This window comes from Desulfurispirillum indicum S5, from assembly GCF_000177635.2.
In the GTDB taxonomy this organism is placed as follows: Bacteria; Chrysiogenota; Chrysiogenetes; order Chrysiogenales; family Chrysiogenaceae; genus Desulfurispirillum; species Desulfurispirillum indicum.
Genome location: NC_014836.1, coordinates 2,283,809 through 2,335,000 on the forward strand (window position 1 = coordinate 2,283,809; position 51,192 = coordinate 2,335,000).

Annotated in this window: 31 protein-coding genes, 2 tRNA genes and 2 rRNA genes (1 of these 35 running past the window's edge); 15 read left to right on the forward strand and 20 right to left on the reverse strand. The window is 56.1% G+C overall.

Annotation, left to right across the window (positions count from 1 at the left end; translation table 11 throughout):
- Nucleotides 1-182 precede the first annotated feature (182 nt).
- The 3 genes from SELIN_RS10735 to SELIN_RS10745 form a co-directional block, all read right to left on the reverse strand.
- A complete protein-coding gene (locus tag SELIN_RS10735; RefSeq protein ID WP_013506688.1) occupies nucleotides 183-1,364 on the reverse strand; it encodes an ABC transporter ATP-binding protein in 1,182 nt (393 codons plus the stop codon).
- Nucleotides 1,361-3,016, reverse strand: coding sequence for an ABC transporter permease (locus SELIN_RS10740; protein ID WP_013506689.1), 1,656 nt, complete (start codon nucleotides 3,014-3,016; stop codon nucleotides 1,361-1,363). The genes SELIN_RS10735 and SELIN_RS10740 overlap by 4 nt, the downstream gene beginning before the upstream one ends.
- A gap of 143 nt (nucleotides 3,017-3,159) precedes the next feature.
- Entirely contained in the window at nucleotides 3,160-4,170 is a 1,011-nt protein-coding gene (locus SELIN_RS10745) for a Fe(3+) ABC transporter substrate-binding protein (protein ID WP_013506690.1), read from the reverse strand.
- A gap of 291 nt (nucleotides 4,171-4,461) precedes the next feature.
- On the opposite strand from SELIN_RS10745, the gene SELIN_RS10750 reads away from it, so the two are divergent.
- Both SELIN_RS10750 and SELIN_RS10755 read left to right on the forward strand, forming a co-directional pair.
- Nucleotides 4,462-6,138 (forward strand): methyl-accepting chemotaxis protein, encoded by a 1,677-nt coding sequence (locus SELIN_RS10750; RefSeq protein WP_013506691.1) that lies wholly within the window; start codon nucleotides 4,462-4,464, stop codon nucleotides 6,136-6,138.
- Between the two features lie 2 nt (nucleotides 6,139-6,140).
- The gene (locus tag SELIN_RS10755; RefSeq protein WP_013506692.1) at nucleotides 6,141-7,127 is read left to right on the forward strand and encodes a chemotaxis protein; all 987 of its coding nucleotides are present in this window, start codon (nucleotides 6,141-6,143) and stop codon (nucleotides 7,125-7,127) included.
- A 78-nt stretch (nucleotides 7,128-7,205) separates the two neighbouring features.
- Here SELIN_RS10755 and rpsI read toward each other — a convergent pair whose 3' ends face one another.
- From rpsI to SELIN_RS14175, 4 genes are all read right to left on the reverse strand, one after another.
- The gene (rpsI, locus tag SELIN_RS10760; RefSeq protein ID WP_013506693.1) at nucleotides 7,206-7,595 is read right to left on the reverse strand and encodes a 30S ribosomal protein S9; all 390 of its coding nucleotides are present in this window, start codon (nucleotides 7,593-7,595) and stop codon (nucleotides 7,206-7,208) included.
- 15 nt (nucleotides 7,596-7,610) lie between these two features.
- Complete coding sequence (gene rplM, locus SELIN_RS10765) at nucleotides 7,611-8,036, reverse strand: 50S ribosomal protein L13 (protein ID WP_013506694.1); 426 nt, start codon at nucleotides 8,034-8,036, stop codon at nucleotides 7,611-7,613.
- 143 nt (nucleotides 8,037-8,179) lie between these two features.
- Nucleotides 8,180-9,037: a peptidylprolyl isomerase gene (locus SELIN_RS10770; RefSeq protein WP_013506695.1), complete on the reverse strand. Its 858-nt coding sequence runs from the start codon at nucleotides 9,035-9,037 to the stop codon at nucleotides 8,180-8,182.
- Nucleotides 9,038-9,136: 99 nt separating this feature from the next.
- On the reverse strand, nucleotides 9,137-12,922 hold the full coding sequence (locus tag SELIN_RS14175; RefSeq protein WP_049871131.1) for a hybrid sensor histidine kinase/response regulator: 3,786 nt from the start codon (nucleotides 12,920-12,922) through the stop codon (nucleotides 9,137-9,139).
- Between the two features lie 372 nt (nucleotides 12,923-13,294).
- On the opposite strand from SELIN_RS14175, the gene SELIN_RS10780 reads away from it, so the two are divergent.
- From SELIN_RS10780 to cobS, 4 genes are all read left to right on the forward strand, one after another.
- On the forward strand, nucleotides 13,295-13,921 hold the full coding sequence (locus SELIN_RS10780) for a hypothetical protein (protein WP_013506697.1): 627 nt from the start codon (nucleotides 13,295-13,297) through the stop codon (nucleotides 13,919-13,921).
- A 41-nt stretch (nucleotides 13,922-13,962) separates the two neighbouring features.
- Nucleotides 13,963-14,718, forward strand: coding sequence for a tetratricopeptide repeat protein (locus SELIN_RS10785; protein ID WP_013506698.1), 756 nt, complete (start codon nucleotides 13,963-13,965; stop codon nucleotides 14,716-14,718).
- A 103-nt stretch (nucleotides 14,719-14,821) separates the two neighbouring features.
- Entirely contained in the window at nucleotides 14,822-16,684 is a 1,863-nt protein-coding gene (gene abc-f, locus SELIN_RS10790) for a ribosomal protection-like ABC-F family protein (RefSeq protein WP_013506699.1), read from the forward strand.
- Between the two features lie 149 nt (nucleotides 16,685-16,833).
- Nucleotides 16,834-17,550, forward strand: coding sequence for an adenosylcobinamide-GDP ribazoletransferase (gene cobS / locus SELIN_RS10795; RefSeq protein WP_013506700.1), 717 nt, complete (start codon nucleotides 16,834-16,836; stop codon nucleotides 17,548-17,550).
- Between the two features lie 189 nt (nucleotides 17,551-17,739).
- Here the strand turns inward: cobS and SELIN_RS10800 are convergent, their stop codons facing one another.
- The 4 genes from SELIN_RS10800 to leuB all read right to left on the reverse strand — a co-directional run bounded on the left by SELIN_RS10800 (nucleotide 17,740) and on the right by leuB (nucleotide 22,524).
- Nucleotides 17,740-18,954: an ISL3 family transposase gene (locus SELIN_RS10800; RefSeq protein WP_013505421.1), complete on the reverse strand. Its 1,215-nt coding sequence runs from the start codon at nucleotides 18,952-18,954 to the stop codon at nucleotides 17,740-17,742.
- Between the two features lie 678 nt (nucleotides 18,955-19,632).
- Nucleotides 19,633-20,148 (reverse strand): bifunctional adenosylcobinamide kinase/adenosylcobinamide-phosphate guanylyltransferase, encoded by a 516-nt coding sequence (locus SELIN_RS10805; RefSeq protein ID WP_013506701.1) that lies wholly within the window; start codon nucleotides 20,146-20,148, stop codon nucleotides 19,633-19,635.
- A complete protein-coding gene (gene cbiR / locus SELIN_RS10810) occupies nucleotides 20,123-20,812 on the reverse strand; it encodes a cobamide remodeling phosphodiesterase CbiR (protein ID WP_013506702.1) in 690 nt (229 codons plus the stop codon). The genes SELIN_RS10805 and cbiR overlap by 26 nt, the downstream gene beginning before the upstream one ends.
- A 632-nt stretch (nucleotides 20,813-21,444) precedes the next feature.
- Entirely contained in the window at nucleotides 21,445-22,524 is a 1,080-nt protein-coding gene (gene leuB / locus SELIN_RS10820) for a 3-isopropylmalate dehydrogenase (protein WP_013506703.1), read from the reverse strand.
- A gap of 914 nt (nucleotides 22,525-23,438) precedes the next feature.
- On the opposite strand from leuB, the gene SELIN_RS10825 reads away from it, so the two are divergent.
- Together SELIN_RS10825 and SELIN_RS14180 are read left to right on the forward strand one after the other, a co-directional pair.
- Nucleotides 23,439-24,926: a hypothetical protein gene (locus SELIN_RS10825; RefSeq protein WP_013506704.1), complete on the forward strand. Its 1,488-nt coding sequence runs from the start codon at nucleotides 23,439-23,441 to the stop codon at nucleotides 24,924-24,926.
- 78 nt (nucleotides 24,927-25,004) lie between these two features.
- The gene (locus SELIN_RS14180) at nucleotides 25,005-26,747 is read left to right on the forward strand and encodes a carboxypeptidase-like regulatory domain-containing protein (protein ID WP_013506705.1); all 1,743 of its coding nucleotides are present in this window, start codon (nucleotides 25,005-25,007) and stop codon (nucleotides 26,745-26,747) included.
- Between the two features lie 555 nt (nucleotides 26,748-27,302).
- On the opposite strand, the gene SELIN_RS10835 is transcribed toward SELIN_RS14180, so the two are convergent.
- Both SELIN_RS10835 and SELIN_RS10840 read right to left on the reverse strand, forming a co-directional pair.
- The gene (locus SELIN_RS10835) at nucleotides 27,303-28,091 is read right to left on the reverse strand and encodes a slipin family protein (protein WP_013506706.1); all 789 of its coding nucleotides are present in this window, start codon (nucleotides 28,089-28,091) and stop codon (nucleotides 27,303-27,305) included.
- A 67-nt stretch (nucleotides 28,092-28,158) separates the two neighbouring features.
- Nucleotides 28,159-29,547, reverse strand: a complete 1,389-nt coding sequence (locus SELIN_RS10840; RefSeq protein ID WP_013506707.1) for an NfeD family protein — start codon at nucleotides 29,545-29,547, stop codon at nucleotides 28,159-28,161.
- A gap of 237 nt (nucleotides 29,548-29,784) precedes the next feature.
- Here SELIN_RS10840 and SELIN_RS10845 point away from each other — a divergent pair, with 237 nt between their 5' ends.
- From SELIN_RS10845 to SELIN_RS10865, 3 genes are all read left to right on the forward strand, one after another.
- Nucleotides 29,785-31,086, forward strand: coding sequence for a M16 family metallopeptidase (locus SELIN_RS10845; protein WP_013506708.1), 1,302 nt, complete (start codon nucleotides 29,785-29,787; stop codon nucleotides 31,084-31,086).
- 18 nt (nucleotides 31,087-31,104) lie between these two features.
- Nucleotides 31,105-34,158 carry a tetratricopeptide repeat protein gene (locus tag SELIN_RS10850; protein WP_013506709.1) on the forward strand — a complete coding sequence of 1,018 codons (3,054 nt, stop codon included), beginning with the start codon at nucleotides 31,105-31,107 and terminating at the stop codon, nucleotides 34,156-34,158.
- A 1,067-nt stretch (nucleotides 34,159-35,225) separates the two neighbouring features.
- Nucleotides 35,226-36,644 (forward strand): hypothetical protein, encoded by a 1,419-nt coding sequence (locus tag SELIN_RS10865; protein ID WP_013506710.1) that lies wholly within the window; start codon nucleotides 35,226-35,228, stop codon nucleotides 36,642-36,644.
- A 3-nt stretch (nucleotides 36,645-36,647) separates the two neighbouring features.
- Here the strand turns inward: SELIN_RS10865 and SELIN_RS14185 are convergent, their stop codons facing one another.
- A complete protein-coding gene (locus tag SELIN_RS14185; protein ID WP_013506711.1) occupies nucleotides 36,648-37,835 on the reverse strand; it encodes a gamma-glutamylcyclotransferase in 1,188 nt (395 codons plus the stop codon).
- Between the two features lie 265 nt (nucleotides 37,836-38,100).
- Here SELIN_RS14185 and SELIN_RS10875 point away from each other — a divergent pair, with 265 nt between their 5' ends.
- Nucleotides 38,101-39,822 (forward strand): methyl-accepting chemotaxis protein, encoded by a 1,722-nt coding sequence (locus SELIN_RS10875; protein WP_013506712.1) that lies wholly within the window; start codon nucleotides 38,101-38,103, stop codon nucleotides 39,820-39,822.
- A gap of 138 nt (nucleotides 39,823-39,960) precedes the next feature.
- Here the strand turns inward: SELIN_RS10875 and SELIN_RS10880 are convergent.
- Nucleotides 39,961-40,036: transfer RNA gene (locus SELIN_RS10880), tRNA-Asn, on the reverse strand.
- Between the two features lie 258 nt (nucleotides 40,037-40,294).
- Between SELIN_RS10880 and SELIN_RS10885 the strand changes: the two genes are divergently transcribed.
- Together SELIN_RS10885 and SELIN_RS10890 are read left to right on the forward strand one after the other, a co-directional pair.
- The gene (locus SELIN_RS10885; RefSeq protein ID WP_041726914.1) at nucleotides 40,295-41,641 is read left to right on the forward strand and encodes a PhoH family protein; all 1,347 of its coding nucleotides are present in this window, start codon (nucleotides 40,295-40,297) and stop codon (nucleotides 41,639-41,641) included.
- Between the two features lie 109 nt (nucleotides 41,642-41,750).
- Nucleotides 41,751-42,545, forward strand: coding sequence for a TonB family protein (locus tag SELIN_RS10890; protein WP_013506714.1), 795 nt, complete (start codon nucleotides 41,751-41,753; stop codon nucleotides 42,543-42,545).
- A 71-nt stretch (nucleotides 42,546-42,616) separates the two neighbouring features.
- On the opposite strand, the gene SELIN_RS10895 is transcribed toward SELIN_RS10890, so the two are convergent.
- Both SELIN_RS10895 and SELIN_RS10900 read right to left on the reverse strand, forming a co-directional pair.
- Nucleotides 42,617-45,103, reverse strand: a complete 2,487-nt coding sequence (locus SELIN_RS10895; protein ID WP_232218770.1) for a TIGR03960 family B12-binding radical SAM protein — start codon at nucleotides 45,101-45,103, stop codon at nucleotides 42,617-42,619.
- A 64-nt stretch (nucleotides 45,104-45,167) separates the two neighbouring features.
- The gene (locus tag SELIN_RS10900; protein WP_156788068.1) at nucleotides 45,168-45,917 is read right to left on the reverse strand and encodes a hypothetical protein; all 750 of its coding nucleotides are present in this window, start codon (nucleotides 45,915-45,917) and stop codon (nucleotides 45,168-45,170) included.
- A gap of 254 nt (nucleotides 45,918-46,171) precedes the next feature.
- Between SELIN_RS10900 and eno the strand changes: the two genes are divergently transcribed.
- On the forward strand, nucleotides 46,172-47,452 hold the full coding sequence (gene eno / locus SELIN_RS10905; protein ID WP_013506717.1) for a phosphopyruvate hydratase: 1,281 nt from the start codon (nucleotides 46,172-46,174) through the stop codon (nucleotides 47,450-47,452).
- A gap of 1,110 nt (nucleotides 47,453-48,562) precedes the next feature.
- Here the strand turns inward: eno and SELIN_RS10915 are convergent.
- The 3 genes from SELIN_RS10915 to SELIN_RS10925 all read right to left on the reverse strand — a co-directional run.
- Nucleotides 48,563-48,639, reverse strand: a tRNA-Ile gene (locus SELIN_RS10915).
- Nucleotides 48,640-48,656: 17 nt separating this feature from the next.
- Nucleotides 48,657-48,771: ribosomal RNA gene (gene rrf / locus SELIN_RS10920) — 5S ribosomal RNA — on the reverse strand.
- Nucleotides 48,772-48,904: 133 nt separating this feature from the next.
- Nucleotides 48,905-51,192, reverse strand: a 23S ribosomal RNA gene (locus SELIN_RS10925); it runs 602 nt beyond the window's last position.

The following is a 51,192-nucleotide window of genomic DNA, read 5'->3' on the forward strand; positions in this document are numbered from 1 at the left end:
CTGCTGCCGGATCTCCAGAACAGGCGAGCAGGCGAGCCGCAAAAACGGGCGTTCGGGGGGCGGTTTTTTTGGTCCTTTTTTGGCCGCACCAAAAAAGGACAGGAGAAATTGAAGCAATTTACTCACATCAAATAACCGTTATTTAACGCTTTACATCCAAAGCAAAGGATGAAAAACGTACGTTACAGCCCCTGGCCCGCTGGTACATGTGCAGAAACCGGGCAGTTCAGGCCCGCGTTCTGCCCGGCCACATCGCAGCAGGGCTGGCAATCGTGTTCATCTCCATCTTCAATGGGGAAGATAAAGACATCGTCGGGATCAAGGCTGACGCAGAGCTTGGTGCCGTCTGGGTGGGGGAAGCGCCCGCTGATACGGGCGTGAACGTGCATAGGACAGGAAGGGGCGCAGTATTCCAGGCGCAGGTGCACCAGTGTGCTGCCCACGAGCATGCGCGAGGCGGTCACTTCGCCGATGACCCCGTGGATATCGCACTGGGCGATGTCCAGTCGCAGGGAGTCCGGGCGAAAGAGGACATCCACAACGGTATTGTCCTGAATGTGCTGAGCATCCAAAGCCCCGAAGGGTGTCGCGACCTTCCCCTGGCACACCACTCCTTCGATACGGTTCACATCGCTGAAAAACGTTGCCACAAAGGCGTTGACAGGGCGGTAGAAGAGGTTCACGGGGCCATCCACCTGGACGATGACTCCCTTGTTCATCAGGGCGATGCGATCACCCATGAACATGGCTTCCTCGGGGTCGTGGGTGACCATGACCGTGGCGACGCCACTGTGTTTCAGCACGTGCAGGGTCTCATCGCGCACCTGGGAACGCAACCGCGTATCCAGACTGGAAAAGGGTTCATCCAGCAGCACGATACTGGGACGTGGTGCCAGGGCGCGGGCCAGGGCAACCCGCTGCTGCTGCCCGCCGGAAAGCTGATGCGGGTAAGACTTCGCGTAGGCGCTCATGCCAACGCGCTTCAACGCTTCCATGGCCCGGTTGTTGCGCTCCTCCCGCGACCTGATACTCACCAGGCCAAAGGCGGTGTTCTCCAGGACGCTGAGGTGGGGGAAGAGAGCAAAATCCTGAAAGAGAAAGCCGATGCCACGCTTTTCCGGTGGGGTATGGGCGCTGGAACTGGCAACCGTAGAACCGGCAATGCTGATGGTCCCCTGCTGCAGCACCTCCAGCCCCGCAATAAGGCGCAGCAGGGTAGTTTTGCCGCAGCCCGAAGGGCCAAGCAGGCAGATGACCTCACCGGCGGCCACCTGCAGGTCAACCCCTTTCAGTACTTTCAGATCACCATAGGCGTGGTTTACACCGCGTATATCGAGAACCTGAGCTTCACTTTTCTGGCTCATGTGCGTTTTCCTCCTGGACGGGAGCGGGCTATGGCCACGCTGATCAGTATTACGGGAATTATCCCCACGGCCACAATGGCCAGAGAAGAGCTGGATGATTCGATGAGAAAACCATCATTGGCCATTTCATAGGAGCGTATGGCTAAAGTCTCCAGGCCGAAGGGGCGCATCATGAAGGTGGCGGGCAGCTCTTTCATGACGTCCACAAAGACGAGAATGGCCGCGGTGAGAAGGCTGCCACGCATGATGGGCGTATGGATCCTGCGCAGCGTCTGCCCGGCTGTGTGGCCAAGGGTGCGGGAGGCGCCATCCATGCTGTAGGTGATCTTGCCCAGGCTGGCTTCAATGGTATTGAGGGAGACCGCCAGAAAGCGCACCACATAGGCGAAGATCAGGGCGGTCCAGGTGCCGGTCAGCAGCAGTCCGGTGGAAATGCCGAACCACTGGCGCATAAAGCTGTCGAGGGTGTTATCAAAAAACGCGAAGGGGATCATGACGCCCAGGGCAATCACCGCGCCGGGAACGGCATATCCCATGCTGGCCAGGCGCACGGCAAAGCCCATGGACTTCCCAGGCTGCAGTCGCTGGCCATATGCCAGCAGCACGGCAACCCCAACGGCAAAGAGCGAGGCAATGCCCGCCAGGGCAAAACTGTTCCTGGCCATGACCACATAGCGGCTATCCACAAATCCCCAGGAAATCACGGTCCAGTAGGCCATGGCTCCCACGGGCAGCAGAAATCCGAAAAAAACGGGGAGAAAGCAGAGAATACAGGCCGCCGCAGCTTTGAAGCCGCTGAGCTGATAGCGACTGATGCTGCGATAGGAGCCGGCATTGTTGGTGGTCTTTCCTTTGCCACGGGACCAGCGCTCCAGGGCGATGAGCACGAAGATGAACACCATGAGCATGGCACCCAGCTGCGCTGCGGCTGCCACTTCCCACATACCGAGCCAGGTGCGGTAGATACCAGTGGTAAAGGTATCGACGGCGAAAAAATCCACCGTGCCAAAGTCGTTGAGGGTTTCCATCAGCACCAATGCCAGGCCACCGGCAATGCCGGGGCGGGCCATGGGCAGCGCCACCTGGAAAAAACTGCTCCAGGAGCTGCGTCCAAGGGTACGACTGGCCTCCAGTACACTGATGGACTGTTCCAGAAAGGAGGCGCGGGAGAGCATGTATACGTAGGGATAGAATACGAGGGTCATCATGATGATGGCACCGGGCAGGGAGCGTATTTCGGGAAACCAGTATTCAGCGGCGCTGCGCCAGCCGAAAGTTTCCCGCAGCAGGGTCTGCACCGGCCCGGCAAAATCCAGCAGCCCGGTGTAGGTAAAGGCGATGACATAGGCCGGAACTGCCAGGGGCATCAGTAAAGCCCACTCAAAGAAGCGACGGCCGGGAAAACTGGTCATGGTCACCAGCCACGCGCAGGCAACGCCGATCAGCAGGGTTCCTGAGCCGACTCCCACCATCAGCCACAGAGAATTGGCGATATAGCGGGGCAGTACGGTGGCGGCCAGGTGGCTCCACAGTTCGCTGTTAGGCACAAAAATATACCCCAGCACCACCAGAACCGGTGTTGCCACAAGCAGGGCAACGATCCAGGTGGCCAGGGCCCAGGGAGAAAAAAAGCGACGACGTTGCATATTCATGGGAAGCTCATTCCAGATAACCCGTAATTGCGGTGCATCTCCCCGTGAAGTGTACGGGAGAAATGATAATCCGCTGACAGGGCAATACCCAGCCAGCGGAAAACCACAAAACTATACAGGGAAAGGTGGAAAATTACCAGAAATTAACGCCAGCCCACCCGATCCATAATGCGCACGGCCTCGGCCTGGTATTTCTCCAGTTCGGAGAGGTTCAGGGTATCGGCCTTGAACTCGCCGAAGCTCTGAATGGGACCGGAGAGGACAGCGCTGGGATTGACGGGATATTCGTTATTGTGTTCGGCGTAGATGGTCTGGGCCTTTTCACTGGCGAGGAACTCGATCAGTTTGATGGCGGCACCCACATTGCGCGAGCTCTTGGTCACTCCGGCACCGCTGAGGTTCATATGGGCACCGCGATCATCCTGATTGGGCCAAAGCATCGCCACCTTTGCCACCACATCCTTATCAGCCGCTGCGTCAGAGGCAATCAGACGACCGAAGTAATAGGTATTGGCAATGCCCACATCACACTGTCCGGCGGCAACGGCACGAATCTGGGCAGTGTCGTTGTCCTGGGGCTGACGGGCAAAGTTGTTTACCAGTCCGCGAGCCCACTCTTCCGCTTTGGCGGCTCCGTGGTGCGCAATCATGGCTGCCATGAGGGACTGGTTGTAGACATTGGACGAGCTGCGCACACAGATGCGCTTGCCCAGTTTCGGGTCAGCCAGCGCCTCGTAGCTGGATATCTGTGCGGGATCAATGCGATCGGGGGCGTAGTAAATCACCCGGGAACGGGCCGAGAGTCCGTACCACTGGCCATCGGCATCGCGATAGTGGGCAGGGATGCTGACATCGAGAATGTCCGACTCTATGGAGCGCAGCACGCCGGCTTGCTTGGCAGCCACCAGATTGCCGGCATCCACCGTAATCAATACGTCAGCCGGACTGTTGGCACCCTCACGCACCAGGCGCTCCAGCAGGCCGCCGGCCGCTCCGGTCAGCAGACGGTAGTCGATGCCGGTTTCCCGTTTAAACTCCTCCAGCAGGGGTTCCATCAGATGAGTCTGACGATAGGAGTAGACGTTGACCACCTGGGACCAGGCAACCGCCGTACAGACCAGAGCCAGCAGAACAGAATACAGTATTTTCTTCATGATACACCTCCAGAGCGCTAAATTGTTAACCGGAAAACAGATCGCCGCAAAAACGCGGCCTTATTTCAGCGCGCTAAGTTACTTTACATATTAAAACATGTCAAGCGATTCCGAACGAGACACGATGCACCAAATTTCGCGGTTCCGCGGAGCAATTCCACATATCTCCACAGTCCGCCCCACCACCGGGTGCCGATCATAAAAAACATTTACAGTATGACGCTTTTCGCTTATAAAATATAGTTTCCGCAGGACATGAGTCTGCCACACCATCCTTTTTTCGGAGTCGCCATGCTTGACATATTCAGAACGATCAAAGGCAAACTCTTTCTTTTCCTGGTTTGTGCCGCCATGGGAACATTCATCCTGATCGGCATCTCCCTGAGCACCCTCCATGGAACCCTCAAAGAGACCCGCGAGGTGACCATCAAGCAACTGGCTGAGGTGGGGCACGGCGTCCTGGCCCACTACCACCGCCAGGCCACCGAAAACAAGATGAGTATGGACGAAGCGAAAGCCGCCGCTCTCACGGCAATAAAATCCCTGCGCTACGAGGGGCAGGAGTACTACTGGATTAATGACATGCAGCCGCGCATGATCATGCACCCCATAAACCCCCGCCTGGACGGCCAGGATCTGAGCTCCTTTGAGGATCCCACCGGCAACCGCCTCTTCATGGAATTTGTCCGCACCGTGCGCGAAAACGGACGGGGTCACGTCAATTATCTCTGGCCCAAACCCGGCCATGACACCCCCGTGGAAAAAACTTCCTATGTCATCGGTTTCGAGCCCTGGGGCTGGATCATCGGCACCGGTGTCTATAACGACGACATCCAGTCCGCCTTCTGGTCAGAGGTCGGACGCATGACCATATTCGTAGCCGCCCTGGTGATCGTCTTCTTTATCCCCATGGTCCTGCTGCTGCGCGCCATCATGGGCTCCGCCAACCGTATTGCCGCAGTGTCCATGGAACTCTCCCAGGGCGAAGGCGACCTGACCCGCCGTCTGCCCATCCAGGGGCGCGACGAACTCACCGAGGTCAGTCGCTTCATCAACGCCTTCCTGGAAAAGACTCAGCAGACGGTCATTAACGTGCGCAACTCCGTGGAAGGTGTCGCTTCCGCCAGCGAGCAACTCAGCAGCACATCCTCCCAGATGTCATCCAGCATGGGGCAGCAATCAGAAACCATTACTCAGATTGCCTCGGCCATACACGAGATGTCCCACACCGTCGGCGAAGTCTCCCGTAACATGGGTGACGTGGAAAATAATGCCAACATGGCCCTTGACGCCGCCAAGGCGGGTGGGGAAATTGTCCAGCAGTCCACCAGCGAAATGGAGGGCATCGCCCGCGAAGTAGATGAAACCGCATCCTTCGCCCAATCCCTGGAAGAGAAGAGCAAGCGGGTTGAGGAAGTGATTCAGGTCATCAATGATATCGCCGATCAGACCAACCTGCTGGCCCTCAATGCTGCCATTGAAGCTGCCCGCGCCGGCGACGCAGGACGGGGATTTGCCGTGGTCGCCGACGAAGTTCGCAAGCTGGCGGAACGCAGCACCAACTCCACCCAGGAGATCATCGAGATCGTCAAAACCATTCAGTCGGGCGTTAATCAGGTCACCAGATCCATGGGAACCGTCAACGACCGCGTTCAGCACGGCGCGTCTCTCTCCCGTCAGGCTGACGAAGCATTCACCACCGTACTGCAGGGCATGGAAAACCTGCAGCAGCTTATAGAACAGAACGTGGCCGCTGTTGAACAGATGGCCAAGACTTCCGAGCAGATCACCGAGGATGTTCAGTCCATATCAACAACCTCGGAAGAGACCGCGAAGGCCTCGGAAGAGGTGGCATTCGCGTCCCGGGACCTGGCCAGACTCTCAGCAGACGTACAGCATCATCTAGATGCCTTTAAAGTGGATGATGATTCCCGAAAACACAGCATGAAATTAATACCAAGGGGTTGAACATGAGCAGCCTGAGCCAAGAAAAACAAGCCATTCTCCTGGAAAGCGGCACCAACGAACTGGAGATCATTGAGTTTCAGCTACGCAAGCAGATGCCTGATGGTCAGGAAAAAATCGCCCACTACGGCATCAATGTCGCCAAAGTGCGCGAAATCATCAAGGTACCTGAGACCACCGAGTACCCCAACGCGCACCCCAGCGTTGTCGGCATCTTCAACCTGCGCGACCGCCTCATTCCCCTGGTGGATCTGGCCCACTGGCTGAAAATTCCCGTTCACGACGACCTGCAGAGCAAACGGGTCATCGTCACCGAGTTCAACAAGATGTTCAACGGCTTCCTGGTAGACTCTGTCAGCCGCATCTACCGCATTTCCTGGGAAAACGTGGAATCACCCAGCCAGTTCCTGGAAAGCCGCGAGAGCGACTGTGTCGTTGCCGTGGTTCGCATGGAGAACCGCCTCATCATGATTCTGGACTTCGAGAAGATCATTGCCGACATCAACCCCGAACAGAGCATGGAACGCTACGACGTTTCCCTGGACAAGCGGATTCTCCAGGATGAAGCCATGGTTTCGCGCCGCCAGGCCAAGACCCTGCTGGTTGTCGACGACTCCGCCTTTATCCGCAAGCTGATTGAAACCACCCTGCGCACCGCTGGCTATAATGTACTGGCCGCCCAGGATGGCGCAGAGGCCTACGATATTCTCATGGAATTTGAACAGACTGCCAAATCCGAACACCAGCCCATATCCGAACTGGTCAGCCTGCTCATCAGTGACGTGGAAATGCCGCGCATGGACGGCATGCACCTGGTCAAGCGCCTGCGTGAACGCGATGCCTACGCGGATCTGCCTATTCTGATGTTCTCCTCCATCATGAGTGAAGAAAACCGCCGCAAGGCCCTGGCCATCGGCGCCAACGACACCATCACCAAGCCGGAAATCGGCCGCCTGGTTGAGCTGGCCGACAAGTTTATCTTCGGCCACTGAAGCCCTTTTCCCGAACGTACAAAAGCCCGGTGGAAATTCCACCGGGCTTTTTTTGTGCAGGATACAGCGAAAAGCGTATCAGCGCTTGGAGAACTGGTGTCCCCGACGGGCCTTGTGGCGACCGTACTTCTTGCGCTCGACAATACGCGCGTCGCGGGTAAGAAAGCCACCGCGCTTGAGATCAGAGCGCAGGTCCTTGGTAATTTTGGAGAGGGCTCTGGCAATGCCAAGGCGCAGGGCGCCGGCCTGACCAGACAGTCCACCACCGCTTACGGTGGCGTACAGGTCAAACTTCTCCAGGTTCTTCGTGAGGCTGAGGGGCTGCTTTGCCACCATTTTGACCGTTTCGCGAGCAAAATACTCTTCAAAAGGGCGATGGTTGACGATCATCTTGCCATTTCCCGGTGTAAGCCATACACGGGCAATGGAGGCTTTTCTTCTTCCTGTAGCGTAGTATCGTTCCGACATGTATGCTCCCTCGGCTTAAAAATTCAATGGTTGGGGATTGGCACCGGCATGGGGATGCTCAGGACCGGCGTATACACGCAGCTGCTTGATCATCTTGTCAGCCAGTTTGTTTTTCGGCAGCATGCCCTTTACGGCTTTGGTGATTACCTCTTCGGGCTTGCGGGCCAGCAGGTCCTTGTAGGCCTCTGCCTTCAGACCACCGGTATACCAGGTGTGGTGGTAGTAGACCTTCTGCTCGGCCTTGCGCCCGGAAACTTCAATTTTGTCAGCGTTGACCACAACAACATAGTCACCGTCATTCATGTGGGGAGTAAAGGTAACTTTATGCTTGCCGCGCAGAATACGCGCAATTTCAGTACTCAGGCGACCAAGGCTCTTGCCTTCGGCATCAACCAGGTACCACTTTTTCTCGATATCTCCCTTGGAAACATAGGTCTTCATCGCAACCTCTTCTTATGATGGGCAATAATTTACCGTACATCTGAACTGTGCCAGTAAACGGGGGGAAAACCGGCCCAGATCGGACTCTTCTCTGGTCCCACCTGTGTAAAACCGAAAAACTATATCCTCAAGTCAATGCAATGTCAAGGGGTTGAACGCGTATTTTGATTTCCATTGCCCAGTTGAAGCAGCAGGGGTGGAAGCTGATCCAGGATTTCCACAGAACGCACGCTCACCTGCTGGCGTGGGCGGTTACTCATATCCACGCGCACCTTGCCAATCGCCTCAACCACATCCATGCCAAAGAGCACCTGACCGAATACGGTATGCTTGCCCGTCAGCCAGGGAGTCCCATCCAGGGTGATAAAAAACTGCGAACCATTGGTACCCGGTCCGGAGTTTGCCATGGCAAGGGCGCCCTTTACCAGCGGACGCGAAGGCAGATTCTCACTATATTCGTAACCAAGGTTCACATAGGCGTCTTTGAGACTCATGGAGAAGAGGGTCCTTTCCACTTCCTCGCGGCGCGCGTCAAGTTCTTCCTGGGAGCTGATGCCCAAAGCGAAGATCAGGGGAAGAACCACCAGCTGCTGGAACTCTTCCTGGGAATTGACCCCCAGGGAGGGATGGGGCAGGTAACCGCCCTGCACCACTTTTTCCTTGTCGAGCCCCAGGGCACGGGCATTGATTTCATCGGCGAAAGAATAGCCGGGGCCGCCGGTTCCGGTACCCGTGGGATCACCTCCCTGAATCATAAAGCCATCGATGACGCGATGAAAAATCGTGTTTTCGTAAAAACCGGTTCTGGCCAGCTCCATAAAATTCTGGACCGTGCGGGGAGCGGCGGCGGGAAACAGTTCAATATAGATATCGCCCATGGTGGTGTGAATATGCGCAATGGGGTTCTCGGGATTCTCGCGGACTGGCAGCACCTGCCCCTGGGCAGCCCACGCGGGCAGTGCCAGCAACAGCAACAGAACAACCTGAATCATTCTCAGCATGATACATCTCCATATTTTTGAGTTAAACTCCTGCGCAGCCATGAACAGGCTGCAAAAGCCCTTCGCCCGTTACCAGCATGGCTTCGGCAAAGGCAAGGGTCAGCGATCGTCGTGGGTGCCTTTTTCCACGATGCGACTCAGGCCCGTCTCCAGCTGCTCAATCCAGCCCAGTACGCGACCCTCATCCATGTCACGTGGCTTGTGGCGCTCAATGCTGGCCGCCACCTCAGCCCACTGACGCTGGCCGATATTCAGCAGCGCCCCTTTGATGGTGTGGGCTGCCGTGGATATCCGGTCCTTGTCCTGCTCCCGGCAAGCTTCTTTCAACGCAGCGAGCTGCGTCGTAAAAGAGCGCACCGTAATGGCCAGCAGGTTATCGATTTTCTCCTCAGGAATCAAATAGGTTTCCATCAGGTGGCGCTTGACCTGCTCCATATTGATGGCAGTGGCGCCATGGGGAATGGACATGCTGCTTTCACTGCGAGCATGCCAGCCCTCCGGCTGTCCGGATTCGGCTGACTGCCGACATTCTTCGGGAGCAAAGCGCCAGAGGATATCGACAATCTCCCGCGCCTGGAAAGGCTTGGTCAGATACTCATCCATTCCTGCGGCCAGCCCCTTTTCCCGTTCACCGGTTATCGCATGGGCCGTCAGGGCGATAACGGGAGTATAGGTTCCCGCTACAGCACTGCACAGGGGAACGCTCACATCACCATACTCTTCCACCGGCATGCCGATGCCCTTTTCGCAGGAGCGCAGAATCTTTACCGCTGTCAGGCCATCCATGACCGGCATCTGTATATCCATAAAGACAAGGTCAAATTTTTCCTGGGTCATGCGCCTGAGGCCTTCGGAGCCATTTTCCGCCTCAACCACGCGGTGGCCCTGCTGGCGCAGTATGGTCACCGCCAGCTCACGGTTAATGGGATTGTCCTCCACCACCAGCAGATTCAGCGGCAGCAGCAGTTGGCCATCCAGGGCTCGTGAGGCCGATGCTGCTGATCTGCGCCCCGGCTTGCCCTGCTTGTCCAGGCAGGTGTTGACCGCCTGCAGCAGCTGCCGGTAACGAATGGGCTTGGGCAGGTGAAAACACATGCCACAATTGTCCATGCGTACCAGATCATCGCTGTCCATGGATGAAGGCAGCAGGAGAATGGGGAGATTGCGATGCCCTTTATGCTGATGCAGCTCCCTGGCCAGATCCACCCCACGAATGCCGGGCATGAAATGATCCAGAATGAGCATATCAAAGGGTCGCCCCTCATCCATGGCCTGTTGCAGCTTCTGACGCGCGTCATCACCATCGATGGCTTCGACGACCCCCAGCTGGCGACGTTCCAGTATCTCCACCAGGATGCGGCGATTGATCTCGCTGTCGTCGGCAACCAGAATACGCGTCCTGGCCGCCTGCTCGGCAGAGATATCAAAGGGAATATCGGGCAGCCTGTCGCCTTTGCGGAAGGGGATGACAAAGTGGAAGGTGCTGCCTTCTCCCATATGACTTTCCACCCAGATGCGCCCATTCATCAGGTGCACCAGCTTCCGGGTAATGGCCAGCCCCAGCCCGGTGCCACCAAATTTGCGTCTATCCGAGGCCTCCACCTGGGAGAAGCTTTCGAAAATACTGTCGATCTTATTGGCGGGAATACCAATTCCCGTGTCAATGACCCGGAAATGCAGATGCGCCTCACTATCAGATTCCCCCTGCACCTCCACATCCAGCAGCACGTGGCCGGTATCGGTAAATTTCACCGCGTTGCCCAGCAGGTTATTGAGAATCTGCTGCAGCCGGGTGGGATCGCCCACCAGGTAGTGCGACAGGCGATGGTCGATGTGGTTCATCAGCTCAATGCCCTTGCTGTAGGCGCTGTAGGCAATGGACTGCATGACGTTTTCCACGGTCTCAACAGGATCGAAACTGGTCTGCTCAAGCCGGATTTCGCCAGCCTCCACCTTCGAGAAGTCCAGCACGTCGTTGATAATCACCAGCAATGACTTCGCCGAATTGTGGGCGATAGTGAGGTAGCGCCGCTGGGTTGTGGAAAGTTCGGTCTGCAGCGCCAGTTCCGTCATACCCAGTATCCCGTTCATGGGGGTGCGGATTTCGTGGCTCATGTTGGCCAGGAAAATACTCTTGGCGCGGCTGGCCTCTTCGGCCACATTCTTGGCCTCGCGCAGCGCGTCCTCCATGGCCTTGCGCTCGGTCATATCCTCTTCCACGGTCACGTAGTGGGTCACATGCCCATGGGTGTCCTTGATGGGAGTCACTGACATGGATGTCCAGTAACTCTCGCCGTTTTTCTTGCGACTCTCCATCTCGCCACGCCAGGTCTGACCAGCGCTGATCACGCTCCAGATCTCCGACTCCACACTGGGACTGGGGAAGCGTGGCGACTTGCCGATAACCTCTTCGCGGTCATATCCCGTCTGGGCAAAAAACGCCTGATTGGCGTACTCGATGATGCCCCGATGGTTGGTAATCAGAATCATGCTGTCCGTCTGCACGAATGCCTCTGTCAGCAGGCGAATGCGCTCCTGATCATCTTTTTGCTGGCTGATATCGCGAAAGACCATGACATGGCCGCCACTGATACCCGCACCATCCTGCAGGGGTGTCGTAATATAGGAGACATAGCGCCGCTGCCCACCATCGGAGATCACCAGCGCTTCGCACTCGGTTCCCATGCTCTCGTCGCTCACGGCGTCAGCCACACAGAAAATCTCCTGGGGCACCTCCCACGGAGAGGATGCGTGAAAGAAAAAGGCATCGGGGGTTCTGCCCAGCAACTCCTGCTCCGTCGCATGCAGAAGCAGAGTCGCCGCGCGGTTGCAGTAGGTGATACGACGACTGCCATCTATCATCAGCAACCCCTCCACCATACTGTCAGTCGTGCCCTTCAGCAGCCCCCCGACACGCGCCAGCTCATCACGCTGCTGTCGCAGGGTGTAGAGGGAGCGCACCCGGCTGAAATTGGCCAGCACCACCGTAAACGCGATCAGCGTAAAGAGGAACACCAGCAGGTAATAGTTGTGGTAGTACTCCATAACGTAGACATCGTCTTCATAGTGGAAGAGAAAGTCCGGAGATTGCGCCAGATGAACTGGCAAAAAGGTATAGGTATAGCGTTTCTGCCCAAAGCGAACACTGGTGGCAAAAGGTCGCTGGTTGCCCATCTGCCTCTCAATACTGCGCAGAAAATCCCGCATTTTCCGTTTTCCCGTAATCGCGCTTGCCTCGGGGGGCAGCGTCTGACACAGAGCCGTCTCCGACACCTCATGCACCTCGGCCAGAGGCGGAGTAAAGGCAAAAGAACCGCGATAGAAACTCTCCATCCCCCGTGAAACGCTCTCCAGGGGGAGCTCCAGCATAATCGCTGGCGCAGAAGCGTCCCGGGCGCCGAAAAAGATCAGCAGTGCACCCGGCACAGCCCTCACCTCACCAGCCGAATCGTCCCCCACCATCACCTGAAACGGCCCTGAAGACCGTAAACGGAACGAATACAGTGGCTGGCGGCTGGCATCCACAAAGTGAAGCGCCGAAAAGCCCTCGGCACGCAGCTGTTTCAGGCGAGAATCAAGCAGAGTGGCCAATGCATCGCCCTGCTGCGCTGTGCGCTCATCCGCAAGGAGACGCTGCAGTTTTTCATCGGTGCCCATGGAGAGAACCATGGCACTGCCAAGCTGCTGAAAATGCTGATATACCGCCAGATAGCTCTGATGCAGGTGTTCACTCTTCAAGCGCAGATAATCATTCACGCGGGTTTCGCGAAAATGCGTGGTGGAAAGCAGAATCAGAATAACAAGCGCCGCGAACACCGCCAGGTGCTGCAGCGCCACCCAGACCTGCTGTTTCAGAGGCATGGAAGAGCGTGGAAAAACATCCATAATGTACCGAATACCCTGACTTTCACTGTATCCCGTTGTGTAATGTCAAAAATGATAGGTTTTACCCATTGCAACAACCAAAATAATACATTCTACGGAAAGCCTTGAAAGCGAGTCAATGGAAAAGGCCAGTTTGTCTCGGATATGTCTCAGAAATCACAGAACCTGCCGCCAAAGGCAGCAGGCACTCCCGGTTTTTCCTTTCGCCTCGGCACGTGAAAGGAAAGAATCCCCGCAGCCAGAAAATCAGCGCCAAAGGCCTGCGGGATTCCATCCTGCGCCGGCGTGGATATCTTGCCCCTGACATTATTCCATGGTACAAGTAAGGGTTGAAAAAAATGACAACACACCTCAACCGCACAAAGGAAACATATGCTACGCCAGCTGCGCACCGGAGCCATTGCCGGCCTCCTCACGGTCACATTCATCATGGCGGGCTGCACTGCCACCTCGGGCAGCAGCCGCTCTTCAGCCACGGGCAGCGGCACCCACGACCGCACCCCCACCCAGACAGCCACCGCGCCCATTATTGTCAGCGACACCTTCCTGCGGGATATCCCTGTTCCCGCCGACTACCGCCTGGCGGAGGACCAGACCTACCTTTTCGAAACCAAAAACGGCATGATCCTCGCCGGACGCACCTACGACGGGCGCATCGCCTCTGAATCCGTCGTGGCCATTTACCGCCGGGAAATGCCCCGCAACGGCTGGACCCTGGACTCAACCTCCATCTCGGCTAACCAGATAAACAAGCTTTACTACAAGGATGGCGCCATGGCGCTGATCACCATTACCACCAGATTCGGTGGCTCATCGGTGAGCATACGCTACTCGTCGCTGAACCCCAGGAGCAGCAACGCGGCCACACCACCACGCCCCCCCGCCCGCAGTGCGGAACCCGCATCCCCGACACCCCGCAGTGGTGGCCAGAGCAGCGCCAGTGACGAGAAGCTGCCAGAAACAAAGGGCATAATCTACATTGATGACCTCAACCCGTAGACACGGGAACGACCTTATAAACCTCAGGATACGGTAACACTATGTACACAATTGCTATCATGATCATCTGTTGGCTTGCCATCGGAGCCGGATTGAACTTTTTCATGCCCCTGTGGCTGGCCTCTATTCTCTCCATAGTCATCACCGCCATCATCATGTATTTCCTCGGCAAGAAATTCATGACCTTCCTTACAAAGCCCTTTGAAGAGTCGCAAAAAGCCCTGCAGAAAGGCAACTACGCCCGCGCCATCCGCATTCTTGAGGACGGCAAACGCCTCAAGAACTGGCAGCTCCATCTGGACAAGCAGATGAACAGCCAGATCGGCGTCATCTACTACCTGCAGAAGGAATATGAAAAGGCCAAGGAGTACCTCAACAAGGGCATTCCCCGCCACTGGATCGGCGTGGCCATGCTGGCGGTCATCTACTTCCGGGAAAAAAACTACACTGCCATGAAGAACGTCTTCAACAGAGCCGTGAAGAGCAACCCCAAGCACCCCATCATCTGGGCCGTCTATGCCTGGTGCCTCGTGGAAATCGGCGAACGGGAAGCGGCTATCGAAATCCTGAGCAAAGGCAATAAGAAGAACCCCACATCGGAGGCGCTGGAACAGAACCTCGCCGCCCTGCAGAACGGCAGAAAGATGAAGATGAAAGCCTTTGGCGAAAACTGGTACCAGTTCATGCTGGAGCTGCCCACCGGCCCCGCCATGACCCGCCACCAGAAGGGCTTCCAGGGCAGACCCTCAGCCGCTCAGCTGCGCGCCGCCCAGCGCATGGTAAAGCGGGAAAACTGAGCATCCTGCCCACCTCTTTGCACAAACCCCGCAAGCCACAAGGGAGATCCCTTGTGGCTTGTTTCCGTAGCACGAAAACTCAACCTGCGAAAGAGAAGAAACCATGCTTGAAATACAGGAACTGGAAAAGTTTCTGGGCAACCGCGACCTCTTCCACCAGTGCAATGTGCGCATTCACCCCGGCGACAAAGCCTTCCTGGTGGGTATCAACGGCTCCGGCAAGACCACCCTCCTCAAAATCATCACCGGCCAGACACTGCCCGATAGCGGCTCCGTCCGCGCAGGAGGCAGCATCGGCTACCTTGACCAGCGCCTGGAAAACTTCGGCCCAACCGTCTACGCCACCGTGCAGAACGCCTTCGCCTGGCTGCTGGAAAAGGAAGAGGAACTGACCGCGCTGCAGGAGCGCATCTCCCGTCCGGAAGTCTATAATGATGAAGCACTGATGATCCGGCTGCTGGAGCAGATGGATCAGCTGCAGCACACCTTTAACACCTACGGCGGCTACCGCGTCGACGCCGTCACCCGCAGCGTCCTCCACGGCATGGGATTTGGCAACGACGACTTCCAGCGCGATCCCCAGACCCTCTCGGGCGGACAGAAGAACCGCCTGGCCCTGGCCCGCCTCATCGCCCAGTCACCGGACATCATGATTCTGGACGAGCCCACCAACCACCTGGACATCCGCAACATCCAGTGGCTGGAACAGTTCCTGCGCCAGTACCCTAAAACCCTGCTCATCGTCTCCCACGACCGCAAACTCATGGAAAACATCGCCACCCGCATTGTGGAGCTGGACGGCGGCAACCTCTACAGCTACAGCGGCAGCTACCAGCACTACCTGGAGCAGCGGGAAGTGCGCTACAAGGATATCCAGCGCAATCAGCAGGCCTATGAAGAGAAAGTGCGCAAGGAAGAGGAGCTGATCCGCCGACTCAAGTCCTGGCGCAACCACACCCAGGCCCAAAGCCGCCAGAAGCAGCTGGAACGCCTGCAAAACGCCCACGATGACGTGGAAATCGACCAGAAAAAGAGCTTCAGCACCCGCTTCACCCCGGAATACCTCCCCAGTGCCCAGACCGTGCTCAAAGCCAGCCACATTACCAAAACCTACGGCACCACCCCCATCCTGCGCGGCATCGACCTGGAGGTGGACAACGGCGAACGCATCGGCATCATCGGGCCAAATGGCAGTGGCAAATCCACCCTGCTGCGCATCCTGGCCGGAGCCGAAGAAGCCGACAGCGCCACCATTCACCTGGGCAACCTGGTGCGCATCAGCTACTTCTCCCAGGAACACCGCGAACTCAACCCCCAGCTCAACCTCATTCAGCAGCTGCGGGAGATCCGCCCCCTGGCCACCGACCAGGAGCTGCGCACCCTGCTGGCCAAATACCAGTTCCGGGGCGAAGAGCACTTCAAGCACGTGGGCGTCCTCAGCGGCGGCGAACTCTCACGCCTGAGCTTTGCCTGCCTGGAAATGGACTGCGGCAACCTGCTCATCCTGGACGAGCCCACCAACCACATGGACATAGAAGGCATCGAAGCCGTCATTGAAGGCATACGCGAATTCCCCGGCACCGTGCTGGCCGTCTCCCACGATCGCTATTTTCTGGAAAACGTCTGCACCCGCCTCTTTATCATCAATCAGGGCAAGCTGGAGATATTCCGGGGAAGCTACCAGGAGTACCAGGACCACCTGAAAGGCTCACCCACCGACAGTACACCAGCAACCACACCCAGCGAAGAGCCCGGCCGCAAAACCAAAAAAGTGGATCGCTACAAAGTCGCCAGTGTGGAAGAGGAAATCGCGGAGCTGGAAGAGCGCATAGCCCGGCTGGAAGAGAAAATTGAAAACTGCGCCAGCGACTTCCAGCGCCTCGGCACCCTTTCCGAAGAACGGGAAAGCGCCAAAGCAGCCCTGGAAGAGAAGATGGCCCAGTGGGAGTCCCTGCACCAGGTATAGGAGCCGCCAACGCGCAGGCAATTGAAAAATGCCCAGGTGCAAGGCGCAAGCAAAGGAGTGAGGCGTACTTCCTGTACGTCGCAACGACGAGCACTGGTGAGCAACGCCGCAGATGAGGGTTTTTCAGCAGCCTGCAAAAGGAGAAAAGGATGAAGGGTTTCCTCAGTGCCCTTGGTTTTCTGACAATCATACGTATCCCGGGAAGCTCCTTTGATGGATCAGCGTCGGTGCGCTCATTCGGCTGGGTGGGACTGCTGATTGGCTGTGGCCTGGCACTGGTACACTGGCTGGCTCCGGCATCAATCGCCCCCCTGCTGATGGTGCTCTACCTGGTGGTGATCACCGGGGCGCTGCACCTGGATGGCCTGGCCGACAGCGCCGATGCCCTCTTCTCCCATCGCGACCGCCAACGCAAACTGGAAATCATGCGGGATGTGCATGTGGGCACCATGGGAGTGGTAGCAGTTGTGCTGGTGCTGGGAGGAAAGCTCTACGCCTTCATGCACCTGGAGAACCTGTGGATTCTGGTTGCAGTACCCGTACTGGCGCGCCTGTCCATGGTAGTTGCCATGCACCTGCTGCCCTATGCCCGCGGGGAAGGACTGGCAAGCTCATTTTACGGAAAACGGACACCCTGGCTGCTGGTGCAGTTCCTGGCCCTGTCTGTCCTCCTGGGGGCAGGGTATCAGATCACCCTGGCACTCCTGGCAGTATTCGTGGTGTTTGTGGCGCTGGTACTCTGGTGGTACCGCCGCATGATCGGTGGATTCACCGGAGATATGCTGGGAGCCCTGTGTGAAACATGCGAGCTGGTGCTTTTTGTGGCAGCCGTGGTGATCCTGTCGGGACAGGGGACACCCCTGTGATACGGGCGCAAGGTACTCGCTGAACGCTGGAAGCACGTGGCTTATGTTCGCGCCTGAAACAGCATTGTCGGCGTCGACACTGATGCCATATTGGAATGGCCGAAATGGTTCTGCACAGACTGCATGCTTGGCATTACGCCCCATTGGCCAGGAGTTTTCCTTGCCACTTTTGAATCGCCAAAAGTGGGTTCATCCGGTTAAAGCGTACTTTGAATTATGGAGGGCCTTTATTCTGAGCTCGAAGAATTCCATATCTCTGTATCCATAGGCTTGCCTTTTGAGGGTATCAATTTTGTTGTTGATCCCCTCAAGTGGTCCTGTTGATATGGGGTGATCATACCAGTTCAGGATTCCCTCTCGGTGCTTCTCCAGCGTTTTGGCCATTTTCTTCAATCCTTTGATAGCTGATGCTTGAGCCCTGTTGATCCAGTCATCGAGGAATACCGTGGCAGTTACCTTGTCAGTTTGTTGCCATATCTGGCGGAGATCTTCTTTCATGTAATAGGCAACCGCCAATGGTCGATTGGCCTGCAGGGCAAGTTCAAGGCGTTCATGATCACTGGTTTGCTCGCCAATGCTCTGCGGATTTTTGAGAAGCATCCAGCGAGTGCCTTTGAGAATGCTCTTGTCATGCTGACTTGTGAGCTCATGGTACAGCTCGCGGCGAATATCGGTAAGGCGTTCATTCATAAGCTTGACGACATGGAAACGATCAAACACCAACGCAGCAGATGGAAGGTGTTCGAGCACTGCCGACCGGTAAGCCGGACTCATGTCAGCAGCAACGGCTTTGATAGATGACTTGCGACGACCAAGGCGTTTCCAGAAACCATCAAGCGCTTCTGCCTGTTTGCCTGCTCCAACGTATACGACCCTGGCTGAACCAAGGTCAATGACGAGAGTAATGAAGCCATGTTTGCGTCCTGTGTATTTCTCATCAATGGCGATATACTCAAGCCCAGCAAGTGAAGGGCTACTGTAGTGATGATGCAGATACTGCTTGAAAATGGACTTGACCAGGTCCCAGCCTATACCAAGAAGCCGTGCTACATCAATGAGGGTCATAGCTTGGGCAAGGGAGACCACATACCGAGCAAATGCATGGGTGTAGGAACACCGTGGAGAGGCTATTTTCAGACTCACCCGCCTGACACTACCGCACTGAAGGCACTGGATGCGTGGAACGTGGACGTGCAACCAAGTGGACTTGATCCCCAAAGGCAAACCTCGTAACCGACGAATGCTACTGCCGCGTAATATGACAGAACGGCCAAGGCACGCAGGGCAGCGAATCAGCTTTTTACGGGGCCGGACATGGAAATTGATGGTATTGCCGCAATACTCTGTGCGGATGTAATCGTAGCCAGCAAGGCCGTAGGCATGGTAAAGAACACTGGTGAGCATGGTGCTTCTCCCGGAATTATTTGGTTGTAATCCCGATAAGTGGCACCATGCTCACTTTTTTGTCAATGTATCCTCAATACGGAAGAGCCCAAAAGTGGCTGGGAAGCGACCCCCAGTGCTGTCCTTTTCAGCCGTTCGCTTGCCTGGAACTGGGGACCGCAAACAACCGCCCTCCATGGCTTTTGGTTTGCGGTTGCCGCCCTCGTGGCGGCAACCCTGCGGGTCCATAGCGTTCCAGTCTTCGCGTCCTGGCTGGGACAGCACACGGGGGAGAGGCAGAAGCAGGCCGTTCCCCCCTGAGCCCGTCCGGTGAGTGCGACGCCTGGCTGGCAAGACCCGAAGGGACACTCACAGGAAGTGAGTGGTCCGGCAGCACTGCAGGGAGGCAGTGTCTGCCGGATCTCCAGAACAGGCGAGCTAACGATCCGGAAAAACGGGCGTTCGGGGGGCGCGTTTTTCGTTCTTTTTGCGCGGTCAAAAAGGACAGTATCCGGAGACAAAAAATGGAATACCAGATAAGTCAAGCATTCAAAATCAATACGGCTTCCCGAGATAAACGGCAGTATAATAACAGCTTAACCCAAGGCAACAAGGTGCGAAAGTTGAGTAATTATTTAACATTTTACGCCGCGCGCAGGACGACACAGAATCAACAGCCGGCAAGCGCTCAGCGCTTCCCTATTTCACCCCCATGGCAATGCCGCTGACCATAAAGAGTACCTGGTCTGCCGCTTCGGCGACCCGGCGATTGACGCGTGCCAGCAGCGCGCAGTAGCGGCGGGTGGTGGCATCGGCGGGGATCACTCCCAGATTGACTTCGTTGGTGACGATCACCAGGTCAGTCTGCAGCCTGCCAAGTTCTTCCAGCAGATCTGCCAGCCGCGCTTCGCCATTTTCCTCACGAAAAATAATATTGCTGACCCACAGGGTCAGGCAGTCGATGATGATCAGCGTTGCCCCATCCACTCTGGCCTGACGACAGGCTGCTGCCAGGTCAAGGGGCTCCTCGATGGTAAAGTATGTTTCGTCGCGCTCCGCCTGATGGCGCAGGATTTTGGCATCCATCTCGCCATCCAGGTTGCGCGGTGCCGTGGCAATATACGCCTTGCGGGCAGCAGGAGCCGCCAGGGCGAGGGCATGGGATGTCTTGCCACTGCCCACGCCGCCGCTAATCAGGGTTATGGTTCTGCTCACAGAAATTCCTTAAGTGTTGCAGTGAGTTTACAAAAGGCTCCATGCCAAAGACTTCCACACTGATGACCCGCCGGTGGCGGCGCGCGAAGTCCACCACCGTCGCCAGCACCGCCTCATCCAGGTGGCGCAGCTCCCGGTGGTCACGATCCCCGTCCACACCGTGCAGGTGAAAGTGGCTGACCTTGTGGCCCCAACGCTCCAGAAAGCCCCCCACCGAAGTGCCAAAGAGCACCGCGTGCCCCACATCCAGGCAGTAACACAGGTGATCATCGTGCTCCAGCTGCCGGAAAACCTCCAGATCGCCATTGACATTCTCCACGCTGACCCGCCCCGGAAAGCGCGACGCAAAATCACGCACCCCGGCCAGAAATTCCGGGCCAGCGGCGGGATGCAGCGTGTAGGTCGTCGGGCTCAGAACCTCCAGCATATCAGCCATGGCGTGCATGCGCCGCCAGGCCGCCGGGCTGTCCAGCTCAAGATCCATGGGCAGGTGAATGTGATAGTCGACGGGCAGACGGCGCAGCACCTCGATCTCCCAGGGATCAATCAGCTCACCGTGCTCACAGTACAACAGCTCCACCTCGTCCACCATCCCCGCAAGATGCAAGGCATTACAGCAGCGGCCCGTGGGATAGACAAAAGAAGGAGTAGCCAGACGAAACATGATCCTCCCCGGAATGCAGTTATGAAGACAAGTCCCACGCAAGCAAGGTGAGAAGTGAGGCGTATTTCCTGTACGTCGCAATGACGAGCACTTGTGAGCAACGCCGCAGATGAGGGCTTTTCAGCAGCCTGACAGTCGGCGCGTCCTGACTGGGCCAGCACACGGGGGAAAGACAGAAGCAGGCCGTTCCCCCCTGAGCCCGTCCGGTAAGTGCGACGCCTGGCTGGCAAGACCCGAACGGGACACTCACAGGAAGTGAGTGGTCCGGCAGCACTGCAGGGAGGCAGGGGTCAGGCAACGCAAAGAGGCCCAGGTGCAAGGCGCGGGCAAAGCGAGGAGGGAGGCGTACTCCCTGTACGTCGCAGTGACGAGCGATGACCGGCAACGCAGCAGATGGGCCTCTTTGAGCAGCCTGCTGCCGGATCTCCAGAACAGGCGAGCAATGAGCCGGAAGTACGGGCGTTCGGGGGGCGCGTTTTTGTGTCCTTTTTGCGCGGTCAAAAAGGACAATACCCGGAAAACGAAAAGTGGAATACCAGATAAGTCAAGCATTCAAAATCAATACGGTTTCCGCGAGATAAACGCCAGTAGAATAACAGCTTAACTCAAGACAACAAGGTGCGAAAGTTGAGTTACAGGTTGGCGATGATCTTTTCGCCCATCTGTACTGTATTCACCCGTGTCATGCCCTCGGAGAAGATGTCTCCGGTGCGGAAGTTCTGATCCAGGGTCTTGCGCACGGCGGCCTCGATATCGTCGGAAGCTTCAATCATGCCGAAGGAGAACTTCAGCATCATGGCGGCGGAGAGAATCTGGGCAATGGGGTTGGCGATGCCCTGGCCCGCGATGTCGGGCGCGGAGCCGCCGGAGGGCTCATAGAGGCCGAAAGCCGATTCGGCGATGGAAGCCGAGGGCAGCATGCCCAGGGAGCCAGTCAGCATGGCGGCTTCGTCGCTGAGGATATCGCCGAACATGTTGTCGGCCAGAATCACGTCAAACTGCTTGGGATTGCGCACCAGCTGCATGGCGGCGTTGTCCACATACATGTGGCTCAGCTCTACCTGTGGATAATCCTTGGCCACTTCCAGCACCACTTCGCGCCACAGCACCGACGTGGTCAGGACATTGGCCTTGTCGATGGAACAGAGTTTCTTATTGCGCTTCATGGCGGCTTCAAAAGCCACGCGGGCGATGCGGGCAATTTCCGACTCGCTGTACACCAGGGTATCAAACGCCTTGCGCTCGGGCTTATCCTCGCGGCCCTTGGGCTGACCAAAATAGATCCCGCCGGTCAGCTCGCGCACGATGAGAATGTCCAGCCCACCGCTGATGCACTCTTCCTTCAGGGTGGAAGCGCCAGTCAGGGCTGGAAAGATAATGGCCGGACGCAGGTTGGCGTAGAGGCCGAAGATCTTGCGCAGGGGCAGCAGAGCGCCGCGCTCCGGCTGCTGTTCGGGGGGCAGCGACTCCCACTTGGGCCCGCCCACGGAACCAAACAGGATGGCATCGGAAGCCTTGCACAGGCTCAGGGTACTCTCAGGCAGGGGCGTGCCGTGGTTATCGATGGCGATACCACCCACATCGGCGAACTCCTTCTCAAAACTCACCCCGTATTTGGCAGCCACCTTGTCCAGCACCTTTACCGCCACATCCATAACTTCGGGACCAATACCATCGCCGGGCAGAACGGCAATCTTCTTCACTGCAGCCATGCAAAACTCCTTTTCAATAAAGATATATCCAGAAAAAATCATACACAGAAAGGCAGAAAAACATCTGCTCACACAAAGTTCACCAAGGCACAAAGAAAGGCAATGACTCTCGCCCGTTCGCTTTGCTCACCCGAAGCGCAGGATCACGCGGAGAAAAGACAAGGGGGGAAATGTATCTGACTGCCCTTTTTCCCTGCGCCTCTGCGAGAGAAACGGCCTTTCTGTCTGAAAAGCCCAGGTTATCCCATTTGCGTTTATTGGCGTCCATTTGCGGTTATATTCTCCCCGCAGCCTTTCGCCTTTATCTGCAAAAATCAGCGAAAGTGGACAACTTCTTTTTCCATCCACAGATTACACGGATTACCGCAGATTTGAAGAGTAAAAAACAGCCGTCTCTTGCCCGTTGCTGCGCTCACTGAGCGCGGAATGAAGCGTACTTTCCGTACGTTGCAGTGACGCGCGACTGCGGGCAACGCAGCAGATGAGGGTTTTTCAGCAGCTTGCCTACTCTCTACTCTCTACTCTCTACTCTCTACTCTCTACTCTCTACTCTCTACTCTCTACTCTCTACTCTCTACTCTCTACTCTCTACTCTCTACTCTCTACTCTCTACTCTCTACTCTCTACTCTCTACTCTCTACTCTCTACTCTCTACTCTCTACTCTCCCCGCATTATGCCCGTGCCAACCGCAAACTTCAACCAAAGATCGTATACGATTACCAACACCACCGCCAAGAGCTTTCACTGGCTGAAACTCCCTTGAAACGCGGTTTCACGTCGCCAGAGGGCCCATTACATTTCCTTAACCCGCAAATTGTGACTTTCATGTTGAATTCCCTACTCTCAAAGCGTACATTCGAAGCCATGGCAATAACGTCATTATATTTTCACACAAAACAAATGGAGGAGAGTCATGGACACCCAGGTTTCATTGAAAAAATGGATACTTACCTGTTTTTCCGTGCTGGCAGTAGCACTGTTCATGGTTGGCTGCGGGGGAAGCAGTAGCAGTAGTGGCGGTGGAGGAGGCGGAACACCAACGGTAGAAGCTGTTCCTCAGGTTCAATTGAGCGGTCTGGTGACCAAGCAAACAGTAGGCGGATCGAGCCTTTCTCCGGCGGCACTTGACGCACCTATCCTGCTGATTGCCGTCGATCAGGATGGGAATACGTCTACAGCCATAGTCACAACAGGTGACTACTCCATAATGGTGTCAAAGGACAAGCCCAACAGCCTGATGATTCTTGATCTTGGCACCATGAGCTTCCTCGGTGCCCTGCTTTCAGGAGAAGGGCTGGGCTCTTTTACCTTGAGCGCAAACACCGATGAAGTTGAGTTTGAAGTTGATGACGCTGGCACTGTGAGCGTAGCAACAGCCTCTCAAGATCGATTAACAGTAGCAGCAGCCCCTGAAAAACTCCAGGACGCTTTTGATCCCGCCACCGGCATTGACACCAACAAACTTCAGGCTGACCCCACCAAAGTTCAGCATATTGCCTTTACTGACTTCCTGCCAAGGGCTGGTACCTGGACAACGGGGTACGACGAATGGAAGGAGTCAGGTACAGAGGTATGGGAAGGCGTCACCGTCACGTACTCTTACGCAGGAGTTGAACGTAATTTCAGCCTTGTCTACAGAAATGAAAGTAATAACCTCCGTCAGGTAAACGCCCTGTTCTACGAGTACTGGAAAGACACCTGGTCTGCGACTGGGTATGGCTCTGACACTGAAGAGTGCGGTGGATTCTTTGCCGGAGTTCTGCAGGAAACTGACGAATGCTGGGGCTACTACCACGGAACTACCCTTACAGCACCTGGTTTTGAGGTGGAGACTTTTGCTGACACCTATATCATAGACTCGGAAAAAGGCGTTATCTACTTTGGTGGTGAGGATGAAATCCCCCTGCCCATCCAGCTGACCGCAGGAACAAAGTTTACCGTCGAAGATGCAGGAGAAGATGATTGGGAGACTTGGGACAACTCACTGGAGTGCGTACCCAACATTATGGGCAACTTCACCGACACTGCTTCCAACAACGTAAATGTACTGCGACTGCGCTGCGACATGAGTTGGTCATGGGAAGAAAAAGGAGACGATCCATCAGGTGGTTCCGGCACAGAAAAAATTGATGTTTACATGCTGAGCCGTTATGGTTCCTTCATCGTCGTTGACCAGGGAACCAGCAACTGGCAGACTCTGGTCGCCAACCATGCACGTTTCGGAACTTTCGACCTGACTGATGGCACTCCCTTTACTGACCTCACGCCAACTTCAATCGGTGGCGTCAGCGTCAGCGGAGCTATTCCAGGCAACCCGAGCAGTGGTAATACCGCTGAAATGCGCAACACCTGGCTCCAGGAGCTTTGGAATAACCGCGACTCAATTTACAGCTGGTATTAATACCCCCCGTGCACTCATCCCCCGCCACACTGGCGGGGGATTTTTTGACCCTGTCAGACTTTTCCTGGAGAACACACCATGAAAAATACTCATTCCTTGCCGATGATACGTTTCGCCCTTGTGGGCCTTGCCACCATTTTTTTTCTTTTGAGCGCCGGATGTGGCGGAGGAGGTGGGGGCAGCACGCCAGACACCACTGCCCAGGATCAGCAGATTACCGAGGAGAACACCGCGCAGCTCGGCGGCGTAGTGGCAAAAGCCCCGGTCAACACCATCGCCCTGAAAGATGCCAGCAACCAGAGCCTGGGCCCTGGCCTGACCATCAAGCTGAGCCCTCTGGTGGCTGGAAGCGCTGCGGTGTCAGCCGCCCAAAGTGGTGAGATTAATGCGACAACTGACGACGATGGCAATATAATTCTTCCCGATGGCCTGGAACCGGGGGAGTACACCCTTACCATTGAGCTCGACGGAAGCGACCCTGTCACCATGACCATTGAGGTTGGCGAAGACAACTTCAACAGCGCCATAGAAGCGGCCACACCGTTGATCAAAGGGGAAGATGAAAACTACACCAAGGTGGACGCGATCATCGCCACCATCTCGGGAAGTGTCACCAATACAGAGGATAAGGCCATCATTGGAGCCCAGGTGGCCCTGTCCGGTGGTGCCGCCACCAACGGAGTATTTGTATCGGCGCTCACCATCAGCAACGGGCAGTACAGCCTGCTGATAAATGCCAACACGAACCTGGAAGAGGCTTTGAAAAGCGCCACCCTGATTGTCAGCGCCCCCGGCTACACCACCCAGGAGCTCGACTTTGAGGTAAATTCGGGAACCGCTAAGACGGGAGTAAACTTCAAACTGGCAACGGCAACCTCCACCGCCATATTCCGGGAGACCTTTGAAACTACCTCCACCACCGCTGGACAGTGGCTGGTGCAGGTTTGTGACCCGGACTCTCACTTTGACGAGAACTCCGACTTTGAGTTCGATTACCCTGACTGCACTGGACTCACCGATACGCAATGTGACGCGCTTTGGGATGAACTCTTTCCTGAAGAAGAGTACGACTATGACCACCACTACGACTCCACCTGTAACCTGGTGGCCGCAACCGATCAGCAACCACGCTGGAACCTGCGTTCCGCAACACCAGCAATCACAAACCAGGCGTTTACCAATGAACTGGTAAAGCTGGCCCCCAACGACAGCTCTGAGGGGAAAGTGCCCGTGCCCGCACAGGGCAGCCGCGCCTACTGGTACGGAGACCCTGATACCGGGAACTTTCTGGGTGAACCCGCTTCGACTCAAGGGAGTTTCGACGGAGGCACTTCAATGGAGTCCAATGGTGGGGCCCTCACGTCCCCTTCCATCACTATGCCTGCCAACGCCACGGAAGTGAGCCTGACCTTCCAGACCTGGTGGGAAATAGAGTCGGTCAATCCCAACGAAAGTGGCTTCGACCTGATGACCATTCAGCTCTCCCGTGACAATGGCACCACCTGGGAATCCATAGCCCGCCTGAATCCCTTCAGTGACCCGGAAACCGGCACTATTGATCGCAGTCCACTGCCATTCAGCAATACCGGCTTTAACTCGGCACCGACCTGGTTGTGGCAGGAGCATATTCCCCTCAATGATGTGGCGAACAAAACCATCAAGGTGCGCTTCTACTTCGACACCAACGATGGGCTGTTTAATGGCTTCCGAGGCTGGCTGATTGATGACGTGCGCATCGTGCGCCAGAAGGGCACCGCGCCCCTGCTCGGGGAAAGCATCACCCCATCAGCCATCAGATCAACTCCTTCACGCAGTCGCTGAGTCTTCACACTCTCCCCCGCCACTCGGCGGGGGATTTTTTTGCGTCTGCCCCTGCCTTTTCTCTCAACACTTTTCAGCAGCTTCATGAAAGAGCGCTTTCTGTGCCTCTCTTTTCGTGCCTTTCGTGTATTTTGTGGTCAACTTTCTTCCTGGCGTCTTTGCGCCCCGGCGAGAACCTGCTTCCACGGCTTCTCTGTATTCATCTGCGTGAATCTGCGTCAATCTGCGGATCATTCTTCCCCATCTCCTGGTCTCATCTATACGACGGCTTACGCTTTTCCCGGACGGCTTGGAATGAGACTCGACCTTTGTTCTCTCCCCATTCGCGTATATTCGCGTTCATTTGCGGTTGAAAGTTTTTGACTTCCCTGCAGGCTTTACACTCTGTTGGCCTCCGCGTGGAGCTGCCTTTGATCTCTCCCCATCTTTTCATTCGCGTATATTCGCGTTCATTTGCGGTTCCACCTGTATTTCCCCCTGCCTGTGCCTCGCCAGGGTTCACCCACAAAAAAAAACCCCGGTCGGTGTGACCGGGGCTGCTGGTATCAGGGTTCCTCAGGCTTTATCGCCATTCTTCGTTCCGCCCATGGCGTTGGCGACTTTGGTGAAGGCGCTCATGAGGTCTATGGGCAGGGGGAAGACGATGGTGGAGCTGTTCTTCTCTCCGGCGATGTCGGTAAGGGTCTGCATGTAACGCAGGTTGATGGCCTGGGGATTAGCGGAGAGCACATCGGCGGCCTGGCGCAGTTTCTCCGAGGCTTCCAGTTCACCAGTGGCGTGGATGACCTTGGCGCGCCGGGCGCGCTCGGCTTCGGCCTGCTGGGCAATGGCCCGCACCATGCTCTCGTTGATGTCCACGTGTTTGATTTCCACATTGGTGACCTTGATCCCCCAGGAGTCGGTCTGGGCGTCGAGGATTTCCTGGATGTCGTTGTTGAGCTTGTCACGCTCGGAGAGCATTTCATCCAGCTCGTGCTTGCCCAGTACGGAGCGCAGGGTGGTCTGGGCCAGCTGGCTGGTGGCGTCGAAGTAGTTTTCCACCTGGATGACGGCCCTCTGAGGGTCGACAACGCGGAAGTAGAGCACGGCGTTTACCCGTACGGAGACGTTGTCCTGGGATATGACGTCCTGGCTGGGCACGTCCATGGTGATGATGCGCAGATCCACCTTGACCATCTGCTGGATGGCGGGGATCAGGATGATCAGGCCGGGGCCCTTGACCTTCCAGAAACGACCCAGCATGAATATGACACCCCGCTCGTATTCACGCAGAATACGGATGGCACTGGCCAGAAAAAGACCGACGAAGATGATGATGAGATAGAGCAGATACTCGAAAATCATGGTGTTTCCTCCAAGAGTATGTTCAGGTTTTCAAAGGTATGATTAGCAGGCTGTCAGTGTTTCGTGGTTAACGCTCTTCCCTGTTTTCGCTTCCCTCGCCCATGCTCTCCACTTCCAGGGTCAGTCCATCCATGGCGGTGACTCGCACCTGCTGGCCGGGCTGCAGGGGCTGCGGGCTGCGCACTTTCCACAGCTCGCTGTGTATCCAGGCGTAGCCGGTGGTGCCGCTGCTGGTCTTGACGGTGCCCATGCTGCCGATCATCTCTTCGGCTCCGCTGACGACTTTCTGTTTGCGGGCTTTCAGGATCATGGCCAGCACAAAGATCAGCAGCAGAATGCTGAGGATGGCAAAGGCGGCGATGAGGGCGGGGGAAACGGCAAAGCCGGGGCTGATGTCGGTGTCAAAGAGCAGGATGGAGCCGAAGACGAAGGCGATCAGCCCGCCGATTCCCAGGACGCCGAAACTGGGCACAAAGGCTTCGGCAACCATAAGAGCCATGCCAAAGAGGATCAGGGCCACGCCCACATAGCTGACGGGCAGCACCTGAAAGGCGTAGAAGGCGATCAGCAGGGAGATGGTGCCGATGATACCGGGCACGAAGGAGCCGGGGTTGGCCAGTTCAAAGATAATACCGTAGACGCCAATCAGCATCAGGATGTAGACCACATTGGGGTGGGTGATGGCGGTGAGAAACTTGGTGCGCCAGTCGGCTTCGATATGGGTAATCTGGGCGTCGGCGGTATGCATGGTGTGCTCTTTACCCAGTACCTTGACGGTGCGGCCATCCACGGTGGACAGCAGGCTGTCCAGGTCTTCGGCGATGATGTCGATGACGTTTTTCTCCAGGGCTTCCGACGAGGTGAGGCTGGCCCCTTCGCGCACGGACTCTTCAGCCCATTCGGCGTTGCGGCCATGCAGTTCGGCCAGACCGCGTATATAGGCCACGGCGTCATTGACGATTTTGCGCCCCATGGCGTCTTCGCTGGCGGCTTTCTCGCCTTCTTTGTCGTCATCGCCGGCGCCACCCAGGGGGCCTCCGCCACTGATCTGTACGGGCGTGGCGGCTCCCAGGTTGGTTGAGGGAGCCATGGCTGCCACGTGGCTGGCGTAAAGGATATAGGTGCCGGCACTGGCGGCGCGGGCACCGGTGGGGGCCACATAGCTGATAACAGGAAGGGGGGAGTCCAGAATGGCCTGGATGATATCGCGCATGGAACTGTCGAGCCCGCCGGGGGTGTTCATGCGCAGCACGGCCGCGTCCACCTGTTCATCGGCGGCTTTCTGCAGGGAGCGTTTCACAAAGTCACCAACTGCCGGGCCGATGGGGCCTTCCAGGTCAATGACCACAATGCGGGGCGAACTGGCTTCCGGCTGGGCGGCAAGCTGGGAAAAGAGCCCCAGTCCAAGGCCGGCAAAGAGGATCAGGGAAAAGAAGAACAGGCGGTAGAGCGACATGGCTGGCCTCCTCCTGAGAGTACGTGGTTGCCAATGGTGCAAGGACTCGCCATTGCCTCCATGGCGGGAATACAGTAAAACGTGGGGAGTATTGTACACGGCACCCGTGCGGGGGGCAATCAAAGCCGGACGATTCCTGGAAGGCTGGGGGGGGTTTCCAGCAGGAGCGCCGGTGTTCCGCGAGCGAGCCCCGATGGCGAACGCAGAGAATATTCAAGGGGAATTAAGGAGTCAAATGTGAACGTGATATGCAAAGCTCTTCTCGCGGTTGCGATCTGTCTTGGTGTGGTTTTCAGCGCCGGGGCTTTCGAGGTCATTCATCATCCGTCGGGGGCTACGGTGGTGCTGAAGCATGAGCCGGAGCGGCCGGTTGCTTCGGTGCATCTGTGGCTGCGGGCGGGTTCCCTGTATGAACAGGGGGTGGAGCATGGCATGTCCCACTTCCTGGAGCACGTGCTCTTCAAGGGGGCCCGCGATCTGGCACCGGGAGAGGTGGAGCTCCTGGTGGAGGGGTTTGGCGGGCGCATGAATGCGGCCACGGGCAAGGACTTCGTCTTCTACCATATTACGGCGGCGGATCGTTTCGCCGCCCGTTCGGTGGAGATTCTGGGTAATATGGTGCTCTTCCCGGCCCTGATTCCCACTGAGATTGAAAAGGAAAAGCCGGTGGTGGTGGAAGAAATTCTGCAGTCCCTGGATAACCCCTACGCCCGTCAGTTCGAGGCGTTGTCAGCGCAGCTGTTTCGCGGCCATCCTTACAGCCGCAACATTCTGGGCACGATTGATTCGGTCAACTCCTTTGACAGAGCTCAGCTGCAGGCGTTCCACCGCCGTCTTTACCATCCGGCGAACCTGGCAATTGTGGTTGCGGGGGGCTTTGAGCGCGACGCGGTGCTGGCGGCCATTGACGCGGTGGTGCAGGATGCTGCGGTGCCCGTGGTGCGCGAGCGTCCATCTGTGCAGCGTCCTGCGCTGCTGGTTCGCCCTCACTTCAGCTCCATTGAGCATCCAGGGGTGCAGGTGCCTTCCCTTGCCATCGGTTACCGGGCACCGGCGGCCTATGAGCTGGACTCCTACGCCCTGGCGGTGCTCTCCGAGATACTTTCCGGTGGTGTCAACGCCGTATTCACCACAGATTTTGTGGACACAGGCCGGCTGCACAGCGCCATTGGCCGCTACAGTCCGGGGGCTGTGGCGGGAACATTCTTCCTGAGTGCGGCCTACGACGAAGCGCTCAGCGCCCACGAGGTGCACGCCATGCTGATTGATCGCCTGAAGGTGCTTTACGCTCAACTTTTAACGGGAGAAGCCGATAGGTTAGTATCCTCTGCCAAAGACCGTATGCGTTCCCGGGAGATTTTCCGGCAGCAGCGGGTCAGTTCCATGGCTTCCGAGCTGGGTCGCGCCTTTGTCTATGGGCAGTGGGATGAGTACACCAATTACTGGGAAGCCATCGATGGGGTGAGCGCACAGCACATTGCCAGGGCCCTGAAAGTCTCTGTGCTGCGCCCGGCTTTTGCGGCGGTGGAATTGCGATAGAAGAGAGAGGAAGACACCATGGCTCGTCAGGAGCTTCACGACCAACTGGCTTTTCTGGATGATGACGATCACGCGCCGCTGTTCTACCGTCTGCTGCAGAAGATTCCGGTTCTGCGGGACAATGAGCGGGTAACGCGTATCGTTCTGAAAATCCCCGACCCCCACAGCCGCAAGGGCATGCTGATCTATGGCGGCTCGGTGCTGGGGGTTGCTGTGCTTGTGGGTCTGATCATGGCTGTCATTCAGCTGGCCAAAGAGCCTGAGTACGAAAAGCCGGTGGAAGATCCACAGACGGTGCTGCTGGGAGTCAGCGGACAGCGGGAGGAGCCTGAGAAGCCATGGGGTCGCAGTATTCACCTGGAGCGTGGCGACCAGTACTTCCTCAGTGGCGACTACAGCCGCGCCATAAATGAATACTCCCTGGCCATCGGCACCGATGCCGCCCTGGCCTACCACAACCTGGGAGTTATCTATACCGAACTGGGCGACTTTAAAAAGGCCATTGAAAGCTTCCAGCGGGCCATTGCCGCACGGCCTTCGCTGCCTGAGTCCTATTCCGCTCTGGGGCTTGCCCTCCATGAGGTCAGTCGCAATGTGGAGGCGCTGCAGTACCACCTGCAGGCTCTGCGCCTTGACCCGGACAATTCCGAATTCCATAACAATGTGGGCAACGCCTACCTGTATCTGGGCGATTACGCCAATGCCAGACGCCACTATACCCGTGCCATTGAGATCAATCCCTCCAATACCCAGGCCATGGCCAACCAGAACTCGCTGCTGCTGATCACCGGTGATTATGACGCGGCCATCCAGGGCTTCCGGGAGATTCTCAGCGCCGATCCCGATAACTACGAAGTGCTGATGAATCTGGGCATGGCCTACCGCAAGAATGGCAACCAGCTGGATGCCCTGGAGTTTTTCCGCCGTGCCCAGCAGGTTCAGCGCACGCCCAACGTCTTCATCAGCATCGGTGATACCTTCCGCGACCTGAATCGCCCCGAGGACGCCATCAACGCCTATGTGTCGGCGTCCAATATCACCAGTTCCACCTATCCGCTGAAAAAACTGGCGGAGTACTTTTTTGTTCTGATGCGCTACCCGGAAATGGAGGAGATGCTGGAGCAGATTTTCGCGACGGAACCCTGGTTCCCCCGTGGCGAAGAACTGACCTCCTACGCGCAGTTCCTGCAGGGGCAGGAGAGCCTGGCCCTTTCGCGCCTGAAGCGCCTTCTGCGCCGCAACCCTGAAAATCTGCATGCCCTGAGGGGTTATACCTCGCTGCAGCTGATTCAGGCAGATCTGCGTGAAGCCCGCCATACCCTGGAATCACTGCTGAAATACCACCCCAATGAGCCCATCAGCAATGCCCTGCGCGGCGAGTACCTGCGCAAACTCAGGGCCTTCGACCTGGCCGAGGAGCACCTGCGCCAGCAGGACAATGACATCGCCCGCTACTATCTGGGAAAACTCCTGCTGGAACGTAATCGCAAGGAAGAGGGCCGGGCCGTGATGGAGCAGGTCTCCCGCTCAACGGCCAACCCCATAGGGCCCAAAGCCCATTACGCGCTGATGCTGGAGAATCTGGGCAGCTATGATATCGGCCAGGCCGTGGAGCACTTCGAGGGCGCTTTGGCCAAAGGTGTCTCCACCGCGAAACGCGAATATGTGCCACGCTTCCTGATATCCGATCGCTACACCTTCCGGCTGACCTACGCTTTTTCGCCTTTCACCTCGGCAACGGAACGCTACCTGGAGTACGCGCGCCCTTTCCTGCTGGAAACGGATCGAATGCAGAGCATTCAGGAAAGCGCCCTTTCCAGCTATGAGCAGTCTCTCTATCGGGTGGCGTATCGCCAGTTTCTGCGTGCCACCCAGCACGCCGACGCCGCTCGCCTGAATAACAAGGGTGTGGAACGCAGCCTCTCCGGCGACCTGGTGCGCGCCCTGGAGTACTTCCAGCAGGCGGCCGCCCAGGAGCGGGGCAACCCCATTATCCAGTACAATATCGCCCTGACCTATCAGAAGATGGGATCTGACCGCACAGCGGAAAAAATGTACCACGAGATAAAGGCAGCGGCTCCACAGCTCTATGAAGTGGATATCAATCTGGCCGTCATGGATGCCCGCCGCGGCGACGATGAGGCAGTGGTTTTTGCCATGCAGGGCCTGGAGAACAGCATTGTCAACGCCTATAATGAAATGCGCGAGCGCTCTTTGGAAGATTATGACCCGAAGATCAGCGACCCCCGACTGGCGCTGCTGGCAGCCATTGCCCAGTTCCTCTACCAGGATGATCAGATCGCCACGCGTGACGAGCGATTCCAGGAGCTCCCTGAGCAGTTCCCTGAATTTTACGAGGGCCTGCTGATGCGGGAAGTTTTCACAGGAGAAACCTTTGCCATTCCACCAAGACTCCAGGTGAATCCGCGCTTTATCATGCTCAGCGGCGACCGCGCCCTGCTGCGCGAAGAATATACTGAAGCCATGGCAGCGTTCCAGCGTCTGTATAACCAGGAAGCCAACTTCCTTTCCAGCACCAAGATCGGCATAGCCTTCAGCCGCATGCAGCAGCATAAGCGCGGCAATCGCTACTTCAGTGAAGCGGCCGCCATCCAGCCCTCCATTGCCGCCCTGAACAATCTGGGCAACAGCTTCGCCGATGTGGGCGACTATGAAAACCTGCAGAAAGCCTATGAAAGCGCCCTGGAAGAAGACCAGGGCAACTTTATCGTCGCCATGAACTACGCTTACGCCAATCAGCAGTTCCGGCGCTACAACTTCGCCCGCGAAGTATTTGAAGTGGCCTCAAAAATTAATCCGTCAAACCCCATGCCCTACTACAATCTGGCGAAAATTCACCTGATGTACGGCCGCCACTTTATGGCCCGCGAGGAGCTTTTCCGTGGCCTCAACCGCTATCCGAACATGCCCACCATCAACTACCTGATGGGCCTGGTGGAGCTGATCGACGGCAACCTGCTGGACAGCCTGTACTACCTGAAGGTCAGTGTGGAAAATGGCATTGACGCCACCGACCTGGGGGATATTGTCCTGACCTACCAGATCCACTGACAGGCTGCAGCATTCCCATTTGCAACGCAGCAGATGAGGGTTTTTCAATTGCCTGCCGATCTCTTCTTTGCGCCGACCCTCGTTTGAGATTCTGCCTTTGTAACTCAACTTTCGCACCTTGCTGCCTTGAGTTAAACTGTTATCATACTGACGGTTATCTCACGGAAACCGTATTGATTTTGAATGCTTGACTTATCTGGTATTCCATTTTTTGTCTCCGGGTATTGTCCTTTTTGACCGCGCAAAAAGGACATAAAAACGCGCCCCCCGAACGCCCGTTTTTGCGGCTCGCCTGCTCGCCTGTTCTGGAGATCCGGCAGCAGGCTGCCCAAAGAGCCCCATCTGCTGCGTTGCCGGTCATCGCTCGTCACTGCGACGTACAGGGAGTACGCCTCACTCCTCGCTTTGCCCGCGCCTTGCACCTGGGTCTCTTTGCGTTGCCTGACCCCTGCCTCCCTGCAGTGCTGCCGGACCACTCACTTCCTGTGAGTGTCCCTTCGGATCTTGCCAGCCAGGCGTCGCACTTACCGGACGGGCTCAGGGGGGAACGGCCTGCTTCTGTCTCTCCATTCGCGTCTATTCGCGGTAACTTCCGTGTCTTCCGTGATTTCCGTGGTTAAGCTCTTCCGATTTCCCCTCCCCACAGTCTTTGCGTGAAATTTCCCCCATTCGTGCATATTCGTGTTCATTCGCGGTAGAAACTGCCTTTCCCTTATTGCCTTTCTTTGCGCCTTTGCGGGCTTTGTGTGAAAATCTCTTCGTTTTTGAGCTGTCGCTCGTTGCTGCTTTTCCTTGGCGACTTCGCGGCTGGCGGCTTTGCGAGAGGAAATTCCCTTTATTGCATTCCAAAACCCTGAATGGTTACCTGCCCTTGAATTGCCCCTGTCTTTCCATTCGCGTCTATTCGCGTTCATTTGCAGTAAACTCCCTTCTGCATTTTCCCTGCGGTTTCGTGGCCTTTGGCTTTTCTGCAGAATTCCCTCGACCTTTCCGGTGTGAAGCGTTACACTGCAAAGAAAGTATGCCGTATGACTAATTTGACTGGTAAACTTTTCAGGAAGGGCACCATGCCAGGATACTTTCCTCCACAGTTCACTGATACTTTCTATGAAACCGTGTACGAGAGCTTTCACCCACAGGAGCACGGCCTGATCTGCCAGGAATTCCTGGGTGTCTACCTGCGCCGCAAAACCCGTCCCGATACCTTCGAACAGTCCATGCGCAAGCTTGACCGCCGATTGCGACTGCGTCCATCTGCCTGGCGCATTGATGCCACGGTGGCGAAAAACTATCTGAATCTGGTCATGCGTCACTATATTCTGGGGGCCACGGTGATGTTTACCAAGCGTCACCTGGGCCTTGAGCTGCCCGGCCCTTCCGCTGGTTGTGTGCGAGACAGCGCGGCCATAACCGTGGCGCTGAGGTTCCTGAACACTCACCGTACGGAGCTGCATCAGCAGATCAACGCCACGGTTGAGCGTGCCTGGCATGAGCGCATGGGCTGCTACTATATCCTGTGCGTCATGGCCTTTGATATTGCACGTAAGCTCTTTTCCCGCAAGGGGGTGCAGCGAGCAATTTCTGAGCTGCGCCAGCGTATGCGCCCGGGCAACACGCCCATGGGCGCGGAATTGGAGTTGAGCAACCTGGGCCAGTTTGCTCCCATGGATATCCGTTTTGCCAATTTCAAAGGGCCAGCGTACTGGCGCCATGATACGCGCTTCCACAACATGCAGTACTACCACGACTTCTTCCTGGATCAGGTATGCTGGCGCCTTGGAGGGTATCTGGACCACCACATCACCTGGCGCAAGTACCTGCACCTGCCGATCTTCCGGGTGGGGGGTTTTTTTGAATACAGTCTGGTACGCCTGGACTACGCCCGCAAGCGCACCTTGCCGTTCACCAGGGATATCGGTCTGCTGGCCCAGGTGGTGGAAGAGTTGATGGAGTTTGTCCATGATGTCACGCCTTTCAGCATGCATGTCAATATGGAGTACTCCCGGTGTCTGGATATTCCGGCGACGCTGGAGGACTACAAGTGTCTGTTTATTCTGGGGGGAGACTTCGGCCCTGGTCCCGATGGTCACCTGATGGAGCGGCGCATTGGCCGGGATGAGATTCGCGGGCTGGCCCATAAACGCCAGCATCGCAGTGGGCGGGATAATCTTCTGCACACGGTGGTGGAGTTCAGTTTCATTCGGCTGCTTCCAAGGGGGCAGCAGAGTTTCCCCCTGGAGGTGCTGTTGATGTGCCTCAAGGGTTTTCTCTTCGCCTTTCGCACCAGAAAGGAGGATCTCAATGTGATTGCCGGGCTCACCCAGTGGTCAGGGGATCCGCGCCGGGTTCCTGCTGAGACAATCGACCGTTTCTGCAACCATGTCATCGATGGCCTTGCGAAGGAGGGTTCCCACCAGAACCTGGCGGAGTACCGCGAGGTTCTGCGCGCCACTTTGCACCAGCGACAAAAGATACTTCCTGAGTAGTTCTCACGCTGTCGTCTGCGAGTTCCATGGACAGAGCCGTCGGCTCTGGCATCTGCGCCAGCATGGGAGCTGCTGAACTTCAATTCTTTCATCACCTGCTCTGCCACCATCGGGATCCACCAGGTAGAAATCCCTGGCCAGATGAATATCATCCCGCTGCCACTCTCCCTGGAGGGGCTGCCGATAGGCTTTCCAGCTTCCACAGGCGATGTGCACGTCCTGCCCCTGACAGATAAAGTGCCGGCTGCGATCCGGGAAGACGTACACCCAGGCCAGCCTCCGCGCAAAACGCTCTTTGCCATTCTCTTTCACCAGTACCCTGACCGGAAGCAGCTGACGAGTGTACATGCTGCTTCCAGGCCGATCGGGAAAGTACTCTTCCAGGCGATCAAGCGCCCGCAGTACGCTGTAGGGATTGGCAAAGGTCATCAGTTCGCCGGCAACCTGTCCCGGCGGCAGGTCGTCGTCACGCACGAGCCCCGGAAAACCCATGGGCAGCGCATAGAGGTTCCCGGGACAGAAGGCTATCTGCCGGGTGATGGCCTGATTGCGCAAATAGCGACGATAGTTGGCGTAGCGCTCCATGAGGGTGCCGTAGAAAAAGTAGTAGGGGGTCTTTATGGCATCGGCTCGCTGTCCGAGCACCACCTGCTGGGCTTTGGGCATAACGGTGGGCCACAGGAAGGTGCCGGGTTCGAAGGCCTTCACTTTGGGCTGGTCCCAGCGGAATACGAAAAATCGCACCGTTCCGTGATCAAGTTCCCTCACCTGTACACACTCGCGAAAAGGGGTCCAGAACTTCTGCGGGAGCATGCCTTCATTTCCCTGAGCCATGCTGACCACATAGAATCCACCGAATTTCAGGAGACGCACCATCTCCCAAAAGGCTTCAGAGGGGCGGCAGTAATGCTGAAAACAATCAACGGCAAAGAGGATATCAAAGGAGCTGGAGGGAAAGTTCAGGGGATGCTGAGGGTACGCTGAGTTGGAAAAGAACTCAAGCTGTTCGGGATGTGGTATGGCGGTCTTGGCATTGGGAAAGTACTGGTCGATTTCCCGGCCATGGGATGGGTTCAGGGTCAGTGCGCTGTAGACTTCCCCGGCAGGCAGAAGCCCGTCCAGCAGTTCATGCAGAAGGGCCTGACTCAACAGTACTGCCGGTGATTCCGGGCTGTTGCTGGTGTGCGCCACAATACTTACCTCCGTTTGGGGCAGTGTTGCCGAAAATGGCAAAGTTTGTCAACTGTTACCCGCACCGCCCATGAGGTTTCAAGACGTACAGATGGATACTCCTTCGCCACTTTCCGGTTACGCACTTCCCGGATGCGAGAGAAAAACTCCCGGGTGCCGGTCATTTTTCATTCAGCCCGCTGCCCCTATAACGCCTATCCATAAGTATCACTGAGTGGCAGTCCGCTTGCAGTGTAACTGCAAAATTTTCCGGAGCGCAAAAAATATGGGTATGAAAATTAAACTGGCCATTATTGTAGCGACCATGCTTATTCTGGCAATTGGCACACTGGGATTCATCGGACAACAGCGCATTGACACCTACTCCATTGACGAGAATGTCGACAAAGCCCGTAAAATGGCTCTCCAGCTTTCGGTGATGCGCCACTATATGGCCAGAATTGCCCCCCATGTAACCTTCTCAGATCCTTCCATAAACCAGTGGGCGGCGACCCCTGCCTTTTCGGCTGGTCAGGTGGCGGAGAACTTCAGCAAGATGGGCGACTTCTACATCAAGCAGACTTCTCTGCGTTACCGCAACCCCCAGAACACACCTAACGAAAACGAGCTCCTCATGATTGAGCGTATCCAGAATCAGGGGCTTCCCGAGTACTGGGAGCTGGGAGTCCACGAGGGTCGCGACGCCATTCTCTATGCTTTACCACTGCGCGTGGAAAAGGCGTGTCTGACCTGCCACGGCATTCCCCACCAGGAAGTACCGACACCGCTGTATAATCGCCTGCTGGCGGACTATGGCGATCGGGCGTTCAATTTCCGCGAGGGCGATCACCGGGGAATTATTTCGGTGGCCGTTCCACTGGATATCGCGCGGGAATCGGTTGAGGGCCTTCATCGGACGCTTTTCATCACTGCCGCCCTGGTTATTGTTATCTTCATTCTCCTGCTGAGCTTTTTTCTGCACCTCTTCCTTGAGCGCGGAATCATCCAGCCCGTTTCCAGGTACGCCCGCATCCTGCAGTCGTCACAAAAGGATCTCACCATTGAACTGCCTGCGGCAAGTCACCGCGAAATACACACCATCGCCCGGGCCATCAATCATTTTATCACCAGTCTTGGCGGACTGCTGAAAACGCTGAAGGAGAACTTTTCCGACGTCGCGCACCGCAACCGCGTCATTGCGTCCATGGCGGCGGAGTTCTCGGCCACTTTCGATGCCCAGAGCAATAAGCTCAAGCAAAGCGCTGACCACATAGAGCAGATCGGAAACGCCTCCAGCGATGTGCTCAACGCCATGGGTGATGCCGCAAGCAGCACTTCCCAGACGCTTTCCATGGCCCAGCAGGGCAAGGAGAATCTGAGCGCAGCGGTACTTTCCATGGAAAATATCCGCGAAAATGCCAGTTCCCTTTCCGCAACGGTCGCCAACCTCTCAGGGTCAACGGATCAGATCACTACGATCCTTGGCACCATCAATGATATCGCCGACCAGACAAACCTGCTGGCTCTCAACGCGGCCATTGAAGCGGCCAGAGCCGGTGACAGCGGGCGAGGGTTCGCGGTAGTGGCCGATGAAGTGCGCAAGCTGGCAGAGAGGACACAGGAAGCCATCTCAGAGATATCCGCCATCCTTGGCGGCCTGCAAAGTGAAGCCGCCATCGCCAACGCCAGCATGAAAACTACCAGCGACAATGTGCAGACAGGGGTTGAGCGCTTTGAAGCTGTGGACAGATTCTTCAGCACCGTGCTGGAAAAACTCGAACAGATTGCCGCCGTCAACACTCAGGCTCAAAGGCAGATAGAGAACCAGACAGAATCGCTTTCCAACGTCTCTCTTGCCATTGCCGGCATCACCGAAGAGGTCCAGAGAAGTGCCGAGACGGCCCGCGAACTGGTGGAGCACACCACGGAGGTGGAGCGCCAGGCAATGCATGCCACCGCTCTGGCTGATGAGTTCAAGACGCACAACGACTACAAGCAGTTAACATAAATTCTCCCGGTGCGAGGTACGTGGTGGTACCGAACATACCTCGCCACCGGTGGTTCTCTGCTTGATATCGAAGCAGTACGCAAAAAGCCCGAAACAGACGTTTCGGGCTTTTTCTATAAACCAAAAGGTTTGTAAGTATGGCTCCCCGAGCCGGACTCGAACCAGCGACCAAGTGATTAACAGTCACTCGCTCTACCTACTGAGCTATCGGGGAACAGAGGCCGCCCTTGCAGGCAACGGACGGGGTTATAGCAGTATTGCCTGGCCATTGTCAATGCTTTTTTGTCTCCCTGTCGCCCCAGGGGGCCGCAAAGACAAAATGTTGGTTATTCAGGTAATCATGCTTTGCACCAAGACCCACCAGCGCGGTATTTTCGCTCGCTCCTGGCCGGGTGTGCAAGTTTATCTTTTCTCCATCTGCATCTCGGGCTATAGTCGGTTCTGCGCCTATACCATTTCCGTGGAGTGGAACATGCCAGACAAGAAGACCATTATCCTGGACACAAACGTTATCCTGCTCAACCCCCGCGCCATCTACGACTTCAACGGTAACGATGTGGTCATTCCCATTTCCGTGATCGAAGAACTGGATAAGTTCAAACGTAACATGGATCAGCTTGGTCGCAGCGCCCGAGAATTCAGCCGCATGCTGGACCAGATACGCTCCCAGGGAAATATTCATGAGGGAGTTGTCCTCTTTCCCGAAGACAATGACGCCAAGATTTCTGTCCTCATGGCTTCCGATGAGGCCATGCGCCTGCTGCCCAAGGCCCTTCGCGGCGATGCTGCCGACAATATCATTCTGTCCATGGCTCTGCAGCTGAAGCAGGAAGGCAAAAATGTCGTTTTCGTCAGTCGCGATACCAACCTGCGCATCAAAGGCGACGCCTGCGGCGTGCCTTCCATAGACTACGAATCAGACAAGATCGATATCCGTGAGCTGTACATGGGCAGCCACGATATGTTCACTTCCAGCGATGTGATTCAGGCAATGCACAGTCAGGGCAAGATCAAGGCTTCGGATATTCTGCCCAAGGACCAGACGTTCTATGATAATCAGTTTTTCCTGCTGCAGAACGAGGCAAACCCCTCGAACTCCGCCCTGGGGCGCTATTTCAAAAATACTGATGAGATCCGCAAGGTTTTTGACGACTACCCGGAACAGGGTATCTGGGGAATTCACCCCCGCAACAAAGAGCAGCGCTACGCCTTTGACCTGCTCCTGGATGACAATATCAAGTTGGTCTCCCTGGTGGGTATCGCAGGCACCGGCAAGACGCTGCTGGCCATTGCGGCTGGCCTGAAGAAAGTGGCGGATGAAGGGAAATACAAGAAGCTGCTGGTTTCGCGTCCGGTCTTCCCCATGGGCAAGGATATCGGGTACCTGCCCGGAGATATCAAAGACAAGCTGCAGCCGTGGATGACACCCATTTACGATAATGTGGACTTTCTGATCGGTGCCCCGGAGATGGACTACGAACGCAAGAGCTACCAGGAGCTGTTCAGCCAGGGCATTATGGAAATTGAAGCGCTGACCTATATTCGCGGCCGCAGCCTGCCCTACCAGTACTTTATTGTGGATGAGGCACAGAACCTGACGCCCCACGAGATCAAGACCATCATCACCCGGGCGGGCAATGGCACCAAAATCGTCTTTACGGGCGACCCGTACCAGATCGACAACCCCTATGTGGACTCTTCTTCCAACGGCCTCTCAAATATCGTGGAACGCTTCAAAGGGCAGCATATCGCTGGCCACGTCACCATGATCAAAGGTGAGCGCAGCGAGCTGGCTGAGCTGGCCGCCAATATTCTCTGACCCGGAGCACAAGAGCAGCGAGGCTCTCCAAGCAGGCCGTGACCTTTACAGGCTCACACCTTTTTGCGTATGCTCGGGGTAATGCGACACGAGGGCAAGGTTTTTTATCATGCGTTTTTCCTGGCTGCTGGCATGTTCACTGCTGCTGCATATCATCATCGGTCTTCTGCTTCCTCTGGACACGGAGGAAGCAGATCAGCCGGTTCCCATAGAAGTTGATTACTTCCGCCATACTCCGGAATCCCCTGTTGTCGAGCCCCACGTGCTGGAGCCAGTGGCGCCGCCTGCCCTCGTCAGCCCTCCCGTGGAGTCTGTGGAGTCAGCGGACCCTGAGCCCCTTCCTGAACGTGATCAGCCGGAAGAGTCAGCGGCTGAAGAACCACCAGCAGAAGCTCCCACTGTCTCTCTGCCCCGTCGATCCATCACCATGGACGACCTGATGGCAGAGCAGAGCAGCGCCGATGAATCGCTCCCCTTCGATCCCTACCGACTGTCCGAGGCTGACTTACGTCAACTGGACGACCTCTTCGGCCACGAGCAGGATCCGGCAACGGAAAGCGAAGACGTCATCACCTTCGAGGACGGTTTTTACCGCCTGGAGTACGCTTCTTTTCTCTGGCAACTCAAACGCAAGATCGAAAACGTCTGGATCTACCCCCGCGCCGCCATCCAGGAGGGCGAACAGGGGATTGTCCTGCTGCGTTTTCATATCAGAAAAAATGGCGAGCTGGACGGGGTTGAGCTGGTGCGCAATCCAAGCCAGTCCGTCTACCTGGCCAACGCGGCTCTGCGAGCAGTGCGCGACGCAGCCCCCTATGCCCCCCTGCCCGACCCGCTGGAGCGCCTGACCATCAACGGGGTGTTTATCTACTCCCTGGGAGGGCAGTTCATCTACTCGCGCTAACCGGCAGCCGGACTTCGCGTGTGACCCTTTTTTCTTCTGTTACGTGCCGCGTGGTCATGGCCAGGGCATTTTCAGAAAGCGCCTTCGCCTACCACCTGCATCTTCGTAATGACAAAGCTGCTGAGCTGCTCACGGGGCAGGGCACTGACATACTCCAGCACTTCCACGGGCTTTGGCGTAACCCCGTCAGGGTTGCTGTGGATAGCAAACTGCAGGGGGCGGGTCCCCATGATCGCGCAGTGGGGCTTGATGTCGATTTCACGGACGCCTTTTTTGTTTTCCCGTCGCACCAGCCACTGCGCTGCATGCAGGTGCTGCCCGTTCTCCACGTCCAGGTTCACCTGATAGGTGGTGCTGTGGTGTGCGGCGGAGAGCTTGGCAAAGGTGCCGGTACGGGCATCCAGCACTGCCAGCGCAGGTGGCAGTTCACGATTGAGTCTTGCCATGGCTTCGGTTGGGTCGATCTGCTCCACCAGCGCGATATCCATATACTCGGCGTAGGATTGGATGCCAAGGCCGAGCGCGTCACTGAAGCTGAGCTTCACATGTTGATTGAAACCCTGGGTATAGGCAACGGGAAGGTCGGCCCGCAGGATGGCAGACGTTACCGACTTCACGGTTTCCAGGTGGCTGAGGAAGCGTACCATACCCTCTTTCTTATAACGAATGCGCAGGGTGGTCACTGGCACCATGGCCATCTGAGCCAGATTCTCTTCTGCAGTGGTTTCGCGTTCACTGATGTCCAACCCCTGGCGTCGATTCAGACGCAACCGCACCTCGCCACCACAGACACCACACTGGCTGCAGCGATCAAAACGGCAGTCGGGAGTTACCTGCTCCTGGCACGCGCGCTGCCACTCTTCCTGCATCCAGGTCTTGCTGATCATGCTGTCGATATGATCCCAGGGCAGGGGATCATTCAGGTCATACTGTCGATACGCCCAGCGATCAAGACTTGTTCCGCAGTCGGCAAAAGCCTGCTGCCACAGGTCAAAGCGAAAGTGTTCACTCCAGCTGTCAAGACGGCAGCCCAGTTCCACCGCCCTCTCCAGCACATCGGCCAGGCGCCGGTCTCCACGGGCCAGGGCAGCTTCCAGCAAGCCGGTGCGGGCATCGTGAAATTTATACTGCACTGTTGAATAGGGGCGCAGGATATCCTCAATGACACGCTGCTTGGCCTTCAGGGTTTCACGATCGTCCATGGTCCACCACTGGAAAGGGGTGTGTGCCTTGGGAATAAACTGGGAAACACTGACTATCACCTGCGCGGATCTGCCGGCCGCTTCACGGGCAATCTGCTGGATTTTCACGGCCAGGTGCGCGATACCCGCCACATCTTCTGTGGTCTCCAGGGGCAGCCCGATCATAAAGTAGAGCTTCACCCGCTTCCAACCTGCCTGGAAGATGATTCTGGCCGTCGCCAGAATATCCTCTTCGTCGATGCCCTTGTTGATAACATCACGCATACGCTGTGTACCCGCTTCTGGGGCTATGGTGAAACTACTCTTGCGAACCTTGCGCAACTCATCAAGCAACGCATCGCTCAGGGTTCCAGCCCGCAGACTGGGCAGGGAGACAGAAACGCCGCTGCGGCCATATTCGAGCATCAGATCTCGCAATAACGGGGAAATATGCTGGTAATCAGTAGCGGAAAGTGAAAGCAGGCTCAACTCATCAAAGCCCGAGGCGTCAAGGGTACAGCGGGCCAGCTCGGCAATCGCCTGGGGGGAGCGATCCCGCACGGGCCTGTAGATCATGCCGGCCTGACAGAAGCGGCAGCCACGGGTGCAGCCACGGGAGATTTCCACCACGGCGCGATTATGAACGGTTTCCATGTAGGGAACGACGGGCCTGGTGTCATAGGGCGCTTCCTCAAGGTCGGTCACGAGCGCCTTGGTTACCTGCTCGTACCCGGAAATCAGGGGGGTGACCCCGCTGAAGCGCTCATCGCGGTAGGAGGGGACAAACTGCGCCGGAAAGTAGTAGCCTTTTCGCCCCATAAAATCAGAAAATATCTCCTGCCATTTCAGCGACTTACCACTTCGCTTGTGGGCAAGTAGAGCTCTGGCGAAGTGAGATATCTCCTCCTCGGCATCGCCCACAAAGAGAAGATCAAAGAAAGGAGCAACCGGCTCAGCGTTGAATACCACCGGACCACCACCCATGATCAGTGGCCAGCTCCCCTTTTCACGGTCGGAAGCGCGCATCGGAATACCGCTGAGCTGCAGTGCATTGAGCACATTGGTATAGCTGACTTCATACTGCAGGGTGATACCTATGATATCGAATGCGCCCAAAGGTGTCTGGGTCTCCAGGGAGTACAGCCCTTCACCACTGCTGCGATGAAAAGCTTCCATATCTGACCAGGGCGAATAGACACGCTCAGCAAAGACTCCATCAATGGAGTTCAGAACGCGATAGAGGATCTTCAGCCCCAGATGGCTCATGCCAATTTCATACACATCAGGAAAGAACAGGGCAATACGCAGGTCATCAGGACCAGGTTTTTTCAGAACAGCGTTCAGCTCACCACCCGTATAACGTGATGGTTTCTGCACTTGAGACAAAAAAATATCCATGTTTGACATCAGGGATCCAATACGAGAAAAAATTCAGAGGTGTTCAGAAACGATACTGAACACTCAGGGAGAATGACATATCACGCCCGGGAATGAGTCCGGGATCAAGAGCGAGAAACCGTGACTCAGAGTGATTGTCAGAAAGCAGGGTGTAGTACTCCAGTGACGCAACACCGGTCAGGCTGAAACGACCGCTGTCCAGGATACGCAGGGAACCTTCGACGCCATACATATACCCGAAATGCACATCATCGGAAAACAATGACAAGGGCTCATGCACTCCACTGACGCCATCGGCAGTCATGCCAGCCGCAATCCCCCCCATCTTGCCACTCATATGGACAGAAGCGCTTTTGCGTTCCAGCACATCGTATCCCAGCGAATACGAAAGCGTGTGCCGATAAAGAGCACCGTTCAGTGGCAAAGAGGAATCAACTGGCTGTGGTGCTGACGCCGTTCCAACAGGAGCTGCTGAAAAGGAGGTGTCTGTGGCATTATCCCGGTCGTAACGGTAACGGAGCTGACGGGAGAGACGACCCTCACGCACCGTGTCGTCCAGTTGAATATAATAGGCACTGAGAGCACTGCGATCTTCATGGGTCAGTCTGTCGGCTTTCCCCGTCAGGTTATCACCGAAAAACGGCGGCTCTGAGTACGTGTAGCCACTGCGTATCTGAAGTGAACTCGCGCCGCGGTGGAACAGCGAATAGGGTGTTTCAAAGTAGGCCCCGACGTGCAGCATCTCCTCATCTACCTGGTAGGAGAGCAGAGAGTGTTCTCTGACGAAACCCAAATGGTATTCCGTACCCCACGCCATACCGCTGCAGAGCACAAGCATGAACACACAAAATCGCCGCACAAAGACCTTCACAATCCATCACCTCACGTTGATAGGTAACTATATCGCAACGCGTTACATTTGCAAAGGACAAAGACTTGCCCACCAAGAAAAGAGTGGCAGCCTCCCTTCCACCGGTCCGCAAAATCACTTGTAACTTACAGCAAAGCGTATATACTTTTTGTCATTACAGACAAGCGGAGGACTCCATGCCCTTTATTGAAGACATTTACGCTCGCGAAATCCTTGATTCCCGCGGCAATCCCACTGTAGAAGTGGAAGTTATCCTTGAAAGCGGACACATAGGGCGCGCCGCAGTACCCAGTGGTGCCAGCACTGGCTCCCGTGAAGCCGTTGAGCTCCGTGACAATGACACGGAACGCTACCTGGGCAAGGGAGTTGAAGGTGCCGTTGAAAATGTAAACACAATTCTTGCTGAAGCGCTGGCAGGCACCGATGTTCGCGAACAGGCCTTTATTGATAATGTCATGCGCGAACTGGATCAAACGGAAAACAAAAGCAAGCTGGGCGCCAACGCCATCCTTGGAGTAAGCCTGGCGTGCGCCAAAGCTGCCGCTGAATACTGCGGCATGCCCCTTTATCGCTATATTGGCGGTGTCAACGCCCGCACTCTTCCTGTACCCATGATGAATATCCTCAACGGGGGGAGCCACGCCGATAACAACGTCGACATCCAGGAATTCATGATCATGCCAGTGGGAGCTCCAAGCTTCCGCGAAGCGCTGCGCATGGGCGCTGAAATTTTCCACGCCCTGAAAAAAGTCCTGCTGGATCGCGGCCTGAGTACCGCTGTTGGCGATGAAGGTGGCTTCGCCCCCAATCTGGCCAGCAATGAAGAAGCCCTCCAGGTCATTATGGAGGCTATTGAGAAAGCCGGATACAAGGCAGGAGAAGATATTTGCCTTGCCCTGGATGCCGCCGCCAGTGAGTTCTTCAAGGATGGCAAGTACGTGCTCAGCGGTGAAGGCAAAACCTTTACCTCTGAAGAGCTCGTCGATTATTATTCGTCTCTGGCCGACAAGTATCCGATAATATCCCTGGAAGATGGCCTCGATGAATCCGACTGGAACGGTTGGGCTATCCTGACAGAAAAGCTCGGTGACAGCATTCAGATCGTTGGCGACGACCTCTTTGTCACCAACACCAGTATACTGGCTGAAGGCATTGAGCGCGGCATCGCCAACTCCATCCTCATTAAGGTAAACCAGATCGGTACCCTGACAGAAACCCTTGAAGCCATTGAAATGGCCAAAAGAGCTGGATACACCTGTGTGATATCTCACCGCAGCGGGGAGACAGAAGACACTACCATAGCCGACATCGCCGTGGCCACCAATGCCGGACAGATCAAAACCGGTTCAGCATCCCGCAGTGACCGAGTCGCCAAATACAATCAGCTGCTGCGCATCGAAGAAGAGCTTGACGAGGAAGCCCTCTACCCTGGCCTGCAGACCTTCTACAACCTCTAGCAAACGGCTGCTTCACAAAACAGAAACACGTCAAAAGGCCACTGGTGATTCATACCAGTGGCCTTTTTTATGGTTCACCGCAAACCCTGCAGTAACATGAATTACAAAAACAAAAGTAACCATTCACGGCTACCCTGCTTTTTTTTCAGCAGGAGCGCCAGTATTCCGAGAGCGAGCCCGGATGGTGAGCGGCAGAGACTCGAGCCACGGACGAAAGTGAGCGTCTCTGGGAGGAATGCTGGCGCGAGTATCAACACTCCGTAAAGAGCTACTCAAGTTTCGCATCTTGTTGTCTTGGGTTAAGGTGCTATTATTCTGACATTTATCGCGCGGAAACTGTATTGATTTTGAATGCTTGACTTATCTGGTATTCCACTTTTCGCCTCTGGATATTGTCCTTTTTGACCGCGCAAAAAGGACGCAAAAACGCGCCCCCCGAACGCCCGTTTTTCCGGATCGCCTGCTCGCCTGTTCTGGAGATCCGGCAGCAGGCTGCTCAAAGAGGCCCATCTGCTGCGTTGCCGGTCATCGCTCGTCACTGCGACGTACAGGGAGTACGCCTCGCTCCTCGCTTTGCCCGCGCCTTGCACCTGGGCCTCTTTGCGTTGCCTGACCCCTGCATCCCTGCAGTGCTGCCGGACCACTCACTTCCTGTGAGTGTCCCGTTCGGGTCTTGCCAGCCAGGCGTCGCACTCACCGGACGGGCTCAGGGGGGAACGGCCTGCTTCTGCCTCTCCCCCGTGTGCTGGCCCAGCCAGGACGCGCCGACTGGAACGCGATGGACCCGCAGGGTTGCCGCCACGAGGGCGGCAACCGCAAACCAAAAGCCACGGAGGGCGGTTGTTTGCGGTCCCCAGTTCAGGCAAGCGGACGGCTGAAAAGGATAGCACTGGGGGTCGCTTCCCAGCCACTTTTTGCGGGTAAAAAGTGGCAAAAGAAACTCACAAACAAGTTGAGGGCAATGTCAGGAAACGCAGTCTGTGCAGAACCATTTTGGCCATCCAAGTAGGGTATCCAGGTCGGCGCCGACAACCTACCGCTTCGGGGGTACGAAACTTCAGTTACAACAAAAAAAGAGCCAACGATACAATCGTCAACTCTTTGAGTATATGGTGGGCCTGCTGTGACTCGAACACAGGACCGCCCGGTTATGAGCCGGGAGCTCTAGCCAACTGAGCTACAGGCCCCCTATAAAAAAAATTTTGCCAGGCACCGTCCGATTTTCCCAGGGCTTAAGCCCAAGTATCGTAGGCGGAACAGAGCTTAACTTCCGTGTTCGGAATGGGAACGGGTGTGGCCTCTGCCCTATAGGTACCAGGCAAAACGGTTAAAAACGGTTTTGCGTGACTGACTGGCAGTCGAGTTGAATATGCGTTTCTTTCAAACACTCAGGGTTGTATCTCTTTTGATCTGAAGCGTCAAGATCAAAAAATGCACGGTGCGCATCAAGCCAGAAAAAGAACAATGGAGAATTAGTACTGGTCTGCTGAACACCTTACGGTGATTACACATCCAGCCTATCAACCAGGTCGTCTTCCTGGACTCTCATGGGGATATCTTATCTTGAGGCTGGCTTCCCGCTTAGATGCTTTCAGCGGTTATCCATTCCGAACATAGCTACCCGGCGGTGCTTCTGGCGAAACAACCGGTGCACAAGAGGTTCGTTCATCCCGGTCCTCTCGTACTAGGGACAAATCCTCTCAAATATCCTGCGCCCACAGCAGATAGGGACCGAACTGTCTCACGACGTTCTGAACCCAGCTCGCGTACCGCTTTAAATGGCGAACAGCCATACCCTTGGGACCTGCTCCAGCCCCAGGATGCGATGAGCCGACATCGAGGTGCCAAACCTCCCCGTCGATGTGAACTCTTGGGGGAGATAAGCCTGTTATCCCCGGCGTACCTTTTATCCGTTGAGCGATGGCCCTTCCACGCGGAACCACCGGATCACTTTGACCTACTTTCGTACCTGCTCGACTTGTGGGTCTTGCAGTCAAGCTCCCTTATGCCAATACACTCGATGGACGATTTCCAACCGTCCTGAGGGAACCTTCGCGCGCCTCCGTTACTCTTTCGGAGGCGACCGCCCCAGTCAAACTACCCACCAGACAATGTCCTTCACCCCGATAAGGGGCGTAAGTTAGATAGCCAGTGCAGTAAGGGTGGTATTTCAAGGATGGCTCCACGCATACTGGCGTACACGCTTCATCGCCTCCCACCTATCCTACACATACTACACCGAGTATCATTGCCAAGCTATAGTAAAGGTGCACGGGGTCTTTCCGTCTTGCTGCGGGTAAGCGGCATCTTCACCGCTAATGCAATTTCACCGAGTCTCCAGCCGAGACAGCTCCCAGATCGTTACGCCATTCGTGCAGGTCGGAACTTACCCGACAAGGAATTTCGCTACCTTAGGACCGTTATAGTTACGGCCGCCGTTTACCGGGGCTTCGATTCAAAGCTTCGCTTGCGCTGACCTCTCCTCTTAACCTTCCGGCACCGGGCAGGCGTCACACCCTATACGTCCACTTACGTGTTTGCAGAGTGCTGTGTTTTTGATAAACAGTCGCCTGGGACTATTCTCTGCGACCCCTTCTGGCTCAAGGAGCAAGTCCTATCACCATAATGGGGCACCCCTTCTCCCGAAGTTACGGGGTCAATTTGCCGAGTTCCTTAGCTGGAGTTCTCTCGTGCGCCTTAGTATTCTCTACCTGCCTACCTGTGTCGGTTTGCGGTACGGTCACATACCAATGAACCTTAGCGGATTTTCTTGGAAGCAGAGGATTTCCGACTTGAATCTTCCGAAGAAGATTCTCGTTATTAGGCCTCAGCTTTTATCAGGTGCGCTTTTCACTACACCTGAGCCTACACCCTTCAAAGAACACTTCCATCAGTTCTCTCGGATACCTTTCTCCGTCCCCGCGTCGTGTTGATATGTGGTACAGGAATTTTTACCTGTTTCCCGTCGACTACGCCTTTCGGCCTCGCCTTAGGGGCCGACTCACCCTGTTCTGACTGACATTGCACAGGAAACCTTAGGCTTTCGGCGAATGGGGTTCTCACCCATTTTTTCGTTACTCATGCCTGCAGGATCACTCGTGTACGCTCCAGCATTCCTTACGAAACACCTTCATCGCTGTACACAACGCTCCTCTACCGATCAACAACTTGGTTGATCCTATAGCTTCGGTGGTGTGTTTGAGCCCCGTTATATTTTCGGCGCAGGTTCACTCGACCAGTGAGCTATTACGCTTTCTTTAAAGGATGGCTGCTTCTAAGCCAACCTCCTGGTTGTCCGGGCAAACCCACATCCTTTTCCACTTAACACACACTTAAGGACCTTAGCTGATAGTCTGGGCTGTTTCCCTCTCGAGCACGAAACTTATCTCTCGCGCTCTGACTCCCGAGCTTGGGCTTATGGGATTCGGAGTTTGATTCGGTTTGGTAATCTGGTGGGACCCCTAGCCGATTCAGTGCTCTACACCCATAAACAAACACTCGAGGCTATACCTCAATATATTTCGAGGAGAACGAGCTATCTCCAAGTTTGATTGGCCTTTCACCCCTACGCCCACCTCATCCAAACGGTTTTCAACCCATACTGGTTCGGGCCTCCACTTTGTGTTACCAAAGCTTCACCCTGGACAGGCGTAGATCACTTGGTTTCGCGTCTATTGCATACTACTGACGCCCTATTCAGGCTCGCTTTCACTACGGCTGCGTCTAACGACTTAACCTCG

Excerpts from the sequence above, each read along its gene's own strand:
- SELIN_RS10735 (WP_013506688.1), bottom strand. The coding sequence starts at position 1,364 with ATGAGCCAGAAAAGTGAAGCTCAGGTTCTCGATATACGCGGTGTAAAC.
- SELIN_RS10740 (WP_013506689.1), bottom strand. The coding sequence starts at position 3,016 with ATGAATATGCAACGTCGTCGCTTTTTTTCTCCCTGGGCCCTGGCCACC.
- SELIN_RS10745 (WP_013506690.1), bottom strand. The coding sequence starts at position 4,170 with ATGAAGAAAATACTGTATTCTGTTCTGCTGGCTCTGGTCTGTACGGCG.
- SELIN_RS10750 (WP_013506691.1), top strand. The coding sequence starts at position 4,462 with ATGCTTGACATATTCAGAACGATCAAAGGCAAACTCTTTCTTTTCCTG.
- SELIN_RS10755 (WP_013506692.1), top strand. The coding sequence starts at position 6,141 with ATGAGCAGCCTGAGCCAAGAAAAACAAGCCATTCTCCTGGAAAGCGGC.
- rpsI (WP_013506693.1), bottom strand. The coding sequence starts at position 7,595 with ATGTCGGAACGATACTACGCTACAGGAAGAAGAAAAGCCTCCATTGCC.
- rplM (WP_013506694.1), bottom strand. The coding sequence starts at position 8,036 with ATGAAGACCTATGTTTCCAAGGGAGATATCGAGAAAAAGTGGTACCTG.
- SELIN_RS10770 (WP_013506695.1), bottom strand. The coding sequence starts at position 9,037 with ATGCTGAGAATGATTCAGGTTGTTCTGTTGCTGTTGCTGGCACTGCCC.
- SELIN_RS14175 (WP_049871131.1), bottom strand. The coding sequence starts at position 12,922 with ATGGATGTTTTTCCACGCTCTTCCATGCCTCTGAAACAGCAGGTCTGG.
- SELIN_RS10780 (WP_013506697.1), top strand. The coding sequence starts at position 13,295 with ATGCTACGCCAGCTGCGCACCGGAGCCATTGCCGGCCTCCTCACGGTC.
- SELIN_RS10785 (WP_013506698.1), top strand. The coding sequence starts at position 13,963 with ATGTACACAATTGCTATCATGATCATCTGTTGGCTTGCCATCGGAGCC.
- abc-f (WP_013506699.1), top strand. The coding sequence starts at position 14,822 with ATGCTTGAAATACAGGAACTGGAAAAGTTTCTGGGCAACCGCGACCTC.
- cobS (WP_013506700.1), top strand. The coding sequence starts at position 16,834 with ATGAAGGGTTTCCTCAGTGCCCTTGGTTTTCTGACAATCATACGTATC.
- SELIN_RS10800 (WP_013505421.1), bottom strand. The coding sequence starts at position 18,954 with ATGCTCACCAGTGTTCTTTACCATGCCTACGGCCTTGCTGGCTACGAT.
- cbiR (WP_013506702.1), bottom strand. The coding sequence starts at position 20,812 with ATGTTTCGTCTGGCTACTCCTTCTTTTGTCTATCCCACGGGCCGCTGC.
- leuB (WP_013506703.1), bottom strand. The coding sequence starts at position 22,524 with ATGGCTGCAGTGAAGAAGATTGCCGTTCTGCCCGGCGATGGTATTGGT.
- SELIN_RS10825 (WP_013506704.1), top strand. The coding sequence starts at position 23,439 with ATGGACACCCAGGTTTCATTGAAAAAATGGATACTTACCTGTTTTTCC.
- SELIN_RS14180 (WP_013506705.1), top strand. The coding sequence starts at position 25,005 with ATGAAAAATACTCATTCCTTGCCGATGATACGTTTCGCCCTTGTGGGC.
- SELIN_RS10835 (WP_013506706.1), bottom strand. The coding sequence starts at position 28,091 with ATGATTTTCGAGTATCTGCTCTATCTCATCATCATCTTCGTCGGTCTT.
- SELIN_RS10840 (WP_013506707.1), bottom strand. The coding sequence starts at position 29,547 with ATGTCGCTCTACCGCCTGTTCTTCTTTTCCCTGATCCTCTTTGCCGGC.
- SELIN_RS10850 (WP_013506709.1), top strand. The coding sequence starts at position 31,105 with ATGGCTCGTCAGGAGCTTCACGACCAACTGGCTTTTCTGGATGATGAC.
- SELIN_RS10865 (WP_013506710.1), top strand. The coding sequence starts at position 35,226 with ATGCCAGGATACTTTCCTCCACAGTTCACTGATACTTTCTATGAAACC.
- SELIN_RS10875 (WP_013506712.1), top strand. The coding sequence starts at position 38,101 with ATGGGTATGAAAATTAAACTGGCCATTATTGTAGCGACCATGCTTATT.
- SELIN_RS10885 (WP_041726914.1), top strand. The coding sequence starts at position 40,295 with ATGCCAGACAAGAAGACCATTATCCTGGACACAAACGTTATCCTGCTC.
- SELIN_RS10890 (WP_013506714.1), top strand. The coding sequence starts at position 41,751 with ATGCGTTTTTCCTGGCTGCTGGCATGTTCACTGCTGCTGCATATCATC.
- eno (WP_013506717.1), top strand. The coding sequence starts at position 46,172 with ATGCCCTTTATTGAAGACATTTACGCTCGCGAAATCCTTGATTCCCGC.